This window comes from Streptococcus equinus (assembly GCF_049393735.1).
Taxonomy (GTDB): Bacteria; Bacillota; Bacilli; order Lactobacillales; family Streptococcaceae; genus Streptococcus; species Streptococcus equinus_G.
On record NZ_CP185946.1, the window covers coordinates 576,715 to 634,385 of the forward strand.

Consider the following 57,671-nt stretch of genomic DNA (forward strand, 5'->3'; position numbering starts at 1 on the left):
TGAAAGATCGATTATCTTTTAAAATATCTTTACTTTCTATTTCGCTTTTTTTGATGATAGCACCGCAGATTTCTGCTGCCTTGCCACTGATGTATGATGCATTTCCAGGTGTGAGTCAGAGTGGTGTTGAAACGCTTGCTACTGTTCCAAATTTTGGAATTATGGTTGGCTTATTTATTAGTCCTTTTTTGATTCGTATTTTTGGACAAAAGCCGACAGTTTTGACTGGTTTGGTGATTACTTTACTAGCTGGAACTTTTCCAATGTATGCGACAGCCTTTACACCGATTTTGATTTCACGTTTTTTACTTGGTGCAGGGATTGGTTTGTTTAATTCTTTGGCAGTTAGTTTGATTCCTCAATTTTACGATGACAATGAGGAAGAGCGTGCAACGATGCTTGGTTTTCAAAATGTTATGAGCAGTATTGGTGCAGCGATTTCCTCTTTCTTGGTAGGATACCTAGTCACAATTAGCTGGCACGCTGCTTTTGTGATTTATTTCCTTGTTATTCCAGCTTTGATTCTGTTTACTTTGTTTGTACCCTTGAAAAAAGAAAGTGGGCAAGCAGTACAAAATGCTAATACTCAAAAACAATCTGTCAATGGTAAGGTAATCCTTATCGCTGTTTTGATGTTCTTTATTTTCATGTTTTATTTGCCAATGAGCTATAAGTTGCCAAATATGATTATCGAAAATGGTATCGGGACAAGTTCGACAGCAGCCATGGTCGCAGGATTTTCAACTTTAGTCGGAATTCCGATTGGGGCATCATTTGGATTTTTCTTTAAGAAGTTGCGTGATAAAATTTTTCCAATTGGTTTTTTGTTAGTGACTTTAGGATTTTTTGTGATAGCGATTTCTCATAATCTGTTTACATTGCTTTTATCTATGGTTATTAGTGGTATTGGTTTTGGATTTGCGGTACCATATATGTATAATTGGCTTGGTTGGGCAGCTCCTCAAAATTCTGTTAACTTGGCAACAACAATTGTTCTTGTCATGGTAAATGTTGGTTGTTTCTTGTCACCAAGTATTATGGGGCTTCTTTCAAGCTTTTTAGGTACAGCTGCAAGCAACACTTTGCTGATTTCAGCAATTGGCTTTGCTTTTATCACAATTTATGCGGTAGCTCATTACGTGAGTGTACATAAACTTCACGTTAGTAATGTCAAAGAAGAAAAAATTTAAGAGTGAATTCTTTTTATCAGGAGGTATTTTTTGGAACAAAGTCAGCATGAAGTTATCAATCCCAACCAAGGACTACTTTCTTTTTTAATCGTTCATGATAATCAGGATTCAACTTACATTTCACCACACTGGCATAGGGCTGTTGAGCTGAGTTATACCCTAAAAGGTTCGATTGACCAGTTTTATGTCGCAGGTGAAAATTTTCAAACGCACTCTGGTCAGATTTTAGTGATTAACACGCAAGAAGTTCATAGTATTCGTGTTTTAAAGCACAAGCAAGACTCCAACCTAGCTCTGACAATAACTTATCCCTATCCTTTTTTGATTGGGCAGTGCGAAAAAATTGCTTATAGCCGTTTTGACATTAATCATCCAGAACGATTTTCAGCAGAACAAAAAAGGGCGTATAAGGAACTTCAAGAGATTCTAGAAAAAATAGTTTTAGATTGTCATTCTGACAGGTCTGATAAAAATTTAAAATTAAATCTTGGAATTTTAAAAGCTTTAGAAATATTAATCGATTTTTTCTTAGTGGATGATTTTTCTGTGGCTCACAGAGATAACCGTCTGCAAGTTGCTGAGCGCATTAAAGAGATTGACGAATATTTGCAGCAGCATTACCAAGATGATATCCACTTAGAGGATTTGGCAGAGTTTTGTCATCTTTCACGTTCATATATGGCTAGATTTTTTAAAAACCATCTTGGAGTAACTTTGGGAGAATATTTGAGAAATATTCGTGCTCAACGGGCGCGTGATAGTTTGATTGAAACGAATGATAGTTTTACAAGTATTGCTTTAGAGCATGGATTTAGTGGCTTAAGGTCGATGAACCGTGCTTTGGAAGATAGTTTTGGTCAAAATGCTAGACAAATTCGAAATAGTATAAATAGTTAAGGAGAAGAAATGGCTACCTTTTTGAGCTTTGATGTTGGTGGAACACGCATAAAATACGCATTGATTACCGATAAAAGAGAAATAATTGAAAAGAATTCTACGCACACACCTGATAATGGCCAAGAGTTTTGGCAGGTAATTGATGGCATTATTGAACAGTACAAGACTACTATTGATGGCATAGCATTCAGTGTTCCTGGTCGTGTAGATACGCAAAAAGGGATTATACATATTGGTGGTGCACTGACTTATTTGAAAGACATTCACCTTAAAGATAGAATTCGTGAAAAATTTGGCTTACCTTCAGCTGTTGTCAATGATGCCAAGGCTGCAGCACTTGCAGAAGTGTGGCAAGGCAGTCTAAAAGGAGTCAGGGATGGTGCCGTTATTGTTCTAGGAACTGGTGTTGGTGGCGGCTTGATTTTAGATGGCAAACTTCGAAATGGATCGCATTTTCAAGCTGGTGAATTGAGCTTTTTGGCATTGAATCTTCGTGATAAAGGATTTAAACGTACCAGTGGTTGTTTGGGTTCGGCTGTTAGGATGATTTCTGCTGTTAACAAAGCGATTGGAAATGCTGATGAAAAAGATGGAAAGCAAGCATTTGTTGCAATCAATGGTAAAAATTCAAAAGCTCTTGCTATTTTTGAAGATTATTGCCGGACAATTGCTCAGATTATCTTGAACGTTCATACGACTTTGGATTTAGAATGTTTTGCAATTGGAGGCGGAATTAGTTCGCAACCAATTCTAGTTGATGAAATTAATCGCCAGTATGATTTGCTTTTGGACGAGGACGATGTGACTAAACACGTTTTGACACGTCCTAAAATTGTGCCGACAACCTTTAAAAATGATGCCAATCTTCTTGGAGCTCTTTACCAATTACTACATTCATAAAAAAGCACACTTTTTTATAAAGTGTGTTCTTTTATATACTCTAATTTTTGTTTTCGTGTTTTCTGTTTGAAATAACTTTCGGCAGACATGGCGGCTTCTTTGCTATCAAAACTTTCTTGATAAATGAGTTTTACTGGTCGTCTTGCTCGAGTGTACTTGGCACCTTTGCCGTTATTATGAGTCTTTATACGATGCTCGACATCTGTTGTATAACCAGTATAAAGAGTGCCATCTGAACACTCAACCACATACATGTAAGCTTTTTTAGTCTTTTTTGCCGTTTTTTCCATAATAAATTTCAAAAATTTCGTCAGTGTAGTCGCCATTTTCTTTGTGAACGAAGAGTGGTGGAAGAATTTTTAGCCCGTCAGTAGAGCCATCTTTTATAGCTTCAACAAGAAGTAAGTTAGCATCTTTTCCAACTTTTGGATAGACAAATTGGATACGCTTAGGAGCTAGATTATATCGGCGTAATGTGTCAATAATATCTAAAAATCGATCTGGTCGATGGACCATAGCTAGGCGACCATTTGATTTGAGAGCGTGACGCGCAATATCACAAATTTCTTCAAGGTTGGTTGTGATTTCGTGTCTTGCAAGTAAGTAATGTTCAGAGAGATTTTTCTTTGATGTCTCTGACACTTTGAAATACGGTGGATTGCACAGAATCAAATCAACACCAGTTCGTGGCACGTGGTTAAGAAGATTTTTCAAGTCATCGTTAATCATCTGAACTTGCTCACCGAGGTCATTTAACTGGATTGAACGCTCTGCCATGTCTGCTAAACGTTCCTGAATCTCTACCTCAATGATAGGCGCTTTGGTACGAGTACTTGCAAAAAGTCCAACGGCACCGTTGCCAGAACAAAGGTCAACGATTAAACCACGTGAAGGAATCTTTGGAAATCGTGACAAAAGCACGCTATCGATAGAATAGCTGAATACTTCTCTATTTTGAATAATTTTTACGTCTGTCGAAAAGAGCTGATCAATACGCTCGCCTTCTTTTAAAATTGATTTAGTCATAGCAATTATTATAGCAGATTTTGCTTGTTCTCACTAGCAAGCCGGCTAATTTTTACTTTCTAAAACCGCTTAAGAATGGTACAATGTTATGGAATGATTGAAAAAAAGGAGTAAATCTGTGTTTTATACTTATTTACGCGGGCTAGTGGTTTTCCTACTTTGGATTATCAACGGTAATGCTCACTATCACAATGAAGACAAAATCTTGAGTAAAGATGAAAATTATATTTTGGTTGCCCCTCACCGTACATGGTGGGATCCAGTTTACATGGCATTTGCTGCGCGACCAAAACAATTTATTTTTATGGCTAAAAAAGAATTGTTTGAAAATCGTATTTTTGGTTGGTGGATTCGTATGTGTGGTGCCTTCCCAATCGACCGTGAAAATCCTGGTCAAAAAGCCATTAAATACCCTATCAATATGTTGCGAAAAAGCAATCGCTCACTTGTCATGTTTCCAAGTGGAAGCCGCCATTCTACAGACGTTAAAGGTGGCGTAGCAGTCATTGCTAAAATGGCTAAGGTTAAAATCATGCCTGTTGTTTACGCAGGACCAATGCAATTAAAAGGTCTTTTGACTGGTGAACGTGTGGACATGAACTTCGGTAATCCAATCGATATTTCTGATATCAAGCGCATGAACGATGAAGGTATCGAAGAAGTAGCTAACCGTATTCAAACTGAATTTGACCGTTTGGATGCTGAAAATGCAACTTTCCACATCAATAAAAAACCAAATCCATTAACTTATATTTATCGTATCCCACTTGGGCTAGTTGCTATTGTTGTTGTGCTTTTGACACTTCTCTTTAGTTACATTGCAAGCTTTGTCTGGGATCCAGATAAACACCGTAAAATGAAATAATTTATAAAAGCTCAGCGATTTTGCTGGGCTTTTTCGAATAAATAAGTAAAGGCTCGTATGAGTCTTTTTTAGTGTCAAAAAGTGAGGTAGTGAGATGATTGAAGAGATTAAAGAAAAAGTTTTAGAACATAAAACGTTGACAGCGGTTTTGGGGACAGTACTTGTTATGCTAGTGATGTTCTTTGCTTGGTCTAGTATGGAAAGCCCCAAAGTTGAAGTGCAAAATGATTTACCAGCATTGAGCACTAGCTTTTCAGCAGGTAGGGAAGAAACATCCAAGTCAAAAATAGTAGAATCTGCTTCAAAGTCAGAATCAGGTAAGGTTTTCGTTGATATCAAAGGTGCTGTCAGAAAAGAAGGTGTTTATGAATTAACATCAGGTAGTCGTGTGACAGATGTGGTCAAATTAGCTGGCGGATTTGCAGATGATGCTGATAAGAAATCTGTTAATTTAGCTGAAAAAGTAGCGGACGAAGCAGTGATTTACGTGGCAAGAGTTGGTGAAGAGGTCACATCAGCAAGCACCCCGTCTCAAATCAAAAATACAGCGGCTAGTGGAGCACAGCAAGATGTGGACTCAGCACAAATCAATCTTAACACCGCGACTTTAGAAGAACTTCAGACGATTTCTGGTATTGGCGCCAAACGTGCTCAAGACATCATCGATTATCGTGATAGCAATGGTGGATTTTCGTCAGTTGATGATTTGAAAAATGTGTCAGGTATTGGTGAGAAGACCTTAGAGAAGTTAAAAGTTGAGGTGACTGTTGATTAAACATTTTCCCATTAAGCCAATTCAATTGGCTTTTTTGCTCATTCTCGTTTATTATTTTTGCTTTTTAAAGGTCTTTTGGTGTCTAGTTTTTCTTTTGTTAGCCTTGGTTTGCTTATGGAAAAACTATGGTTTTAAAAAATTGTGGCAAACCTTGATAATGCTGATGTGCTTTGCTAGTTTTTTTAGTCTTAAAAATCAGCGAGCAGAGCAAGCGGACAAAGTAGCGCCAGCTCATTTATCAAAAATTCAGATGATTCCAGACACGATTTCGGTCAATGGTGACTTGCTGTCTTTTAGAGGAAAGGAGGCTGGACAGACTTATCAGCTCTTTTATACTTTGAAGTCAGAAAAGGAGCAGCAATTTTTTAAAAGTCTTAATAAAACGGTCGTTTTGTCTGGTGAGATTGACTTGGAGAAAGCAACACCCCAGCGTAATTTTGGTGGATTTGACTATCGGACCTATCTTAAACATGAAGGTATTTATCGCATTGGAAATCTTTCTTCAATTGTTGGGATGAGCCGTCAAACTTCTTTGACTTTTGCTGAGCGGCTGCATGATTTGCGGCGAAAAGGTATTGTTAGTATCCAGCAAAATTTTCCAGCACCCATGCAGCATTATATGACTGGACTTTTGTTTGGTTATCTGGATAAATCTTTTGATGAGATGAGCGATATTTACACGAGTTTGGGGATTATTCACCTCTTTGCTCTTTCCGGCATGCAGGTTGGCTTTTTTGTTGGTGTTTTTCGCTATTTCTTTTTGCGACTTGGCTTAAGGCGTGATTATATTGACATTCTTCAAATTCCTTTTTCGCTTGTCTATGCTGGTCTGACAGGATTTTCAGTGTCAGTTGTTCGAAGTCTCATTCAGTCAGGCTTAGGCAATATTGGCATTAAGCGACTGGATAATCTTGCTTTGACCATGATGATTCTTTTCTGCATTATGCCTAATTTCCTGCTGACAACGGGAGGCATTTTGTCATTTGCTTATGCTTTTATTCTAAGTTTTATTGATTTTGAGGAACTTGAAAGTTATCAGAAGAAAATCGTAGAAAGTTTGGCAATTTCACTAGGTAGCTTACCAATTTTGATTTACTTTTTTTCAGTTTTTCAACCGATGTCTATTCTTTTGACAGCTATTTTTTCATTGGCATTTGATACGCTTATGTTGCCAGTTCTGTCAGTTATTTTCGTGCTTTCGCCGCTCGTGAGATTATCAATTTTTAATAGCTTTTTTATCGTTTTAGAAGATGTGATAAAACAGACCAAGAATTTCCTTGGTGGTCCGATTATTTTTGGAAAACCAAGTATTGGTATCTTGATATTCTTATTATTTAGCTTGGGTATTCTTTATGATTACAGGCAGAAAAGGAAAATTATGTTTTGTCTTGTCAGCTTTGTAGCCCTGCTATTTTTCCAAATCAAGCATCCGCTGGAAAACGAAGTGACGGTGGTTGACATTGGGCAGGGAGATAGTATTTTTGTGCGTGATGTTAAGGGGCATACGCTGCTAATTGATGTAGGCGGAAAGGTGAGTTTTAGTGAAAAGAGCGCGTGGCAAGAGCGGCTGACGGATAGCAATGCCAATCGAACTTTAATTCCTTATCTTAATAGTCGTGGCGTTGGAAAAATTGACCAGCTGGTTCTGACGCACACGGATACTGACCACATGGGAGATATGCTGGAAGTGGCAAAGCAGGTGAAAATTGGTGAAGTTTTGGTTAGTCAGGGAAGTTTGACAAAGCCAGATTTTGTGGCGAAATTACAAGCCATGAAAGCCAAGGTTCGCGCAGTCTCTGCTGGAGATAGTCTGCCGATTATGGGAAGTCACCTGCAAGTGCTTTATCCGAGCCAGACTGGTGATGGTGGTAATAATGATTCGGTGGTTTTGTATGGTAAACTTCTTGGTAAAAATTTTCTGTTTACAGGAGATTTGGAAGAAGAGGGCGAGCGTGAGGTGATGGCGACTTATCCTAATCTGCCAGTTGATGTCTTAAAAGCAGGACACCATGGCTCAAAAGGGTCTTCAAGCCCAGCATTTATAGCTCACATTTCACCGCAAATTGCCTTGATTTCCGCAGGGCAAAATAACCGTTACAAACACCCTCACCAAGAAACGCTTGAACGCTTCCGAGCACAAAACATGACCATTTACCGCACAGACGAACAAGGCGCTATCCGCTTTAGAGGATTAAACCACTGGAAAATCGAAACAGTGAGGTGAGCTTGTTTTTCGTAAACTTTTTTTGGTGATTGTGTTAAAAAGAAAGCAGTTTTGTTATAATATCTTTATGATTGCAATCGAAGAAATTGATAAATTACGAAAAGAAAATCTTAGTTTGATTACGGTGGTGACAGGTGAGGATTTGGGACAATTTTCTCAGCTGAAAGAGCGTATGATGGCACGTGTTGGTTATGATAAGGATGACTTGACTTATTCTTATTTTGATATGGCTGAGGTCGATTATCAAGATGCGGAAATGGACCTTGAAAGTCTGCCATTTTTTGCTGACCAAAAGGTGGTTATCTTTGATAATTTACTCGACATCACGACAGCTAAGAAGTCTTATTTGGATGATAAGGCGCTTAAACGTTTTGAGGCATATCTTGAAAATCCTTTGGACACGACACGTTTGATTATTTTTGCACCAGGGAAATTGGACGGCAAACGTCGTTTAGTAAAGATTCTTAAGCGAGATGCCAAGATTTTTGAAGCGAGTGAATTGAAAGAAGCAGAGCTAAAAACATATTTCCAAAAATTAGCACACAAAGAAAATCTTACCTTTGATTCTGGTGTTTTTGAGGCTTTGCTTTTAAAATCAAATTATGATTTCAGCGAGATTTTGAAAAACATTGCCTTTTTGAAATCTTATAAAAAAGACGGACACATCACAGCAGAAGACATCAATCAAGCCATTCCAAAAACACTTCAAGATAATATTTTTGATTTAACACAGTTTGTTTTGAGTGGCAAAATCGATGAGGCGCGTGAGCTGATTCGCGATTTACGTCTTCAAGGTGAAGATGAAATCAAGCTCATTGCCATCATGCTTGGTCAATTCCGCACATTTTTACAGGTCAGCATTTTAGCCAGCCAAGGAAAAACAGAGCAGCAGATGGTTGTTAGTTTGTCTGATTATCTTGGACGCCGTGTCAATCCTTATCAAGTTAAGTTTGCTGTGCGTGATTCGCGTACTCTTTCTATGACTTTCTTGAAAAAAGCTATCGCTATTTTGATTGAGACGGATTATGCTATAAAGACTGGAACTTATGATAAAGATTATCTCTTTGATGTTGCTATTTTGAAAATCGCTCACGAGCATCGTTAAAGGAACTAAAAAACAGTCAAATAATTTGCTAGCTTTGCCATTTTTCTATAGAATGATGATAACAAATAACGAAGAGAAAGAAGGTAACTAGCATGGCTATTATTTTACCGGAACTACCATACGCATACGATGCTCTTGAACCATACATCGATGCAGAAACAATGACATTGCACCATGATAAACACCACGCAACTTATGTAGCAAACGCCAATGCGGCTCTTGAAAAACATCCTGAACTTGGAGATGATTTAGAAGTTATCTTGGCAGATGTTGACAAGATTCCAGCTGACATTCGTCAAGCAGTGATTAACAACGGTGGTGGTGCTCTTAACCACTCACTTTTCTGGGAATTCTTATCTCCAGAAAAACAAGAACCAACAGCAGATGTTCTAGCTGCGATTGAGGCTGCATTTGGTTCATTTGATGAGTTTAAAGCAGAGTTTACAAAAGCTGCAACTACACGTTTTGGTTCAGGTTGGGCTTGGCTTGTGGTGAACAAAGAAGGCAAACTTGAAGTGACTTCAACAGCCAACCAAGACAATCCAATCTCAGAAGGTAAGAAACCAATTCTTGCTCTTGATGTTTGGGAACATGCTTACTATCTCAAGTATCGCAATGTTCGTCCAGACTATATCAAAGCTTTCTTTGACATTATTAACTGGGCAAAAGTTGCTGAATTATATCAAGCAGCAGTTGCTGATTAAGTATCATTATCATAGCACTCTCTAATCTACGAGGATAGGCACAGCTCTATCCTCTTTTTATGTCGCAAATATGATATAATAGCAAGGAATAGGGAGGAATTTTGCATGTCAGGACATAATAAATGGAGCAAAATTAAAAACAAAAAAGGTGAAGCAGATGCTAAACGTGGAGCAATTTTTAATAAATTGTCACGTGAAATTTTTGTAGCTGCTAAAGCTGGTGGCGGCGACCCATCAATGAACGCTAGCCTTCGCATGGTTTTGGATAAAGCGCGTGCGGCTAACATGCCAAAAGACAACATTAATCGTGCTATCAAAAAGGCAACTGATGTTGGCGATACAACAAACTATGATGAAATCACTTATGAAGGCTATGGACCTGGTGGAGTTGCTATTCTCGTTCACACACTAACTGACAATAAAAAACGTACAGATGCGAACATGCACACTATTTTCACACGTAATGGTGGTAACATGGGTTCAACTGGTTCAGTTGCTTACATGTTTGACCGTAAAGGTTACATTGTCATTGACCGTGAAAATTTGGACTTGGACGAAGATAGCATGCTTGAGTTGATTTTGGATGCTGGGGCAGAAGATTTGAAAACATCAGATGATGCCTTTGAAATCTTCACTGAACCAAAAGAATTTCCAGCTGTTAAAGAAGCTTTGCAAGCACAAAATCTTGAATTTGCACAAGCTCAACTTAGCATGATTCCACAAAACTACGTTAGCCTTGATGCAGAACAAGCAGACATTTTGGAAACTCTCGTTGATAAACTTGAAGATGACGATGACGTCCAAGATGTTTACACAAACATGGCAGATTAAGAGTAAAAAAAGAACTTCGATTTTTCGAAGTTCTTTTTTACAGTTATTATTTTACAAACATAGCATCGCCGAAACTAAAGAAACGATAGCGTTCATCGATAGCGTGTTGGTAAGCTTCAAGGACAAATTCACGTCCTGCAAATGCTGAAACAAGCATAACAAGAGTTGATTTTGGTAAGTGGAAGTTTGTTGAAAAGGCATCAACTACTTTGAATTCGTAACCAGGTTTGATGAAGATGTTTGTCCAACCGCTGTCAGCTTTAATTTCGCCGTTGAATTTTGAACCAATTGTTTCAAGTGTACGGATAGAAGTTGTTCCGACAGCAACGATACGACCGCCAGCAGCTTTGACATCACGAAGTGTTTGGGCAGCTTCTTCAGATAAGCGGTAGAATTCAGAATGCATTTCGTGTTCTTCAACATTGTCAACAGAAACTGGACGGAATGTTCCAAGTCCGACGTGCAAAGTGACGTAGACAAGTTTTACACCTTTTGCTTCAATTTTTTCAAGCAATTCTTTGGTGAAGTGAAGTCCAGCAGTTGGGGCTGCAGCAGAGCCATTTTCTTTGGCATAAACAGTTTGGTAACGATCTGGGTCATCCAATTTTTCGTGAATGTACGGTGGAAGTGGCATTTCACCAAGGCTTTCCAAAACTTCAAGGAAGATACCGTCGTAATCAAACTCAACAATACGACCACCGTGATCCAATTCTTCAACGACAGTAGCAGTCAAACGTCCATCACCGAAAGAAACTTTAGCTCCGACACGAAGACGTTTTGCTGGTTTTGCAAGAACTTCCCATTTATCCCCTTCAGTATTTTTCAAAAGAAGAAGTTCAACGTGCCCGTGTGTTTCAGTTTTTTCACCATAAAGACGAGCTGGAAGTACGCGAGTATTGTTCATGACAAGTGCATCACCTGGGTTTAGCTCATCAAGAATGTGGTCAAAATGCGCATCGACCATTTCGTGAGTATTGCGGTCAATAACCAAAAGTTTAGAACTGTCTCGTTTTTCAAGAGGAGTTTGTGCGATTAACTCCTCTGGTAAATTAAAATCAAAATCGTTGGTATTCATAATATGTCCTTAATAATTATATTCTCAACTTTACATTATAACACGAGAAATCTTTTCCGTCATCTTCCCAATTTTTAAATTGTAATGGTTCTAAAGGGGTGGTATAATGAAAGCGATTGGAATTGATTTCAGCTTTGATTAAAAAGGGAGACACATTATGGAGCTTAGTAATTACGCCATTAGAGATTATGCCAAATCTATTGTTTACGGTGGTATGGATGGTATTGTAACAACCTTTGCGGTTGTTGCTGGTGCGGTCGGTGGAAATCTTGGTATCACACCAATTGTTATACTTGGTTTTTCAAATCTACTAGCTGACGGTTTTTCAATGGCTGTTGGTGATTATCTGAGCTCGACGACTGAAGAATCAGTGGTTAAGGGTAAAGCCATAAAAAATGCAGGTGCAACATTTGTTTCATTTATCTTTTTTGGTTTGATTCCTCTTTTGTCTTATCTTTTGATTAACGTCTTTAGTATTTTCAAAGTTCACACTTTCATGATGGCTTGTATTTTAGTATCGCTAGCGCTAACCTTACTTGGATTTGTCAAAGCTTTGATAACAAAGAAAAGCAAATTCAAAGAAATTTTTAGAACGCTACTGATTGGCTTAATTGCTGCGCTGTTTGCTTATTATGTTGGTGACTTTTTAGGGCAGTTAGCTGGAACTAGATAAAAAATCAAAGTCTGAGATTTGTTCTCAGGCTTTTTTTAGATCATTTTTCTTGACAACAATTGGTATATACCATATAATGATTTTAGATAAGTGGTATATACCAAAAAAACAAAAAGTAAGAATGAGGAAGTGTTTATGAAAGTAATTCGTGTTAATAATCAAGTTGAAGGTGGAAAAAAAGCTTTTGAACTGTTGAAAGCGGAAATTGAAAATGGTATTAAGACACTTGGTCTTGCGACCGGTAGCACACCTTTGTCATTTTATAATGAGCTAGCAAATAGCGAGCTTGATTTTTCAGAAATGACAAGTATTAATCTCGATGAATATGTTGGTTTGGCTGCTGAAAATGACCAAAGTTATCACCATTTTATGCAGGAAAATCTATTCCAATACAAACCTTTCAAAAAAAGTTTTTTGCCAAATGGTTTAGCTACAGACTTGCAAGCAGAAGCTAAGCATTATGATCAAATTATCGCTGAGCATCCAATTGATTTTCAAATTTTAGGAATTGGGCGAAATGGTCATATTGGATTTAACGAGCCGGGGACTCCATTTGACATGACAACACATATCGTTGATTTAACGCAGGATACGATTGAAGCAAATAGTCGTTTCTTTGACAGCATGGAAGAAGTGCCAAAACAAGCTATTTCAATGGGAATTCACTCAATCATGCAATCAAAAATGGTTGTTTTAATGGCTTATGGCAAGGATAAAGCTGACGCTATCAATCAAATGATTAATGGTCCAATCAGCGAAGATTTGCCAGCAAGCGTTCTTCAAAATCATCCCAATGTTGTAGTAATTGTTGATGAGGCTGCAGCGAGTGAATTAGACTAAAAAAATGTTTCAGAACATGGTAAAATAAGAGCATGCGTTTAGATAAATTATTAGGACAAGCGGGCTTTGGTTCAAGAAATCAAGTCAAAAAACTCATCAGAAGTCGTCAGGTTTATGTGGATGGCAGGCTAGCTGAGGCAGACAACTTGAACGTTGAGCCAAGTCTGCAAGAGATAACTGTTTCAGGAAAACAGGTTACATTGTCTACAGAAAAATATTTCATTTTAAATAAGCCAGCAGGTGTTGTTTCTGCGGTTTCCGATAAAGAACATCAGACGGTGATTGATTTGATTGCAGAATCCGATCGAGTGCCAAAACTCTATCCAGTTGGAAGATTAGACCGTGACACGGAAGGGCTTCTTCTGATTACTAATAACGGTCCACTTGGCTACCGCATGCTTCATCCAAAATACCATGTCACAAAGACTTATTACGTCGAAGTTAATGGACGTTTAGCAGAAGATGCGCCAGCTTTTTTTGAAAATGGGGTGACCTTTGATGATGGAACAGTTTGTAAACCTGCGAAACTCGAGATTATCGAGTCAAGTTCTGAAAAAAGCTCTGCTTATATCACGATTGCAGAAGGAAAATTTCATCAGGTTAAGAAAATGTTTTTAGCATATGGCGTCAAGGTGACCTACCTCAGACGAATGACTTTTGGTGAATTTGAACTTGGTGATTTGCCAACAGGAAACTATCGTGAATTAACTATAAATGAAAAAGAAATCTTGAAAAATTATTTGGATTAATCCAAAGTTTTTCAGGATTTTTTTCGAATAGTAAAATAGGAGGTCCATTATGCTGTCTGCACTTGATGAAAATGGAAAATTAGTGTCTTTGTTAGATGAAATCCCAAAACGTCAAGAGTTTTACTGTCCAGCTTGCCACTCACCAGTTCGTCTCAAAAATGGTACGGTCATGCGGACGCATTTTGCTCATGTCTCTTTAGAAAATTGTGATTTTTACAGTGAAAATGAAAGCAGCGAGCATCTAGGGTTAAAAGCGGGGCTGTATCGCAGCATTTCACGAACAGATGAAGTTGTTATTGAAAAGATTTTGCCTGAACTAGGACAGGTGGCAGATTTATTTGTGAATGACAAGTTAGCTCTTGAGGTGCAGTGTTCACGTTTAGCAGAAAAACGACTCAGACAACGGACGGCTTCATATCAAAATGCAGGCTATTCTGTCCTCTGGCTTTTAGGTGAGAAATTGTGGCTTCGTCATCATTTGACACCGTTACATCGTCAGTTTCTTTATTTTTCACAGAATATGGGCTTTCACATGTGGGAATTAGATTTTAAGAAATCAGAAATACGGCTTAATTATCTTATTTATGAGGATTTGCACGGGCAGGTTCATTATTTGACAAAGTCGTGTGCCTTTTCGGCTGATGTCATGGCATTTTTACGACTTCCTTACCAAAGACAAACATTGTCTGCATATCAAGTCACTCAAGATTTAAAGATAACTTCTTACATTCAAAAGCAGCTCATCGCTCGAAATTCTCGTTGGTTAAAACGTCAAGAAGAGGCATATTTAAAGGGAAAAAATCTCCTTACTCAATCTTTGTCGGAATTTTATCCGCAAGTGAAACCACCTGAATTTAAGGAAGGATTTTGTCAGATTGAGCAGGATTTGACAGCCTTTTACAAGACTTTTGAGGCTTATTATCAAAATCAAGGTCAAAAACGAATTCAAACGCTTTACCCACCGGCATATTATGGTAGAATGGTTAATAATGCCCAGAAAAGGAGAAAATGATGTCAGATAATCGTAGTCATATTGATGAAAAGTATAAATGGGATTTGAGTACTGTCTTTGCGACAGATGATGCTTGGGAAGAAGCGTTAGCTGAGCTTGATTCAGATTTAGAAGATGCTAAAAAATTTAAAGGACACTTGATCGAATCAAGTAAGTCTTTGCTAGATATTACTGAAAGCTATCTTGAGTTGTCACGTCGTTTGGAAAAAGTTTATGTCTATGCGTCAATGAAAAATGACCAAGATACAACGGTTGCTAAATACCAAGAATTTGAAGCAAAAGCAACAACACTTTATGCCAAATACAGCGAAGTTTTTGCATTTTATGAACCAGAATTGATGCAATTGTCTCAAGATGATTTCGACAAGTTTGTGGCTGAAACACCAGCACTTTCAGCTTATGCTCATTTCTTTGAAAAACTTTTCAAACGTCAAGAACACGTTTTGTCACAAAAAGAAGAAGAGTTGTTAGCAGGTGCACACGAAATCTTTGGTGCAGCTGGAGAGACTTTCGAAATTTTAGATAATGCTGATATTGTCTTTCCTGTTGTTTTGGATGATGAGGGCAATGAAGTTCAACTAACACACGGTAACTTCATTAGTCTTTTGGAATCAAAAAATCGTGACGTTCGAAAAGCGGCTTACGAGGCTATGTATGCTACATATGAACAATATCAACATACTTATGCCAAAACGCTTCAAACAAATGTAAAAGTTCATAACTTTGATGCTCGTGTTCACCATTTCAAATCAGCACGTGAAGCAGCTCTTTCAGCAAACTTCATTCCTGAATCTGTCTATGATACCTTGATTGAGCGTGTGAATGCCCACTTGCCATTGCTTCATCGTTATGTGGAACTTCGCAAGAAAGTTCTTAAACTTGATAATTTAAAAATGTATGATATTCATACACCTTTATCTGAAATGGATATGAGTTTTACTTACGAGGAAGCCTTGAAAAAAGCAGAAGAGGTTTTGGCTGTTTTTGGTAAAGATTATTCAGAACGTGTTCATCGAGCTTTCACAGAACGCTGGATTGACGTTCATGTCAACAAAGGTAAACGCTCTGGAGCTTATTCAGGCGGAGCTTATGATACAAACGCCTTTATGCTTTTGAACTGGCAAGATACACTTGATAATCTCTTTACTTTGGTACATGAAACTGGTCACAGTCTTCACTCTACATTTACTCGTGAAAATCAACCATATGTTTATGGTGATTACAGCATTTTCTTGGCTGAAATTGCTTCAACGACGAATGAAAACATTTTAACAGAAACACTTCTAAAAGAAGTTGATGATGACAAAGCACGCTTTGCAATTTTGAATCACTACTTGGACGGATTCAAAGGAACTGTTTTCCGTCAAACACAATTTGCTGAATTTGAAGACATTATCCATAAAGCTGACCAAAATGGTGAAGTCTTGACGAGTGAATACCTCAATGGCATCTATGCTGACTTGAACGAAAAATACTACGGACTCAGCAAAGAAGATAATCCAGAAATTCAATACGAATGGGCACGTATTCCGCATTTCTACTATAATTACTATGTTTATCAATATGCGACAGGTTTTGCGGCAGCAAGTTATCTAGCTGACAAAGTAGTTCACGGTACATCAGATGACATCAACCGTTACCTTGACTATCTCAAGGCTGGTAATTCTGATTATCCACTTAAGGTTATTGAAAAAGCTGGTGTGGACATGACAAGCAGTGATTATTTAGATGCAGCCTTTAAGATTTTTGAAGAGCGCTTGAATGAATTAGAAGCTCTAGTAGAAAAAGGTGCACACTTGTAATTGGTTAAGCGAGGTTGGAAATTCCATCCTCGTTTTATGCTATAATAGAAAAAATCTAGCAGGTGTTAGTATGGAAATTAGAAAAATAGATTTTGGTGATGAAACGTCCTTTCGTGCGTTTCAGACAGCTTTAGAAAATGATGATAATCCCTTTATTACGACATGTGAGATTGGTGATTTTAAAACATTTGTGGAAAATAGCAGAACACAAGAAACACAAGCTGCTAATCCTAATTATTCAACAGTGACAACTTATTATGCATTTGTGAAAAACGAGATTGCTGCGCGTATTGCTTGCCGTTGGCAGCTGGAAAAAGGTAATCTAGCCACTGTTGGAGGGCATATTGGATATCAAACAGCACCGAATTTTAGACGACAAGGAATCATGACCAAACTTCTTAACTTTGCACTTGAGCAGTATGCTAAACGTGGCATTAGTCCTGTACTTATCACAGCACGCGAGGATAATATCGCCAGTCGAAAAACCATTGAAAAAGCTGGCGGCGACTTAGAAAACATTATTGAATTAGAAGATGGACATCGATTGGCTCGTTATTGGATTAGATTGGAGAGGTAGATTGACGACAACATTTATTTGGGACTTTGATGGAACTTTGGTTGATTCTTATGAGGCAATCGGCGAGGCTCTGAAGGTTACTTATGCGCATTATGGCTTAACTTTTGATGAAGAGTGGGTGATGGATTTTATTATCAAAGAATCTGTAAAAGCTCTCTTGTATCAAGTGGCAGCACAGGAGCAGTTGAATTTTGAAGAGTTATCAAGTTTCTTTAAAAAAGAACAAGAAGCGCGTGACCATATGATTAAGCCTATGCCGAATTTGGCTTGTGTGCTTGAGGCAACGTGGCAAAAGGGAATTCAGCATTTTGTCTACACGCACAAAGGGATTACAGCTAATGATGTGTTAGAAAGACTAGGTGTTCGAAAATATTTCACAGAAGTGGTAACTTCAGCAAATGGTTTTGCTCGTAAACCACAGCCAGAAGCGATCGATTATCTTGTTGAAAAGTATGATTTAGACAAAGCAAGTACTTATTATGTCGGCGACCGTCGTATTGATGTGGAAGCAGCTGAAAATGCAGGTGTCAAGTCAATCAATCTTGGTCAACCAGATTCAAAAAATAATCAAAAGATAGCAAACTTATCAGAACTTATCACACTTTTTAAGGCGTAAAAGAAAAGCTAAGTATTCACATCGACTTTATTTTGCTATATAATAAGAGTTATGGTTAAATCATATTCAAAAACAGCAAATCACAATATGCGACGTCCCGTTGTTAAAGAGGGAATTTTGCGTTACATGCGAACACGTCAAAAGCAAAACGATGGCTTTTTAGCTGAATTAGAAGCTTTTGCGCATCAAGAAAATATTCCAATTATTCAGCACGAAGTTGTAGCTTATTTCCGATTTTTGATGCAGACAATGCAACCCAAAAATATTTTGGAAATCGGTACAGCAATTGGTTTTTCAGCATTATTGATGGCAGAAAATGCACCAGAAGCTAAAATTACTACTCTAGACCGCAACCCAGAAATGATTGCTTTTGCGAAAGAAAATTTTGCAAAATACGACACACGCAATCAGATTACTTTGGTTGAAGGTGACGCGGTTGATACATTATCAACACTTGAAGATGAGTACGATTTTGTTTTCATGGATTCAGCAAAATCAAAATATATCGTTTTCTTGCCAGAAGTATTAAAACGCTTAAAAGTTGGCGGTGTCGTTGTCTTTGATGATGTCTTCCAAGGTGGAGATATTGTCAAACCTATTGAAGAAGTGCGTCGTGGTCAACGAACAATTTACCGTGGTCTTCAACATCTTTTCGATTCAACATTAGACAATCCAAACTTGACAGCAACCTTGTTGCCACTTAGCGATGGCTTGCTAATGCTTCGAAAAAACGCAGAAGACGTAGAACTGTAAAATTAAGCAATATTTAAGTTAATGTGATATACTAATGGGGTTAAAGACAAATTAAGGAGTTAATATCAATGGCCAACAAAGAAAAATCAGGATTTACAAAAATGATCCAAAGCAAGGCTTTTAAAGGTGTTTCTATTGCCGTAGCATCAGCTCTTATCGGTGCAGGCGTCACTTACCTTGCTACAAATAGCAACTCTGAAACAAAAGCTCTAGTTACAATGAAAGGTAACACAATCACTGTATCAGACTTTTACAGTGCTGCAAAAAGTTCAACATCTTCTCAACAAACAATGTTGAATTTGATTTTGTCACGTGTATTTGAAGACCAATATGGAAGCAAAGTTTCAGACAAAGAAGTGACTGAAGCTTACAACAAAACTGCTTCATCATATGGTTCATCATTCTCAAGCGCACTTCAAGCTGCTGGTTTGACAACAGATACTTACAAACAACAAATTCGCACTTCAATGTTAGTTGAATATGCTGTTAAAGAAGCTGCCAAAGATAAATTGACAACTAAAAACTACAAAGAAGCTTACAAAGATTACAACCCTGACACAACAGCTACAGTTATTGCTTTGAGCGACGAAGACAAAGCTAACTCAGTTCACGACCAAGCAACTGCAGATGGCGCTGATTTTGATAAAATCGCTAAAGAAAACACAACAGCTAAGAAAACTGAATACACATTTGACTCAGCAGATACAAAACTTCCAACAGATGTTATGGATGCTGCATTCAAACAAGATGAAGGTTCAGTTTCAGATGTTATCAAGGTAATGAATTCTTCAACATATTCATACACTTACTACATCGTTAAAACAACTAAGAAAACAGATAAAAACTCTGATTGGAAAACATACAAAAAACGTTTGAAGAAAGCTATCATGGCTAAATATCAAAACGACACAAACTTCCAAAATCAAGTTATTGCTAAAGCTCTTGATAAAGCTAACGTGAAGATTAAAGATAACAGCTTTGCAAGCATTCTTTCACAATATGCAACAAGCTCATCATCAAGTTCTTCAGCTTCATCATCAAAAGCTTCATCAACTTCTTCTGAAGCAAGCTCATCAAGTTCAACAGAAGAATCATCAACAACTGAATCATCTACAGATTCAGCTGAATAAGCTACTTGACCAGAAGCTTAAAATACAGTACAATTAAAAAGATTGAGAATCGTTTTTAAAAATTCAGATTCAGAAAAGTGGCGGTTGCTGCGAGCCATGGATGAAGTTAAAAATGTGCTACTCATGATTTCTGATTGTAAGTTTGTAACGTGGTTTACAAACGTTGATTTAAGAAAAACAATTTAACAGATAAATGAAGAATGACAGGTTCATTGAAAAGAGGTGGTACCGTGGCTAACGTCACCCTCTATGAGATGAACTTGTCGTTTTTTGTTAAATTGTAGTAGTAAAAATGATGTCAATCTATGGCAAGCGATTATCGCTTAGTAACAAGAAAAGGAAAGATGTAATGAAACAATTAACTAGTGCGCAAGTCCGCCAAATGTGGTTAGACTTTTGGAAATCAAAAGGTCACTCTGTTGAGCCTTCAGCAAACTTGGTTCCTGTAAACGACCCAACTCTTCTTTGGATTAACTCAGGTGTTGCCACACTTAAAAAATATTTCGATGGTTCAGTAATTCCTGAAAATCCACGTATCACAAATGCTCAAAAAGCCATTCGTACAAACGATATTGAAAATGTTGGTAAGACTGCACGTCACCACACAATGTTTGAAATGTTGGGTAACTTCTCAGTTGGTGATTACTTCCGTGATGAAGCTATCACTTGGGGATTTGAACTTTTGACAAGCCCAGAATGGTTTGATTTCCCTAAAGACAAACTTTACATGACTTATTACCCAGATGATAAAGATACTTACAACCGTTGGATTTCACTTGGTGTTGAACCAAGTCACTTGATTCCAATCGAAGATAACTTCTGGGAAATTGGTGCTGGACCTTCAGGACCAGATACTGAAATCTTCTTTGACCGTGGTGAAGACTTTGACCCAGATCACGTTGGTATCAAACTTCTTGCTGAAGATATTGAAAATGACCGTTATATCGAAATCTGGAACATCGTATTGTCACAATTTAACGCTGATCCAGCTGTTCCACGTTCAGAATACAAAGAACTTCCACACAAAAACATTGATACTGGTGCTGGTTTGGAACGTTTGGTTGCTGTTATGCAAGGGGCTAAAACAAACTTTGAAACTGACCTCTTCATGCCAATCATTCGTGAAATCGAAAAATTATCTGGTAAAACTTACGATCCAGATGGCGACAACATGAGCTTTAAAGTCATCGCTGACCACATCCGTTCACTTTCATTTGCAATCGGTGATGGAGCTCTTCCAGGTAACGAAGGTCGTGGTTACGTTCTTCGTCGTTTGCTTCGTCGCGCTGTTATGCACGGTCGTCGCCTTGGTATCAACGAAACATTCTTGTACAAATTGGTTCCAACTGTTGGTAAAATCATGGAATCATACTACCCAGAAGTACTTGAAAAACGTGAATTTATCGAAAAAATCGTTCGTCGTGAAGAAGAAACTTTTGCACGTACAATCGATGCTGGATCAAACATGCTTGACCAATTGTTGGCTGATTTGAAAGCTGCTGGTAAAGACACTGTTGAAGGTAAAGACATCTTCAAATTGTATGATACATACGGATTCCCAGTTGAATTGACTGAAGAATTGGCTGAAGACAAAGGATTCAAGATTGACCACGCTGGCTTTGAAGCTGCCATGAAAGAACAACAAGAACGTGCTCGCGCAAGCGTTGTTAAGGGTGGTTCAATGGGTATGCAAAATGAAACATTGTCAAACATCACTGAAGAATCAGTCTTTAGCTACGAAGAAGAAGTTCTTGATTCTACATTGTCAGTAATCATCGCTGATAACGAACGTACTGAAGCTGTTTCAGAAGGTCAAGCTTTGCTTGTCTTTGCTAAAACACCATTCTATGCCGAAATGGGTGGACAAGTGGCTGACCACGGTGTTATCAAAAACGATAAAGGTGACATCGTTGCTCGTGTGACAGATGTTCAAAAAGCACCAAACGGTCAAGCACTTCACACAGTTGAAGTTCTTGCAAGCTTGTCAGTTGGTACAACATACACACTTGAAATCGATAGCAAACGTCGTCACAGTGTTATCAAAAACCACACAGCTACTCACTTGCTTCACGCTGCACTTCACAACGTTATCGGTGAACATGCTACTCAAGCTGGTTCTCTTAACGAAGAAGGTTTCTTGCGCTTTGACTTCACTCACTTTGAAGCTGTTACTGCAGATGAATTGCGTCAAATCGAAGAAGAAGTTAACCAACAAATCTGGAATGCTATCCCAGTTATTACTGTTGAAACTGATATTGATACAGCTAAAACAATGGGCGCTATGGCATTGTTCGGTGAAAAATATGGTAAAAACGTACGTGTTGTAACAATCGGTGACTATTCAATCGAACTTTGTGGTGGTACACACGTTTCAAATACAGCTGAAATCGGAATCTTCAAGATTGTTAAAGAAGAAGGTATCGGTTCAGGAACTCGTCGTATCCTTGCTGTAACTGGTAAAGAAGCCTTTGAAGCATACCGTCAAGAAGAAGAAGACCTTAAAGCAATCGCTGAAACTCTTAAAGTACCTCAACTTAAAGAAGTTACTAAGAAAGTTGTAAGCTTGCAAGAACAATTGCACAAATTGCAAAAAGAAAATGCTGAATTGAAAGAAAAAGCAGCAGCAGCTCAAGCTGGCGACGTCTTCAAAGATGTTAAAGAAGCAAATGGTCTTCGCTTCATTGCTAGCCAAGTAACTGTTTCTGACGCTGGAGCTCTTCGTACATTTGCTGATAACTGGAAACAAAAAGATTACTCTGATGTTCTTGTATTGGCAGCAGCTATTGGTGAAAAAGTAAACGTCCTTGTTGCAAGCAAATCTAAAGATGTTCATGCTGGTAACTTGATTAAAGCTTTGGCACCAATCGTATCAGGTCGTGGTGGTGGTAAACCAGACATGGCTATGGCCGGTGGTTCAGATGCTGCTAAAATCGCTGACCTTCTTGCAGCAGTAGCAGAAAATCTATAAGATGACATCAAAAAATATCTTTCTAAAACTTGCAATTGCCCTAATCAGTGCAACTATAGTCATTCTAACTTGCGTGCTTATTTTAAATAGCATTCAAGGAAGAGTAAATTGGGTACTTATTGTCATTCTCTTTGCAGAAGCAAGCCTACTCAGTAGCCTGATTAAAACCTTGCAAGAAAGAAAATAAATGAAAGCTCACCAAACGGTGAGCTTTTTGATATAGTTTTATAATCTTATGGTAAAATATTAGTATATTTTCAGGAATTTGGGAAATGGAGATTTAGGAATGAAAAAACTATTTTCACCGGCTTGTGGAACAATTTTAGGTCTATTTTTGTTGATGATAATATTTCCAGCAGCACGAGAGACGTTTGTACTAGGTTATCTCGGTATTATGCTGGCGGTTGTCACTCACGAGTTAGGTCATTTTTTAGCTGGTTATGTTAACGGTATAAAACCATTGTACCTTATTGTTGGTTTTATCAAGTTTAATTTTGAAAATGTTTTTCATATTCAGTTTAATAATGATTGGATGTACTATGGTGGTATTTATCGTTATAAGATAGCAAATTATCCAGGCAAGGCAGTACTAAGCTTGCTGGTTGGAGGTCCTTTAATCAGCTTATTTGGTTCATTTGCCTTGCTTTTTAAAATTGATTTTTTCACAATATTTGGTTATTCTAGTTTATTGTTGTTTGTAGCAACAGTAATTCCAGTGAATTTTTTTGGCTTATGCAGTGATGGTTTTAAAATATATAAATTGTTAGTGAAAGATGAATTATTTCTTTTATGGCAAAAGATGTCTAATCAATTGTTACAAGATTATAATGAAATGACTTTTGATGATGTTTCACAAATTTGTGATACTATAGAATGTCAAGTAGTTCCTAGCTATATGATAAATACTTGTTTGCTATATTTGATTTATGCCTGTGTTATTGAAGGAAAAATACGAAAAGTTAGAAATAGCTATCAAAAATTAACTAAGATGATACCAGCGGATAGTTTTAATAAAAATTACTACTATAGTCTATTGATTACTTTAGAAGTAGTGCTGTACAAGAGGATGTCAGGCGATTTATTTAAAAAAGTTAATTTGAAGAAATTGGATAAAATTAGTCAAAAGCGTTTAGAATACCTATCTTGCCTCTATCAGAAAAATGGACAGAATATAGTGGCAAGCAGGTCTGCTTTTCAAAATGTTTTATCATCATATGGAGATAAAACGTCACTTTTAGTTCAAGCCGAAAAACAATTTTTAGTGTAAAGCAAGCAAAGCTCGCCAAACGGTGAGCTTTTTGTTATAGTTTTTAACTATTGACTTTATTTAAAATAACTATTTTACGGGGAAAGTTCAGGCTGCTATAATAAAAAATAAGATTTCAGAAAATTTCCATAGTTTAGAGATAGAATGGAGAAAATGATGAAAATTTCACTTATTCAGATGTCAATTCGCGAAGCGGAGCCAGATAAAAATGCAAGGAAAGTTTTTGCTTTGTTAGAAAAAGCGATGCTTGATAAACCTGATGTAATTGTATTGCCTGAGATGTGGAACACAGGCTATGCTTTGGAGCAAATGGCTGAGCTTTCTGATAAGGATGGTCAGCAAACGAAAGATTTGTTAGGAAAGTTTGCCAAAGAAAATCAGGTTAATCTGGTAGCTGGTTCGGTCGCGACAGCAAAGAAAAATCAATTTTTTAATACTACTTATGTTTTTAACCGAGCTGGTCAGGTGATTGCTGATTATGATAAAGTTCATCTTTTTGGCTTGATGGGAGAAGATCGTTTTTTGCAGGCTGGGCATTGTGAAAGTACTTTTGAGCTTGATGGTGTCAAGGCAGCTAGTGTCATTTGCTATGATATTCGATTTCCAGAATGGGTGAGAACCTTGATGGCGACTGGGGGTAAGGTTTTATTTGTCGTAGCTGAGTGGCCAAAAAAACGTGTGCCACAGTGGGAGATTTTGCTGCGTGCGCGTGCAGTTGAAAATCAAGCTTTTGTAGTGGCTGTCAATCGTGTTGGTCAAGGAGCGTTAGACGATTTTTCTGGGCATTCATTGGTTATTGACCCGCTAGGAAATGTTATTTTGCAAGCGCCAGATAATCAAGAAGGTGTTTTTTCGGTAGATATTGACTTATCAGAGGTTGAAAAAGTTCGTGGGCATATTCCTGTTTTTGCTGACCGAAAACCAGAGTTGTATCATTAAGGGGGAGTTAGGATGTTTTCACAATCAGATATTTTACAAACATTGCCAAAACAATTTTTTGCAAGTCTTGTCGCTAAGGTCAATGCTAAAGTGGCACAAGGTTATGATGTGATAAATCTTGGACAGGGAAATCCTGATCAGCCGACCTACGATTACATCGTTGATGCCTTGATTGAATCTGCTAAAAATCCTGCTTCGCATAAATACTCGCAATTTCGTGGAAATGCTAATTTTAAAGAGGCAGCAAGTCAATTTTATAAGGACAATTATCAAGTAGACCTTGATAGCGAGAAAGAGATTTGTGTCCTTGGTGGTGCAAAGATTGGTCTGGTAGAATTTCCAGTAGCCACCATGAATCCTGGTGATTTGCTTTTGCTGCCTGACCCTGGTTATCCAGATTATTTATCAAGCGTTTCTCTTGGAAAAATTGAGTTTGAAACTTTTCCTTTAAAAGCAGAAAATGATTTTTTGCCTGATTTGTCAGCGATTCCTGAAGAAGTGGCGAAGCGCGCAAAATTTATCTATATCAATTACCCTAACAATCCTACCGGAGCAGTGGCAACGGCAGCATTTTATGAAGAATTAGTTGCTTGGGCGAAAAAATTTGACGTTGGTGTGGTCAGTGACTTTGCCTATGGTGCTTTGGGAGCGGATGGTTTTAAAAATCCAAGTTTTCTATCAACGCCAGGTGCAAAAGAAGTTGGCGTTGAACTCTATACATTTTCCAAAACTTTTAACATGGCAGGTTGGCGTTTGGCTTTTGCGGCGGGAAATGCGGAGTTGATTGAGGCGCTTAACTTATTACAAGACCATCTTTTTGTCAGCATTTTTCCAGCTATCCAAGATGCTGGCGCAGTAGCTCTTTTAGATGAGCGCGCTAAAGCGGCAATCGCAGAGCTAAATCACAAATATGACGAGCGACGCCACGCTTTTGTCAAAGCTGCTGCTAAAATCGGCTGGCACGCCTTTGAGTCAAAAGGTTCGTTTTATGCTTGGATGCCGGTGCCAGAAGGTTATAACAGTGAAAGCTTCGCTGATTTACTCTTAAACGAAGCTCACGTCGCAGTCGCACCGGGAAAGGGATTTGGTGAACAAGGTGACAGCTACGTCAGAATTGGACTCTTGGTCGAACCAGAACGCCTAGTTGAAGCAGTCGAGCGAATTGGGAAGTTAGGAGTGTTTTGAAAAATAAAAACTTGGGTAAGTGCAACCCAATTTTTTTATTTTGGAGATTTTTTAAATTTTAAACACTAAAGTTACTGTTTACGACGAAAAAACGACCGTTTACGACATTTGTGTTTATTAATCTAAATTTGTGCTAGAATGGAAATAATATTTAAAAAGTTGGGAGACCTTTATGTTTAGGATAGATGTCCAAAATTTATCAAAAAAATTTAAGAGTACGGTGGCATTGGATGATGTATCATTTAGTGTAGCTGAGGGGGAGATTTTTGGTTTTCTGGGTCCTTCTGGGGCAGGAAAAACAACGACGATTAACATCTTGACAAATCAACTAAAAGAAGATAGCGGTGTAGTTGAGATTCTTGGCAAAAATCCAGAGCAAATTACGCCTGATGATTATTTGAAAATGGGAATCATGAGTGATACGGTTGGATTTTATGAAAACATGACTGTCTACAAAAATTTAGAATTTTTTGCTCGTTTCCATGGTGTCCCAATGGCTAAAGTTGATGAGTTATTAAAACGTCTTGATTTATACGAAGACCGCAATAAAAAAGCTAAAAAAATCTCAACAGGTATGCGTCAACGTCTTTTACTTATCCGTGCAATCTTGCATGAACCTGAGATTGTCTTTTTAGATGAGCCAACATCTGGTATGGATCCAACCTTATCTCAAAAAGTACACCAGTTATTATTGGAATTAAAGGCTAAAGGCATTTCAATTTTCTTGACGACTCATAACATGCAAGAAGCAACTAAATTATGTGATAAGATTTCGCTATTGAATAAGGGGAAGATTTTGGAATATGGTAGTCCAGAAGAGATTATCAGTAAATATCGTGTTGATGACAATGTTCATCTTCTTTATAAAAACGGAGAAGAAAAAGTTGTTCCAAGAGATGAGGTAGCTAGCTACCTAAATTCCAATGTTGTCAGTATGCACACAGCAGAACCTGACTTAGAAACTATTTTTATTAAATTGACAGGAAAAAAATGGCATGGGGAATAATAGGTTTATGAGCTTACTTTGGTTGCGTTGGCAGTTTATATGGAGTAATAAATTATTTCTCTTATCGATTATTTCGCCAGTTATTTACATGGGCATATTTGCTGCTTTTGGTAATTCTGAAATTAATAAATTCCTTGTTGGAATGGGACTTAATCTGGTTTATAGTTTTACGGCAGGTTCCTTTGTTTCTACCATGATTTCAGAAGAAAAGGAAAAGAAAAATTTAAAAAGTTTGATTTTATCGGGAGTTAAACAAGGAGAATATATCACGACGGTTATTATTTTTCCAATTATCTTTTCTTTAGTTGCAAGTATTTTAATTCCAATTATGATGCAAATTGAAGACATGGAGTGGGGGAAATTTTTAGTTGTTGTCAGTTTGACGAGTCTTGTCTTTATTTTGTTAAATCTTTTATTTGCATTTTTGGCTAAGAATCAAACCCAAACGACTGTTTGCAGTTTAACTTTAGTGCTTGTTGCAAGTATTTTACCCGTCTCTTCTGAATTTGTTAAATCAGCTAATACAGTTATGGAATACTCTTTTATTGGAGCAAATGCCAAATATTTCAAAGAATTATCTGATTATCAATTAACAGATAAAACTATTTTTGTGTTGCTTAGTTGGATTGTCATGACTTCAATTGCTCTATATTTTGCTTATAAGAAAAATCGAAAAATTGATTAACCTCAATTATATAAAAGAAAGTACGAATGAAAATTCGTACTTTTTTAATAATTTATGCAAAAAACGCTTGACTTATGAATAAATATACTATAAAATTGAATACATATTTATTCAAGAGGTGTATATTATGAGAGTGTCGATTGTTGGTATCACTGGATATAGTGGACTAGAATTAGTTAAATTATTGAATAATCATAAAAAAGTTACGATTGCTTCGATTCACGCTACTAAGGAAATCGGTCGACGATTGTCAGAGCTATACCCTTACTTAGTTGGTGTTTGTGATTTGGTTATCGAAGAGTTTGACGCAGAGAAAATCATGGCCAAATCAGATTTGGTTTTCTTTGCGACACCAAGTGGTGTAGCTAGCAAATTAGCAGAGCCATTTGTTGAAGCAGACTTTCCTGTGATTGACTTATCGGGCGACCATCGCTTACCAGCCTATCTTTATGAAAAATGGTATAAAAAAACACCAACTAGTGATGAGATTTTGAATAAATTTACATATTCTTTGGCAGAATTTACGGATGTTAAAGACAAGAAATTCATTTCAAACCCAGGTTGTTACGCGACAGCAACAGAATTAGCTTTGATTCCTCTGCTAAAAGCTGATGTTGTTGAAGAGGATTCCATCATTGTTGATGCCAAAAGTGGTTTGACAGGTGCGGGCAAGGCTCTTTCTGAATCAAGTCATTTCGTTAACGTGCATGACAATTACGTGACTTATAAATTGAACTGTCACCAGCATATTCCAGAAATTGTACAAGAGTTGAAACTTTTCAATGACCAGGTTCATCATATTCAATTTTCAACATCACTTTTGCCAGTTAATCGTGGCATCATGTCAACAGTTTACGTGAAATTGAAAAAGCCTCTAACAGCAGCAAATCTCTTTGCCATTTATGAAGATTCTTACAAGGACACACCGTTTGTTCGTGTGCAGGATGATTTGCCAGAGTTGCACAATGTGATTGGATCAAATTTTACAGACATCGGTTTTCTATACAACAAGGTGACAAATGTTTTAACGATTGTTTCGGTTATTGATAATTTGATTAAGGGTGCTGCTGGTCAAGCTGTCCAAAATCTCAATCTGATGAACGGCTGGGATGAGACAGAAGGATTATTGATTTCACCAAATTATTTGTAATTTAGAAAGGGAATAGCACTCAAAAGATTTAAGTGTTTCAGGTATGAGATATGAAAGTAATTAAAGGAAATGTTGCCAGTCCGCTTGGTTTTTCAGCTGATGGCTTGCATGCAGGATTTAAGAAAAGAAAACTTGATTTTGGTTGGATTGTCTCAGAAGTTCCAGCTAGCGTAGCGGGAGTTTATACGACAAATAAAGTTATCGCAGCGCCATTGATTGTGACGCGTCAGTCAGTCAAAAAAGCCCAAAAAATGAAAGCTATCGTTGTCAATTCCGGTGTTGCTAATTCATGTACGGGTTTGCAAGGGATGGAAGATGCCTACACTATGCAAAAGTGGACAGCTGAAAAACTTGGCGTCGAACCTGATTTGGTCGGCGTTGCATCAACTGGTGTCATTGGTGATTTATTGCCAATGGATACTTTAAAAACAGGTCTTTCTAAACTTGTGGTTAATGGGAATTCAGATGATTTTTCAAAAGCGATTTTGACAACTGATACCATGGTTAAAACTGTTGCAGTGACAGAAAAATTTGGTCGTGATGAAGTGACCATGGCAGGTGTTGCCAAAGGTTCAGGCATGATTCACCCAAATATGGCGACAATGCTAGCTTTTATCACTTGTGATGCTAATATTTCAAGTGAAGCCTTGCAACTTGCATTAAGTCAAAACGTTGAAACGACTTTCAATCAAATCACGGTTGATGGTGATACTTCAACGAATGATATGGTTCTTGTCATGTCAAATGGTTGCACTTTGAATGAAGAAATTTTGCCAAACACACCTGAATTTGATAAATTCTCAAGCATGCTTAATTACGTCATGCAAGAATTAGCTAAAATGATTGCAAAAGACGGTGAAGGTGCAAGCAAACTTATTGAAGTTAATGTCAAAAATGCTCCAAATGCACTTGATGCGCGCATGATGGCGAAAAGTGTTGTTGGGTCAAGTCTTGTTAAGACAGCGATTTTTGGTGAAGACCCTAACTGGGGACGTATTTTAGCAGCTGTAGGCTATGCAGGTGTGGATGTACCAGTTGATAATATTGATATTTTCCTTGGAGATGTTCCAGTGATGTTAAAATCAAGTCCAGTTGATTTTGAAGCAGAAGAAATGCAAGATGTCATGCATGAAGATGAGATTACCATTACAGTTGATTTGCACGCGGGGGAAGCGCAAGGAAAAGCATGGGGTTGCGATTTGTCATATGATTATGTCAAAATCAATGCTCTTTATCGTACGTAAAGGGATGAGATAATGAAAGATACAATTGTGATTAAAATCGGAGGCATTGCTAGTCAAAACCTCACACAACAGTTTATTAATCAAGTCAAAATTTGGAAAGAATCTGGTAAAAAGCTTGTGATTGTGCACGGCGGTGGCTTTGCTATTAATAGACTAATGGAAGACAATCATGTTCCTGTTAAAAAAATCAATGGCCTTCGTGTGACAAATAAATCTGACATGCGATTAGTCAGCTACGCTCTTTTAAATATGGTCGGTCACAATCTGACTAAAAAGTTGAATCAATCGTCAGTCGATAGTATCCAGCTTTTGTCAGGTCTAAAAAGGGTGGTCAAAGCAGATTTCCTTGATAAAGGAACTTACGGTTATGTTGGTGATGTGGCGCAAATTCAGACACCTGTTTTGGAGCAAATGCTTGATAACAACATGTTGCCGGTTCTTGCATCACTTGGCTATTCTAAAGATGGCGAACTTTTAAACATCAACGCAGACTATTTGGCAACAGCGGTAGCTGTCGCTTTAGGAGCTGAAAAGTTAGTCCTAATGACTGATGTTAAAGGCGTTTTGGAAAATGGAGCTGTGCTTGATAGTTTAACATCGACAGAATTTCAAGAGAAAATTGACCAAGGAATTATCACAGGTGGCATGATTCCAAAAATCGAATCAGCAGTGAACACTGTCTTAGCAGGTGTTGGTGAAGTATTGATTGGCGACAATCTTGTAACAGGAACTTCAATCATCTGCTAACATAAAGGAGCGACGAATGACAAAACTATTTCAAAATTATAAACGCGCAGCTATCGAATTTGTTAAAGCAGAAGGTAATTATCTTTTTGACCAGGACGGCAAAAAATACCTTGATTTTTCATCTGGTATTGGTGTGACTAATCTTGGTTTTCACCCACAAGTCAAAGCAGCTTTGCTTAAGCAAGCCGAAGAGATTTGGCACATGCCGAATTTGTACCACAATTCCTTGCAAGAAGAAGTGGCAGGCAAATTAATCGGGGATAAAGATTATCTTGCTTTCTTTGCAAATAGCGGTGCGGAAGCTAATGAAGCTGCGATTAAGATTGCTCGTAAGGCGACTGGCAAGCAAGAAATTATCACTTTTGTGAATTCTTTTCACGGTCGTACCTTTGGGTCAATGTCTGCGACTGGTCAGGACAAAATTAAGGCTGGTTTTGGTGATGTTGTCCCACATTTTAGCTATGCGACATATAATGATTTGGATAGTGTCAAAGCCTTGGTGACTGAAGACACTGCAGCGGTCATGCTAGAATTGGTTCAAGGGGAGTCAGGAGTTCGCCCAGCAGATAAGACTTTTGTAACGGCCTTGAGCGAGTTTTGTCAAAATACAGGGATTTTGCTTATTGTCGATGAAGTCCAAACAGGTATGGGACGTACTGGAAAACTCTTTTCATTTGAACATTATGGCATTGAGCCAGACATTTTTACTTTGGCAAAAGGTCTTGGAAATGGCGTGCCAGTTGGAGCCATGATTGCAAAAGAAAAACTTGGTTCAGCTTTTTCTTACGGCAGCCACGGGTCAACCTTTGGTGGTAATAAACTTGTCATGTCAGCAGCCTCAAGCGTACTCGATATTATGCTGACTGACGGTTTCTTGCCACAAGCTCTTGACAATGGTAATTATTTGCAAGCCGAGTTGAAGAAAGCTCTAGCGGGTAATTCTAAAGTAACTGAAGTTCGTGGGCTTGGTTACATGATTGGTATTGAAACAACTGAAAGTCTTGCTGACTTAGTTGAGAAGGCGCGTGATAAAGGTCTTGTTGTCTTGACTGCAGGAACAAATGTTATTCGCCTCTTGCCGCCATTGACTCTGACAAAAGAACAAATTGACCAAGGTGTTGCAATTTTGAAAGACGTTTTTGCGTAAGGAAAAAGGACTTCTCTAACGAGAGGTCCATTTTTCAAGTTGACAAATTGCATTTAATTGTATAGAATTTTCTAAAAATAGAAGAGGTGACAAAATTGGCTAAAAAAGTTCTTGTTGTTTCAGGGCATCCTGATTTGAAAAATGATTCACTTGCAAATAAAACGATTTTAAAAGAAATTAAGAAGCTTTATCCAGAGGTTGAATTGGACATTTTGAGTAATTTATATCCTGATTATCAGATTAATGTGGCAGCTGAGCAGGAAAAATTATGTCGAGCTGACGTTATTGTTTTTCAGTACCCGCTTTATTGGTATATGACACCATCTTTGATGAATAAATGGATTGAAAAAGTTTTTGTGCATGGTTTTTCACACGGTTCAAATGGCAATGCCTTGAAAGATAAAGTTTTGATTGCTTCTTTGACGACTGGCGCAGGAGAAGCAGCTTATAGCGCAGAAACAGGCACAACGATTGACGAGCTTTTGGCACCGATTCGTTTAACAGCGAAATTGACTCAACTGAATTTTGTAGGTCATGTCGTAACATACGGCGTTTCTTATTCGCTTCGAAACGACGCTGACAAAGCACAAGAAGTAGTTACAAAATCTCAGGAACATGCCAAGAAGTTGGTTGAAATGATTGAAAGTTTGTAGGAAATAATATAAAAATTGACAGCTTTTTCAATTCGTGATAATCTTAAGAAGAATTGAATAGTTTTCTTCGGGGCAGGGTGAAATTCCCGACCGACGGTGTTGTTGTCTCGTTGATTGTTACTTGCTTTTATTTCTCGCTGATGTTTCGTTGTGTCTGTGAGGAGAAGCAATTACTAATTAACTTTATTTGAAAAATGAGAGAGCTAAGTCCGTGAGCGCAAGCTGATCTGGTGTGATTCCAGAGCCGACAGTATAGTCTGGATGGGAGAAGAATTGATAGAGTGTCAAAAAGCATACTTTCGCTTTTTGAATTACTTTTTTAGTTGTCTTTAATCGCCTCGTAGTGTAATGCTATGGGGATTTTTATTTTTGGTATATTTTGTGTGTCAGAAAATTCAGATAACTACAGTGGTACCCGATGAAAATGACTGATTAGTGCAGGCTAGTCGGATAATTTTTGTCGGGATTTTTTTATTTGAAAGGAGGAAGATATGGATAAAAACTATATGTTGCAAGCGATAGAAGAAGCTAAGCGTGGCTTTAGGCAAACTTACACCAATCCTTTAGTTGGTGCGGTGATTGTCAAAGATAATCATGTGATTGCTCGTGGTGCACACCTGCAGTACGGTCATGAGCATGCTGAAAAGAACGCCATTTTACATTGTCGAACTCCTGAAGAACTATTTAATTCAACTCTTTATGTGACCTTGGAACCTTGTCATCATAAGGGAAAGCAGCCCCCCTGTACTCAGGCGATTCTTGAGGCTGGTATCAAAAAGGTAGTTGTTGGGCAACTTGACCCCAATCCTTTGGTAGCAGGAAAAGGTGTGACTTTCTTAAAAAATCAAGGAATCGAAGTAATCACTCATGTTTTGGAAGAAGAGGCACGCGCACTTAATAAGCATTACAATTTTTATTATGAGCGAAAGCGTCCTTACGTTGTCTTGAAACAAGCAGTTAGTCTGGATGGAAAGATAGCGGTGCTTGGTAAACGAACGGCTTTGACTGATAACGAGACAAATCGTTTTGTTCACGATGAACGTGATGATTTTCAAGCGATATTGGTTGGTGCTGATACGGTCTTGATTGATAATCCACGTTTGCTGGGGAGTGGGACAAGCTTTTGTCCGCCAGTGCGTGTGATTTTGGATGAAAAGGGGCGTGTTTTTGACCAGTTAGATTTACAGATTTTTGAAGATAATTCGGCTCCAGTTTATATTTTTAGTGGTCGGAAGGTTTCGGATTTACCAAAGCATGTCACGGTAATTGATTTGCCAGAGTTTTCACTTGCCAATATTTTGCAGGTGCTTTATGAGAAGAAGCTTCAGTCTGTTTATGTCGAAGGCGGAGCTAGTGTTCATGATGCTTTTCTGGAGAGTGGTCTTTGGGATGAAATCATTTCTTATGTGACACCTAAACTTGTTGGTGGTAATGGGAAAGCAGCTATGTCGAGTTTTCGTTTGGTTAGTCACGCCTTAGAATTAGACGATTTTGCCTGTCAAAAAATCGGAAATAATATTAGGCTTTCGGCTAGAAGGAGGGTGTGATGTTTACCGGATTAATTCAAGAACAAGGTCGTATTAGCCGGATTGTCAAACACCAGCACAATATCAAATTAACTTGCAAGGCTTCACGAAAGTTGTTAGCTGATTATAAAATTGGCGATAGTATGGCAATCAATGGTGTCTGTCTGACTTGCGTGGCTAAAATAGGAGACACATTTACAGTGGATGTTATGCCAGAAACCTTTAGACGAACGATTTTTTCAGAGAGTCGTATAGGTGATTTGGTAAATCTTGAGTTAGCAATGTCTGCTAGTGCTCGCTTTGAAGGGCACCTTGTGACAGGGCATGTGGATAGTGTGGCAAGGCTTGTTAAAAAAGAAAGTGATGAAAATGCGCTTGTACTTAGTTTTGCTTTTCCAAAAGAACTTGAAGGGCAGGTTGTTGGGCAAGGCTCAATCGCAGTTAATGGTGTTAGTCTGACGGTGGTATCTGTAGAGGAGGGGCATTTTAGCGTGTCATTAATCCCACACACGGCAAAAGAGACTAACTTGGCAAGGCTCAAAATAGGTGACAAAGTCAATATTGAGACAGATATTTTAGCAAAATACATGCAAAAACAGCTAAGAATGATGAAAGGAGACTAGATGTTTAAGGATGTTGAAAAAGCAATTTCTGATTTGAAAACAGGAAAATTAATCGTAGTGGTCGATGATGATGATCGCGAAGCAGAAGGTGATTTGGTTGGACTTGCTGAGTTAGCCAGTCCAGAAAATGTGAACTTCATGACTAAGTACGCGCGTGGTTTGATTTGCGCACCCGTGTCTGAGAAAATAGCAGAACGTTTGCAACTTTTTCCAATGTCTGAAGAAAATACGGATGCACATGGCACAGCGTTTACTATTAGCGTAGACCACAAGACGACTTCAACAGGCATTTCAGCTTTTGACCGCGCTAAAACCATTCAAGAATTAGCATCACAAAGTAGTAAAGCAAGTGATTTTCACTGCCCAGGTCACATGTTTCCTTTGGTGGGACGAAGTGGTGGCGTTCTTAAACGTCGTGGACACACAGAAGCAAGTCTTGATTTGGCGCGCTTGGCAGGGAGTCGAGAAGCGACTTACATTTGTGAGATTTTAAAAAATGACGGCACAATGGCACGAAAAAGTGATCTCAGGGAATTTGCTCAAAAATGGGATTTGACCATGATTGAAGTTGGCGATATTGCGCGTTACGTCAGTTTTCAAGATAGTCCCAAGGTGAAACTACCGTCAAGTTATGGTGATTTTGACCTTCGTTTATTTGAAGATGAGTTTCATCATGAGCACATCTTACTGTCAAAAGGTGATTTGACGTCTGATGAACCAGTTTTGCTTCGCCTGCATTCAGAATGTTTGACAGGGGATATTTTTGGATCATATCGTTGTGATTGTGGGGAACAACTTCACGCTGCCATGAAGAAAATCAATGAAATTGGTCGCGGAGCAATTTTGTATCTTCGTCAAGAAGGGCGTGGCATCGGACTAAAAAACAAGCTCAAGGCTTATCAGCTACAAGAAAATGGTGTTGACACTTATGATGCCAATGTCGAGTTGGGTTTTGCGCCTGATTTGCGTGATTATCAGATTGCTGCGGATATTTTATCATTTTTGAAAATCAAGCAAATTAAGCTTTTGACAAATAATCCTGATAAGTTGGAACAACTTACAGCTGCTGGTATTGAGATTGTTGAACGCTTGCCTTTGCAGGTGCCAGCTCACCAAGAAAATCGAGCCTACCTACAAACCAAACAAGAAAAATTTCATCATTTATTACACATTGTTTAAGGAGGGGTTATCATGACAACGTTTGAAGGAAAATTTATCGGAAAAAATGTCAAAATTGCTATCGTCGTTGCACGTTTTAATGAATTCATCACCTCAAAATTATTGGGTGGAGCGATGGACGGTTTGATTCGTAATGAAGTTGCAGAAGATGATATCGATGTATACTGGGTTCCAGGTGCTTTTGAAATTCCATTTATGACGAAAAAAATTGTGGCAAGTGGAAAATATGATGGTGTCATTACACTTGGCAGTGTCATTCGAGGGTCAACGAGCCATTATGACCTTGTCTGTAACGAAGTAGCTAAGGGTATCGGTCAGATTAATCTTACTAGTGACATCCCAGTTATGTTTGGTGTGATTACGACTGAAGATATTGAGCAGGCTATTGAACGCTCAGGCTCAAAAGCTGGCAATAAAGGTAGCGAATGCGCGCAAGGTGTACTTGAAATGATTGATTTGGCAAGACAACTATAATTTGAAAACAAGAAAAGCTAGGAATCTATCCTAGCTTTTTAGTGTTAAACGCAAAGAAAAGATTATTTTTTAACTAAAAACATTTTTCCTTGTGTCGGAATGATAATGGCTAGTGCTAAAATGACGAAAACCAAAGTTAGAAGACCAGCTGTGCCATTTACCATAAATGAATACAAGTAAGGCGACATACCGTTTGCGTAGCTTCCCCAGAAGATAAAACCAGCTACAAAGTGCCAGAAGTAGCGGACAAAGACAGCTAAGAGAGCGCCGCCTGTTGCGTAAAATAGAGCGCGTCCTTTTTTGTCTTTTGAAAGAGCGTTTTGAAATGGTGCCGATAAAAATCCTGCTAATCCCATTGAAACAAAGGCAAGGATGTATTCGATGATAACTTGTGATAGAGCCAAATACCAAACTTTACCTAAAATGAAATGAAGTAATCCCCAGATAAGTCCTGCTAGGGTACCATATTTTGGACCACGACGGAGCGCAAAGAGCACTAGAGGAATAGCACCAAATGAAGGTGTGAACCAGCTAGCAAAATCTGGAATATAAGATAAAGCCATGGCTAGCGCAGCAACAAGGGCAGTCTCAATCAAAGCAGACAGTTGAGAATTTTTCGACGACATAAAAAGCTCCTTCTAAATACAAAGGAGCTTTCGTTTTTATCTGATAATTGTACAAGGCGATTTCAAATCATCGTTTTAAAAAAGTCATGTCACAATCCCTACGCTCGTACTAACGAGATCAGGTTATCAGGATTTCGCGCAATGCGATCTCAGCCAGAAGCACTCCTTTGTGAAATTTTAATTATCTATAGTCTAGCACTTTTAAAAATAACTTGTCAAGAACTTTTTAATCGCTTTCAATAAAATTAAAGTCCATAATTGTAATCATCGTCTTTCATTGCTTCAACTGAGCCAAGAAGATAACCATTTCCGACTTGACTAAAGAAGTCGTGGTTGGAAGTTCCAGTTGAAATACCATTCATGACAATTGGATTGACATCATTAGCGGTGTCTGGAAAAAGAGGGTCTTGCCCCAAGTTCATAAGAGCTTTGTTGGCATTGTAGCGTAAGAAAGTCATGACTTCCTCTGTCCAGCCAACTTCATCGTAAAGTGATTTGGTATAGTTTTCTTCATTTTCATAAAGCTGGTAAAGTAAATCGTACATCCAATCACGCAGCTCATCTTGCTTGTCTTCTGACAATTCATTAAAGCCCAGCTGGAATTTGTAACCAATGTAAGTTCCGTGGACAGATTCATCGCGGATAATCAGTTTAATGATTTCAGCGACGTTAGCCAGTTTGTTATTGCCAAGGTAATAAAGCGGAGTAAAGAAACCAGAGTAGAAAAGGAAGGTTTCTAGAAAAGTTGAGGCAACTTTCTTTTGCAAGGCATCGCCGTTTTCATAAATATCGTTGATAATTTTTGCTTTTTTTTGTAAAAATTCATTCTTGTTTGTCCATTCGAAAATGGCTTCAATTTCTGATTTGGTGTTAAGTGTTGAAAAAATTGAAGAATAAGATTTGGCGTGGACAGATTCCATGAATTGAATGTTGTTGAGAACAGCTTCCTCGTGAGGTGTGCGGACGTCAGCACGGATAGCTTCAACGCCAGATTCTGATTGCATGGTATCAAGCAGTGTTAAACCACCGAAGACTTTACCAACCAAGTCTTTTTCCTGGTCAGAGAGCTTGCGCCAGTCATCGAGGTCGTTCGATAGGGGAATGCGTGTATCTAACCAAAATTGCTCAGTCAACTTTTCCCAGGTTGACTTATCGATAATATCTTCGATTTCATTCCAATTAATGGCTTTATAGTGTGTGGTCATGGTTTTCTCCTAAGACTTTTTGATGTTATTGCATTTGATTTTCTTAGATGACACAGCTTTCGCATTGGTTTGAGCCAATTTCGTCTCCGTCATCGGTAAAGGTGCGAATGTAGTAGATTGATTTGATTCCTTTATTGAAGGCATAATGGCGGAGAATTGATAAATCTCGTGTGGTTTGTTTACTTTGTGTCTTCCATTCGTAGAGTTCATTTGGAATATCGCTACGCAAAAACAATGTGAGTGACAAGCCTTGGTCAACGTGTTCAGTTGCGGCGGCATAGACATCGATAACTTTTCGCATATCCATGTCATAGGCAGAAGTGTAATAGGGGATAGTCTCAGTTGAAAGCCCTGCTGCTGGGTAGTAAATTTTTCCAATTTTCTTTTCTTGACGCTCTTCGATACGTTGAGTAATCGGATGCAGCGAAGCAGACACATCATTAATGTAAGAAATTGACCCGTTTGGAGCAACAGCCAGTCGGTTTTGATGATAAAGGCCATCTCTCATGACGGCATCGCGAAGCTCAAGCCAGTCTTTTCTGCTTGGCATGAAATGCTTAGCAAATAATTCTTTGATTCGGTCTGATTTTGGAATGTAATTACCCGTGATATATTTATCAAAATATGAGCCGTTAGCATAACTTGAATTTTTAAATCCCACAAAAGTTTGTTTGCGTTCACGAGCAATGTTATTTGACTCCACCAAAGTCCAGTAATTCAATAACATAAAATAAATATTGGTAAATTCAATAGATTCAGGACTGCCGTATTGAATATGATTTTGGGCTAGGAAGGTGTGTAGTCCCATGGCACCAAGTCCAAAAGTGTGAGCTTGTTCATTGCCGTGCTTGATTGTTGGAACAGATTCGATAGAAGAGGTATCAGATACAAAAGTCAATGCGCGTGTCATAGCCCTGATAGAGCGACCAAAATCAGGTGAAGTCATCATGTTAACAATGTTTGTCGAACCAAGATTACATGAAATATCTGTTCCCATTTTGGTGAATTCCTGAGCATCGTTAATTACGCTCGGTGTCTGTACTTGGAGCACTTCTGAACAAAGGTTTGACATGATGATTTTGCCATCGATAGGGTTCGCGCGATTAGCGGTGTCGATATTAACCACATAAGGATAACCAGATTCTTGTTGCAATTTTGAAATCTCAGTTTCCAAATCGCGCGCTTTAATCTTGGTTTTAACGATATTTGGATTGGCTACCAAATTGTCGTATTCAGCTGTGATATCAACGTAGCTATAAGGAACACCGTACTCGCGTTCAACGCTAAATGGGCTAAAGAGATACATGTCTTCGTTGTTACGAGTCAATTCGTAAAATTTATCAGGAACAGTGATGCCAAGTGAGAGTGTTTTGACGCGGACTTTCTCATCGGCGTTTTCTTTTTTGGTTGATAAGAAAGCTAGAATATCTGGGTGAAAGACATCAAGATACACAGCTCCGGCTCCCTGACGCTGTCCAAGTTGATTTGAATATGAAAAACTGTCTTCGAATAATTTCATGACTGGAACAACACCTGACGCGGCACCTTCATACCCTTTGATTGGAGCACCAGCTTCGCGAAGGTTTGATAAATTAATGCCGACTCCTCCACCGATACGAGACAATTGTAGCGCTGAGTTGATAGAACGACCGATTGAATTCATATCATCTGTCATGGAAATCAAGAAACAAGACACAAATTCACCGCGTCGACTGCGACCAGCATTTAAAAACGAAGGAGTAGCAGGCTGATATCGCTGATTAATCATTTCAGTAGCTAAATCTTTTGCCAAGTCTTCATTGCCGTCAGCAAAATAAAGGGTGTTAAACAGTATTCGGTCTTCTATACTTTCAAGGTATTGGCTACCGTCGTTAGTTTTTAAGGCGTATTGCTGGTAAAACTTGTAGGCTGCCATGAAAGATTTGAAACGAAAACGGTGAGCGTGTAGGTCTCTTGATAAGCTTTCGATAAATTCAGGGGAATAGCTACGAATGAAAGCTTCTTCGAGGTAATCATGTTCAATCAGATAGTTGATTTTATCGGTGATGGAATCAAAGGTCATCGTATTTGGAATAACATTTTCTAAAAAGAAAGCCTGAAGCGCTTCTTTGTCTTTATTTAGAGGGATTTGACCATTGATTGGACGGTTGATTTCGTTGTTTAGGCGAAAGTATGAAACGTCGCCGAGATTATTAAGGCTCATAAAGTTAGTTACCACATATTATCTGTGTGGTAGTTCCTTTCTAGTTTTGAAATTTTTATTTAGATAATCTCTTTTAGTTTGCTAGGTTGAAAACCTGAAAAAGAAATTTCGCCAACTTTGACAACTGGAACAGAAGTAAACCCGAGACCTTTAACGTAGTCAATCATATCTGTTTGTTCATCGATATTAATTTCTTGGTAGTCAGCACCTTCTTTGTCCAAAAGTTTTTTGGTCATTTTGCATTGCATGCAGTTATTTTTTGAAAAAAGTGTAATTTTATTAGTCATGAGGGTTTCCTCCATAATTCGTTATATTTTTTTAAATCAATGTTTAATTAGAATATCCAAAAAATACTAAAAAGGCAAATGATATAGCTTACAAAAACACAATATGTTGTATTGGGATGCCAAAAACCGCACAAAATATAGTGTTTAGCCGCTTTGTACAAGCTCAACTAGCAACGTCACATACCGTGTTATATAACCTAACACAGAACTGTAAATTAACGTTGACATAATTTTCTGAATTTTGTATAATTAAAACACTAAAATTATATTTCGGGGGTCCGTACATGACAGAATTTTTATCAAAATTTTCTTTCAAAGAGAATGACTATTCTTATTTCAATCTTGAAGAAGCCGTTTCTCATTATGGAGGAAATATCAAAAGAATCCCTTATACAATTCGTATATTACTTGAAAGTTTACTCAGAAAACATGATGGTGTAGATGTCACAAAAAGTAACATTGAAAATTTGGCAACCTACAACCCGAAAAAAATCCATGGCGAGGTACCGTTCAAACCAAGTCGTGTTATTTTGCAAGATTTTACTGGAGTGCCGGTTGTCGTTGACTTGGCATCGATGCGTGATGCCATTGTTGCAAATGGTGGCGATGCTGAATTGATTAATCCTGAAATTCCAGTTGATTTGGTAATTGATCATAGTGTTCAAGTTGATTTCTTTGGGTGTGATACAGCTCTAGAAGACAACATTAACATGGAGTTTAAACGTAATAACGAACGTTACGAATTCTTGAAATGGGCTGAAAAATCATTTGATAATTATCGTGCGGTTCCACCAGCAACAGGGATTATTCACCAAGTTAATATCGAGTATCTCAGTGATGTGATCATTGAAAAAGATGGTGTTCTTTATCCAGATTCAATGTTTGGTACAGACAGCCACACAACAATGATTAATGGTATTGGTGTTCTCGGCTGGGGTGTCGGAGGAATCGAAGCAGAAGCTGCTATGCTTGGTGAGGCTTCGTTCTTCCCAATTCCAGAAGTTATTGGTGTTCGTTTGACTGGTAAATTACCTAAGATTGCGACAGCGACTGACTTGGCACTTAAAGTGACACAGGTACTTCGTCAAGAAAAAGTAGTCGGAAAATTTGTTGAGTATTTCGGTGATGGTCTTTCAAACCTTAGTCTTGCTGAACGTGCAACTATTGCTAATATGGCACCTGAATACGGCGCAACATGCGGATATTTTCCAATCGATGACGAAACGCTTAATTACATGCGTTTAACAAATCGTGATGAAGACCATATTGCTTTAACAAAAGAATATGCTAAACGCAATAATCTTTTCTACGACCCAGAGCACCAAGCAGAATACACTAAAGTGGTTGAAATTGATTTATCTACTATTTCGCCAAGTATTTCTGGACCAAAACGTCCGCAAGATTTGATTGATTTGACACAAGCTAAGCAAACTTTCCAAGAAAGTTTGACACGTGAAGCAGGTGTTCAAGGATTTGGTTTGGGGGCTGATGAGATTAACAAAACAGCAACCGTTCATTTTGAAGACAAAGATGTTGAAATTAAGACTGGACATGTTGCTATCGCAGCTATCACTTCATGTACGAACACTTCAAATCCTTACGTGCTCATGTCAGCTGGACTACTTGCTAAAAAAGCTGTTGAAAAAGGGTTACGCGTAGCTCCAACGGTCAAAACGTCGCTTGCTCCAGGTTCAAAAGTAGTAACAGGTTATCTTCGTAATTCTGGTTTGCAAGATTATCTTGATACGCTTGGTTTTAACATTGTTGGTTATGGTTGTACGACATGTATCGGTAACTCAGGTAGCCTTCGTCCAGAGGTTGCAAAAGCTATTACTGACACTGACTTGCTAGCTTCAGCTGTTTTGTCAGGTAACCGTAACTTTGAAGGACGTGTTAATCCACTCGTCAAAGCAAACTTCCTTGCTAGCCCACCGCTTGTTGTGGCTTATGCACTTGCCGGAAATACGAATATTGATTTGACTACTGAGCCACTTGGCTTTGATCAAAATAATGAGCCTGTGTACCTAAAAGACATCATGCCAACAAATGACGAGGTTGCAAAATACGTTGATAAATTTGTCACTCGTGAATTGTTCGAACATGAGTATGAGCATGTCTTTACTGACAGCGAAAAATGGAATCACATTCCAACTGAAGAGAGCAAGATTTATCACTGGAATGAAGCATCAACTTACATTCAAAATCCACCATATTTTGATCATTTAGGTGATGATTTAGTTATTAAACCGCTTAAAAATTTGAAACCTTTAGCTAAATTTGGTGATAGTGTGACAACAGACCACATTTCTCCAGCTGGAAACATTGCAAAAAATAGTCCTGCTGCTAAATACTTGGAAGAAAATGGTGTTGATTACCTTGATTTCAACTCATATGGTAGTCGACGTGGTAATCACGAGGTTATGATGCGCGGAACGTTTGCTAATATCCGTATCCAAAACCAATTAGCTGATGGAAAAATTGGTGGTTATACAAAATATAAAGGCGAACTTATGCCGATTTACGATGCAGCTATGCATTATAAGGAAGATAATGTTGGCACATTAGTCATTGCTGGTAAAGATTATGGTATGGGGTCAAGTCGTGACTGGGCAGCTAAAGGTTCAAACCTTCTTGGTGTCAAAGCTGTACTTGCTGAAAGTTTTGAACGTATTCATCGCTCAAACCTTGTGATGATGGGTGTCTTGCCACTTCAATTCTTAGAAGGTGATACAGCTGCAAGTCTTGGATTAACTGGCTATGAAACTTATGATATTAACCTTTCAGAAAATCCTGGCATTCACGATATTGTTGATATCGTTGCGCGTGATGAGTCAGGTGAAAAACACTTTAAAGCCATGGTACGTTTTGATGCTGATGCTGACATCCGCTATTACAAAAACGGTGGTATTTTGCCAATGGTTGTTAGAAAGAAATTAGGGGGTGCTTAATATATGACAGGAGCAAGTGGATTAAAAGATTTGATTGCCTGCAATACCCGTATTAGTTCAATTATTAATGATAATTTATCTTATGCAGGTTACAATATTTCAGAATTAATGGACAACGATGCTAGCTTCGAAGAAGTCATTTACCTTCTTTGGAATCTGCATTTGCCAAATAAAACAGAGCTTGATGATTTTGTAAAATTGCTACGCGATAATTACGAAATCAGCGACGCTGTCGTGCAATGTATTATGATTCAATCACGTAATCATTTGCATCCGATGAGTGTACTTCGTTCAACGGTTAGTCTTCTTGGGGTTTACAATATCAATGCTGAAGACAATTCAGAAGAAGCAACTTATGAGCAATCAATTCAACTGATGGCTAAAATGCCAACAATCATTGCAGCTTTTGCACGACTTCGTAAAGGAAAAACGCCGGTTGAGCCTCGCAAAGATTTAGGATTTGCAGCAAATTTCCTTTATATGCTGAATGGAGAAGAACCGACAGAGTTACAAATTAAAGCTCTTAATCGTGCTTTGGTTCTACATGCTGACCACGAATTAAATGCCTCAACATTTGCAGCGCGTGTGTGTGCCTCAACTTTGGCTGATATTTATTCTTGTGTGACGACAGCGATTGGTACCCTAAAAGGACCTCTTCATGGTGGTGCTAATGAACGTGTCTTTGACATGCTTACAGAAATCCGTGAAATGGGTGATACCAAAGCTTATTTGAAAGAAAAGTTGGATTCACAAGAAAAGATTATGGGCTTTGGTCACCGTGTTTATAAAACACAAGACCCTCGTGAAAAATACCTTCGTGAAATGGCAAAAGCTTTGACAGAAGGTACAGAAAACGAAGTTTGGTACAAACTATCACGTGAAATCGAAGACTACATGAAACATACCAAAGGTCTTATTCCAAACGTTGATTTTTATTCAGCGACGGTTTACCATGTGCTTGGTATTGATAGTTCAATCTTTACCCTTATCTTTGCGATGAGTCGTGTATCAGGTTGGATTGCCCATATCCAAGAGCAACAAAAACACAACAAGCTTATTCGACCTCGTTCACGCTACAAAGGTGAACTTGGTTTGAAGTATGTTCCACTTGATGAACGTTAAAAGATTAGGAAAGGAAAATGAATTATGGCAGATAAAATCACTTTAGAAAATGGTCATTTGGCTGTTTCTAATCATCCGATTATCCCCTTCATCGAAGGTGATGGTGTAGGTCGTGATATTTGGAAAAATGCACGTGTGGTATTTGATGCAGCGGTTGAAAAAGCTTATCAAGGTGAGAAAAAAGTTGCGTGGCATGAACTTTTAGCTGGTAAAAAAGCGCATGAAGCGACTGGCGAATGGTTGCCTAAAGAAACACTTGATACTATTAAGGAAGATTTGATTGCTATCAAAGGACCTCTTGAAACACCAGTTGGTGGTGGTATTCGCTCGCTTAATGTAACACTTCGCCAAGAATTAGATTTATATGCATGTGTTCGTCCAGTTCGTTATTTTAAAGGGATTGAAAGTCCGCTTAAAGAACCTGAGAAGACAAGTATCACCATTTTCCGTGAAAATACTGAAGACATTTACGCCGGTATCGAATGGGAAGCTGGCACAGCAGAAGTGAAAAAAGTTATTGAGTTCTTGCAAAATGAAATGTCTGTTAAAAAGATTCGTTTTCCTGAAACAAGTAGTATTGGTATCAAACCAATTTCAAAAGAGGGCAGCGAACGTCTTATTCGTTCAGCTATCGAGTATGCTTTGACAAATGATTTGACTCATGTGACAATTGTTCATAAGGGAAATATTCAAAAATTCACAGAAGGTGGTTTCCGCAAATGGGGTTATGAACTTGCTGAACGTGAATACGCTGATGAATTGGCAAATGGAAAATTAATTATCAATGATATTATCGCAGATAATTTCCTTCAACAAATTCTGCTTAATCCTGAAAAATTTGACGTTGTTGCTTTGACAAACTTAAATGGAGATTATGCTAGTGATGCGCTCGCTGCTCAAGTTGGAGGTATCGGTATCTCGCCAGGTGCTAATATCAACTATGTCACTGGTCATGCGATTTTCGAAGCGACTCACGGAACAGCTCCTGATATCGCTGGTAAGGACATTGCAAATCCATGTTCAGTTCTTTTGTCAGGTTGTATGTTGTTTGACTATATCGGTTGGACAGAAGTTGCTTCGCTGATTACAAAAGCTATTGAAACAACTTTTGCTAAGGGGCAATTTACTGCTGATTTGGCACAAGGAGGACAAGCTTATTCAACAAGTGATTTTGCAGCAAAACTAATTGAAAATATGTAAAAGCTAGCCTAGAACAAGTCTTGTTCTAGGTTTTTTGCTATAATAAAAATAGTTTTTACTTTTAGAGGTTGGAGTTTTATGGGTTATTCAGTAACGGATATCATATTCCTTTTTTTTATTTACTCATTTGTTGGCTGGCTCTGGGAGACAGTTTATTGTTCAATCAGGGATAAAAAATTTGCCTACCGCGGTTTTTTAGCAGGACCATATTGTCCTGTTTATGGATTTGCGGTAACTACGGTGCTTATTGCAACGCAACCGTTTCATGGAAATCTTTTGGCCCTGTTCATTAGTGGCATGCTCGTTGCGACACTTTTTGAGTTTATTGCCGGCTGGTTTTTAGAATACTTTTTTCACATGAAACTTTGGAATTATAGTCACTTATGGGGAAATATCAGAGGTTGGATTGCTCCGAAAATTTCTTTATTCTGGGGCTTTAGTATTCTTATCTTGGTAAAATGGGTTCAGCCAGTTGTCATGTCAATCATTGAGCGGTTAAATGTCTGGTTTGCACTTGGGATTGTCAGTATTATGACGGCTGACTTGATTTGGACTGTCATGGATACCGTAAAATTCCAACAAGCAGCAGCAACGTTTGAAAACTATGTTCGTGCTGAGCAAGCAAAAATGCTAAAATCCGTCAGGGAAGAATTCAATGATTGGGCAAAGCAAAAAGAAGTGTTTGGCAAGCGTTTGGAAAATCTACGTTTGCACTTAAATGAAAATTTAAAAATCAAAGGTGTTCAACCTTTCCGATTCAACCAACGTCGTATGCTTAGAAACTATAGCCAATTTAGTTTGACTACAGCTCCGTTCTTCAATGAAATTCGAAAACAAACAAAAGCATTGAAAAAGAAAAGAGCTGAAAAGGAAAAATATTAATAATTAAAAGCCTGAAATCAAAGCATTTCAGGTTTGTTTTATTTCAAAAATAATATTACCCTAAAAAGTTTAAGCTCGTTTGCTAATTTATTTTGCTGAAAAACAAAAAATTTCCAGACTGAAAGTGTTGATTTTCCTTGTTTTTTCAAAAATGAAAGCATATACAGAGTGTGAAACTATTGAAATAAAAAAGGGTTTATGCTATAATTATGGCTTGTAAGGGTTATCATAAGATAATCCGAAAAAACACAAATAAAAGGAGAACCATAATATGGCTTCAAAAGATTTTCACATTGTTGCAGAAACAGGTATTCACGCACGTCCAGCTACTTTGCTTGTTCAAACAGCTAGCAAATTTGCTTCAGACATCACTCTTGACTACAAAGGTAAAGCAGTAAACCTTAAATCAATCATGGGTGTTATGAGCCTTGGTGTTGGTCAAGGTGCTGACGTTACTATCTCAGCTGAAGGTGCTGACGCTGATGACGCACTTGCAGCAATCGAAGAAACAATGACAAAAGAAGGATTGGCTTAAGAAAATGACAGAAATGCTTAAAGGAATTGCCGCATCTGATGGTGTTGCTGTTGCTAAAGCGTATCTACTCGTTCAACCTGATTTGTCATTTGAAACTGTTACAGTTGAAGATACAAGTGCAGAGGAAGCTCGCCTAGATGCCGCATTGAAAGCATCTCAAGACGAGCTTTCTATTATACGTGAAAAAGCAGTAGAAACACTTGGCGAAGAAGCAGCTGCCGTATTTGACGCACACTTGATGGTTCTTTCTGATCCAGAAATGATCAGCCAAATAAAAGAAACTATTCGTGCAAAACAAGTTAACGCAGAAGCAGGACTTAAAGAAGTGACTGACATGTTCATCACTATCTTTGAAGGAATGGAAGACAACCCATACATGCAAGAACGTGCCGCAGATATCCGCGACGTTGCTAAACGTGTATTGGCTCACCTTATCGGTGCTAAACTTCCAAACCCTGCAACAATTGATGAAGAATCAATCGTTATTGCACACGATTTGACACCTTCTGATACTGCCCAATTGAACAAACAATTTGTTAAAGCCTTTGTTACTAACATTGGTGGACGTACAAGTCACTCAGCTATCATGGCTCGTACTCTTGAAATTGCCGCTGTTCTTGGTACAAATGATATCACTAGCCGTGTTAAAGACGGCGATATCGTTGCTGTAAATGGTATCACAGGTGATGTTATCATCAACCCAACAGATGAAGAAATTGCTGAATTTAAAGCTGCTGGTGAAGCATATGCTAAACAAAAAGCTGAATGGGCTCTTCTTAAAGACGCTGAAACAGTGACAGCAGATGGTAAACACTTCGAATTAGCAGCTAACATCGGAACACCTAAAGACGTTGAAGGTGTAAACGCTAATGGTGCTGAAGCAGTTGGTCTTTACCGTACAGAATTCTTGTACATGGATTCACAAGATTTCCCAACTGAAGATGAACAATATGAAGCATACAAAGCAGTTCTTGAAGGCATGAACGGTAAACCAGTTGTCGTTCGTACAATGGATATCGGTGGAGACAAAGAACTTCCATACTTTGATCTTCCAAACGAAATGAACCCATTCCTTGGATTCCGTGCACTTCGTATTTCTATCTCAGAAACAGGAAATGCAATGTTCCGTACACAAATCCGTGCACTTCTTCGTGCATCTGTACACGGACAACTTCGTATCATGTTCCCAATGGTTGCACTTCTTAAAGAATTCCGTGCTGCTAAAGCAATCTTTGATGAAGAAAAAGCTAACCTTAAAGCTGAAGGCGTTGCCGTTTCAGATGATATCCAAGTTGGTATCATGATTGAAATCCCAGCTGCAGCTATGCTTGCTGACCAATTTGCGAAAGAAGTTGACTTCTTCTCAATCGGAACAAACGACCTTATCCAATACACAATGGCTGCTGACCGTATGAACGAACAAGTTTCATACCTTTACCAACCATATAACCCATCAATCCTTCGTTTGATTAACAACGTTATCAAAGCAGCTCACGCTGAAGGTAAATGGGCTGGTATGTGTGGTGAAATGGCTGGTGACCAAAAAGCTGTTCCACTTCTTGTCGGAATGGGACTTGACGAGTTCTCTATGTCAGCTACATCAATTCTTCGTACTCGTAGCTTGATGAAGAAACTTGACACAGCTAAAATGCAAGAATACGCTAACCGTGCTCTTACAGAATGTTCAACAATGGAAGAAGTTCTTGAACTTAGCAAAGAATACGTTAACGTTGACTAATAGCATATAAAGAATCTGAGAGTTATCTCAGATTCTTTTTTATAAATGTTATAAAAGTGTTAAAAATTTGAGTTAGAGTTGACTTTAAAAGGTATTATTTTTTGAGATTCTATTTTTATTACTGATAATGTTTATTCAGTTTATTTATAATTATGAAGATTTGAAGGAACAAAGTATTTGTCAAAATTTTCAGAATTTTTTCGTGTTAAAATATTGAAAAAAGATAAAAAAGTGATAAAATGGAATTATCACATTTAAAGGAGATATCACTTGACTAAACAGTATAAAAATTACGTCAACGGTGAGTGGAAACTTTCTAAAGAAGAAATTAAAATTTACGCTCCCGCAACTGGTGAAGAGCTTGGTTCTGTCCCTGCAATGAGCCAAGAAGAGGTTGATTACGTTTATGCTTCTGCGAAAGCAGCTCAAAAAGCATGGCGTGCACTTTCATATGTAGAACGTGCAGAATATCTTCACAAAGCAGCAGATATTTTGATGCGTGATGCTGAAAAAATCGGTGCTGTACTTTCAAAAGAAATTGCGAAAGGTTACAAATCAGCTGTAGGAGAAGTTATCCGTACTGCTGAAATCATCAACTATGCTGCTGAAGAGGGCGTTCGTCTCGAAGGTGAAGTTCTTGAAGGTGGAAGCTTTGATGCAGCAAGCAAGAAAAAAATCGCTATTGTTCGTCGCGAACCAGTAGGTTTGGTACTTGCAATCTCACCATTTAACTATCCAATTAACCTTGCAGGTTCTAAGATTGCTCCTGCCCTTATCTCAGGGAACGTTGTTGCCCTTAAACCACCTACGCAAGGTTCTATCTCAGGTCTTCTTTTGGCTGAAGCATTTGCTGAAGCTGGACTTCCTGCAGGTGTATTTAACACAATCACTGGACGTGGTTCAGTAATCGGTGACTACATTGTAGAACATGAAGCAGTTAACTACATCAACTTTACAGGTTCAACTCCAGTTGGTGAACACATTGGTCACTTGGCTGGTATGCGCCCAATCATGCTTGAACTTGGTGGTAAAGACTCAGCTATCATCCTTGAAGATGCTGATCTTGACTTGGCTGCTAAAAACATCGTAGCTGGTGCTTACGGTTATTCAGGTCAACGTTGTACTGCCGTGAAACGTGTTCTTGTTATGGATAGCATTGCTGATAAATTGGTTGAAAAAGTTTCTGCTCTTGTCAAAAACTTGACTGTTGGTATGCCAGAAGACAACGCCGACATTACACCGCTTATCGATACAAAAGCTGCTGACTATGTTGAAGGTCTTATCAAAGACGCTCAAGATAAGGGTGCAACAGAAGTTATCTCATTCAAACGTGAAGGTAACCTTATCAGCCCAGTATTGTTTGATAATGTAACAACTGATATGCGTTTGGCTTGGGAAGAACCATTTGGTCCAGTCCTTCCATTTATTCGTGTAAACTCAGTTGAAGAAGCAATCGAAATTTCAAACAAATCTGAATACGGTCTTCAAGCTTCTGTATTTACAAACAACTTCCCATTGGCATTCAAGATTGCTGAACAACTTGAAGTGGGTACTGTTCACATTAACAACAAAACTCAACGTGGTACAGATAACTTCCCATTCCTTGGTGCTAAGAAATCTGGTGCTGGAACACAAGGTGTGAAATACTCTATCGAAGCTATGACAACTGTTAAATCTACAGTGTTTGACATTGCCAAATAATAGATTATAAACAAAAGGTTAGAACTTTGTTCTAACCTTTTTTGCTTTTGAAAAATCGTGGTTTATTGAATTTTTAGAAAATATTTCTATTTTCTAATATTTTTACGTTTTTGATTATGAAAACGTATACTTTTTTGGTAGAATGGAAGTAACCATAAAATAGGAGGTAGAAAATGGTAACACGTAATCAATTTTCAACGTCAGAAATGCGAAAAAGTAGCCCGTATTTCTCTCCATTAAAAACGATTGTCGAAACTGCATTTTATGAAAATCAGGTTCATACAATAAAAACTCTAGAAGAAGCTTATCAATTAGCATCAGTAGCTGCGGGAACTGTTGTTTTGGACATGCCAGTTATTCACACTAAGGAGCTTGGCTTGCCTTCTTATGCCCGAGTACTATTAACAAATTCTGGTGCTATAGTTGGGCGTACAGCAAAAGCTCGTCGTATTTATGGTCAGGATGACGAAGAAGATGAGCGATTGTTATCGATTGTTAGAAGTGCTATTTATCAAGCACACCGTCGCCAATTTTACAAAGCGGACGCTATTGTAGGCTTGGATGAAAAATTTATGGTTCGAGCACATTTGATGGTGCCGGAAGAAGAAATCAATAATCTCTATTCTTGGTTGTTAAATTTCCAAATTTTGGACGAAGAATTTAAAAATCGTTTGAAAGTGTCTAAAACATACGAAGAAGACGATATTTTTGTTTTCTTCAATCCTAGATGGTCTCACCCAGATTATCCAGATGGTCTTGTTTACTTTGATACTAACCATAACTGTGTCGCCATTTTAGGACTAAATTATTTTGGTGAATTGAAAAAAGCAACGCTGACACTTGCCTGGGGTACAGCGGCACGTAATGGATATGTATCATGTCACGGTGGTTTGAAGATTTTCCAAGGTAAGGATAATCGAAATGACTTTGTTGCCTCATTCTTTGGACTTTCAGGTTCTGGAAAATCAACACTTACACACGCTAAGCACAATGGAAAATACGACATCAAGGTTCTACATGATGATGCTTTCGTTATTTCTGAAAAGGACGGCTCATCCATTGCACTTGAGCCATCATATTTTGACAAGACAAATGATTACCCAACAGGTCACCCAGAACAAAATTTCTTTGTGACGGTACAAAACTGTGGTGTGACTTTGGATGAAAATGGTCGCAAAAAATTGATGACTGAAGACATTCGCAATGGAAACGGTCGTACAGTAAAATCACGCTTTGCGACACCAAATCGTGTTGACCATATTGAAGAACCAATCAATGCAATCTTTTGGATTATGAAGGATGACTCTCTACCTCCATTGATCAAGGTAAATGACCCGCTTATGGCAGCGACAATGGGTTGTACTTTGATGACAAAACGTTCAAGTGCTGAAAATATCGAAGGAAATAAACAAACACTTGTTATTGAACCGTTTGCTAATCCATTTAGGGTATATCCATTGGTTGAAGATTATCAAAAATTCCGTTCGCTATTTGAAGGTGATGTTGATTGTTATATTATCAATACAGGAAATTATATGGGCAAAAGTATTCCAAAAGAAGTTACTCTTGGAATCATCGAAAAAATTGTTGATGGTGATACTGAATTTAAAGATTTCGGTACAATCGAAGGTTTTGAATACTTAGAATTACCAGATTATCCTGTTCATGAATTTGATAATAAATACAAACAACTGATTCGTTCTCGCATGCAGTTCCGTTTGAATTATCTATTGTCATTTAACCAAAATAATCCAAAACTTGCTTTGCCAGTTGAAGCTATTTCACGTTTGGAAAAAGTCATTAATAATTTGAAATAAATTTTCTAATCCTTGAGAGAAGTCTCAAGGATTTTTTGTGCTTTCGAGCAAGGTATAGACTTTGTTTATATATACTTATAACAATAAAAAATATCATAAGATATAGAATTTTCAGAAAATATATTGAATTTATTTTTTGTTTGTGCTTTAATGTGTTTTATATTGGTTGAACCAATATGCAAAACATTTTTTGGAGGTTTATTTATGGGTAAAAAAGAACGTTTCTCGTTGAGAAAGTACAAGGTTGGATTGGTTTCTGTGTTGATTGGAGCAGTCTTCTTAGCTGGGCATGTAGCAGCTGATGAGGTTAATTCTGTGGCACAGCTTGATCAGTTGGCGACAGAGCAGGTTGTTCAGGTAGTTGATGGGAGTCAGTCGGTAAGTGAAAATCAAGCCGAGCTTGCTACAGAACAAACATCAGAAGTTTCGTCCCAGACTGTTAATCAAGATGATGTCGCTTTGTCTGACAATCAAGAAGCAAGTCTTCCTACAGAAAATGAAGTGACTGACAATACTCAAGATAAAATCAGTACTGCCAGCAATCAAACACTAGAAGCGACAATACAGCAAGACGAAAGTCAGGAAAAACAATCAGAAACCCCACAAAGTATTGATACTGATGAGCAAATCAAAGTTCCAGAGGTTTGGGAGAGCGGCTATAAGGGCCAAGGAACTGTTGTAGCAATCATTGATTCTGGTTTGGATGTCGATCACGATGTTTTGCACATTACTGATCCATCAAAAGCCAAATACAAGAGTCAAGAGGAAATGGATGCGGCTAAAGCTGCGGCAGGCATTTCTTACGGAAAATGGTTTAATGACAAAGTTATTTTCGGATATAATTACGTTGATGGGAATACTAACTTGAAAGAGGGAATCGAAGATTCTCACGGCATGCACGTTACAGGTATCGCAACAGGTAACCCAAGTCAAAAAGCTGGAGATGAGTATATCTATGGTGTGGCTCCAGAAGCTCAAGTTATTTTCTTGCGAGTCTTTTCAGATTTGAAAAATACAACTGGTCCCGCATTGTACGTTAGAGCAATTGAAGATGCGGTTAAACTTGGCGCTGACTCTATTAATTTAAGCCTAGGTAGTGCCACAGGTTCAACAGCAAATATCGAAGAGAGTTTGCTTGAGGCTATTGAAGCAGCTCAACGAGCAGGTGTAACGGTTGTTATTTCTGCAGGAAACGATGGCGCATTTGGTGATAATCAAAAACCGTTTGCTGAAAATATTGATTATGGCTTAGTTGGAAATCCTTCAACAGCAAAAGGCGCTATTTCTGTCGCATCTTACAATAGCGACTACACTAGAGGTCAAGCAATTACATTTGTCGGAATGGAAGAAGATGCTGACTTAAATCATGGAAGATGCCCATTTTCTGATCCAAATAAAAGTGACAAGAAATTTGAAATTGGCAAAGATTATGATTATGTCTACGTTGGTACAGGTACAACAGAAGAAGTTCAGGGAGTCGATTTAACAGGTAAGATTGCCCTTATTAAGCGTGGTGGCTTAACATTTTCTGAAAAAATTGCAAACGCAATAGCTCAGGGTGCTGAAGGTGTCGTTATTTTTAACAACGACCCTCAAGGAGCAAACATCAGTATGTCCCTTGATGATACAGCGGTTGCTATTCCAGCTGTATTTATTCCGTATAAATTTGGTAATGCTCTTGCAAACAGTAGTTACAAAATTCGTTTCAATGGTAATCTTGAAAAATTCGATAATATCGAAGCTGGGCGTTTTTCAAGCTTCAGTAGCTGGGGATTGACAAGTGATGGTGAGTTAAAACCTGATGTTTCAGCACCAGGAGGAAGTATTTACTCATCATTTAATGATGGCCAATACGGTTTGATGAGCGGGACAAGTATGGCAGCTCCTCACGTAGCGGGCGTTGTTGCTTTGGTTAAACAATACCTTAAAGAAAAATATCCAGAAAAATCAGATGCCGAATTAGCTTATTTGGTGAAAGCCTTGATTATGAGTAATGCTAAGGCGCATTATGATGAACAAGCAGGTGAATTTAGTTCGCCACGCCAACAAGGAGCAGGGCTAGTTGATACAGCATCAGCTATTAGTTCTGGTTTATATCTGACAGGTGATGATGGTTACGGCAGTATCACTCTAGGAAATGTTGGAGATACTTTTAGTTTTGATGTAACTATTCATAATATTAGCGATCAAGATAAGACATTGACCTATGAAACAAATCTACAAACGGATACTGTTGAGAATGGAAGGATTACTTTATCGCCAAGACACTTGGCAAATATCGCTGGTAAAACGATTACTGTGAAGGCTAACAGTTCTGAGAAAGTAACGATTGCTGTTGATGCAGGTCAATTTGCTAATCTACTAACAAAAGAAATGCCAAATGGTTATTATCTTGAGGGATTTGTTCGCTTCTTGGATTCAGTTGATTTTGCTGAAGTTGTTAGTCTTCCATTTGTTGGATTTAGAGGTGATTTCCAAAATCTTGCTGTTGTTGAAGATCCTGTTTACAAATTAGTGGCTGACGGTAAAGAAGGATTTTATCTAGAAATTGATGGTGATCATATTGTCTCTGGTTCTGATGATACGACAGCTTTGCTGACAAATTCGACTGATAGTTCAAGACCAATCGTTCTCGGTACTTATGCCAACAATGCTGGAGATTTTGTGTTGCATGTGGATGAAAATGGCACAACACGACTTGCTATTTCACCAAATAATGACGGCAAGCAAGATTTCGTAGCATTTAAAGGTGTCTTTTTAAGAAATTACACTGATGCTAGTGCTGCGGTGTATGCAGCAGATGATGTCAATTTTGAGCATCCTTTATGGCAAAGTGAGACTTTTTCTGGAGTCAAGAATTATAAGAGTGAAAGAGGTTCAACAGCTCTTTCATCAACGATTTGGTATGGTGATAATCTAGACGGTAAGGACTTGTCAGACGGTTCATATAAGTATGTCTTGACTTATTATCCAACTGTTATCGGTGCACAAGCTCAGCATTTAGCATTTGATATTATTGTCGATCGTAAAAATCCAGTTATCACAACTGCAACTTACGATGAAGCTAGCCAAAAATTTAATCCTAGAAAAGCTTTAGATGATGGTTCAGGCGTTTTACGTGGACGTGTTTATTATATTGATGACCATTATACTCCTGTCTATCTTGAACAAAATTCAGATGGCTCGTTTACTTTGCCACTTGATGTTGCTTCGTTAGAAGATTTTTACTATGTTGTAGAAGATTTTGCTGGCAATACGGCATCGGCTAAAGTTAGTGATTTGGTCAATGTCGGAAATGAAAGTGGACGCGTTACAATCAACCTTCTTGATGGTCAGACAAATGTTGCAAGTTATGTTGATTATACGTTTATTGTCAAAGACCATGATGGTAATGTTGTCACTGATTTGAAGTATTATGGCAATGATTTATCTACAGTTGCTTTGCCATTTGGTGATTATACTGTAGAACTTGCACTTTATGATACAGATGCTGCCGAATTAGCTGGTCCAACTAGCCAAGTTCTTAATCTTTCAGATGCAGATAGTTACAAAACAGTGAATTTCTATGTTCATATGCGTAATCAGGCAGCTTTGGTGCTTGATTTTGATAAAGAACTTCCAAAAGGGACAGAAGTGTCTATTTCAAATAAAAATGGTAAAATAACTACCATTCCAGCAGCAAGATATGCTAAGAAAGATTATGGTAAAAATGTGTATGTCGGTGATTATACTCTAGAGTTGCCACTTCCGGTTGGTTACGAACTTTACGAAGATCCACATTTCACAGTTGTTTATGGAAAACAAAATCACATTGCCTTTAGTATTATTGACAAAACAGCATTGATTGCGGCGACACAAGCAACAAATGGTATTGAAAATGATGCACGTTATTACAATGCTTCGTTAGAAAAACTTCTAGCTTATCGAGATGCTTTGAGAAGTGCGCAAGCTATTTTGTCAGGAAAATATTCACAAGAAGAAGTTGATGCAGCACTTCAGTATTTGCAAGAAGCGATTGAAGCCTTGGACGGTAAAACGACAGACTTTAAGGCATTGACTGAAGAAGATAGTCAGTTTCAAGCAGAACAAGAAGACCCAGCTTATTACAATGCTGGAGTCGAAGCACGTACCACTTATGACACTCAGCACCGTAAAGCGAACTTAGTGCTTGCAAAAGGTTCAGTAACCCAAGAAGAAGTTGATGCAACATTGAAAAATTTGAAATCTGCGCGTGAAGCTCTTGATGGAAAGGCAACAGATTTCCGAGCTCTTTCAAATCTTTCAGCCAAATCAAAAGTTTTGAAAGTCACATCTGCTAAATACCAAAATGCAAATGCGCAAGCAAAAGCAACTTATAATCAAGCTTTAGCTGATGCACAAGCTGTTTTGAGTAACTCAGAAGCAACACAAGGTGAGGTTGATGCTGCTTTAGTTAACTTAAAAGAGGCTGAGGATGCTCTAGACGGAAAAGAAAGTCAAACAACATCAACTCAAGCTGAGTTAAAAAATCTCATTCCTAAAGAAGTTATTAAGAGTGAAACACCACCAAAACTTACAAGAACTCAAGGTGCTACTGAGAAAGGAGGAGAGGTAGTAGCCCTAGGGGTAAATAAAAGAGGTTCAGTAGGAAAAACTTCTTTACCTCTTAATAAAACCAAAGATACTACTTGCCTTCCAACGACATCTAGTCAATCAGAACCATTCTTAGTTTCATTAGGATTTGTAATCTTAGCAGGTGCTTCCTTTATCTGGGAAAAACGAAAACATAAACAAGAATAAAAAAATAATGCATAGCCTAGATGGTTATGCATTTTTGAATATTATTTTTTCAAATGAAGTTCTTGTTTTTTAAGATAAACTTCTGAGACAT

50 protein-coding genes and 2 riboswitches (2 of these 52 only partly in view) are annotated in these 57,671 nt (G+C 38.1%); of the genes, 42 read left to right on the top strand and 8 right to left on the bottom strand.

The window, feature by feature from the left end; genetic code table 11:
* The 3 genes in view from ACNTMY_RS02980 to ACNTMY_RS02990 are tightly spaced (at most 30 nt apart) and all read left to right on the top strand, a layout consistent with a single transcriptional unit that may run on beyond the window.
* A protein-coding gene (locus ACNTMY_RS02980) for an MFS transporter (RefSeq protein WP_423216588.1) crosses the window boundary here: on the top strand, positions 1 to 1,190 show its 3' portion. Its footprint begins 10 nt before the window's first position; the window shows 1,190 of its 1,200 coding nt (coding positions 11–1,200); its start codon lies off the left edge, out of view; the stop codon is at positions 1,188 to 1,190.
* Between the two features lie 30 nt (positions 1,191 to 1,220).
* The gene (locus ACNTMY_RS02985) at positions 1,221 to 2,087 is read left to right on the top strand and encodes a helix-turn-helix domain-containing protein (RefSeq protein WP_423216589.1); all 867 of its coding nucleotides are present in this window, start codon (positions 1,221 to 1,223) and stop codon (positions 2,085 to 2,087) included.
* A gap of 9 nt (positions 2,088 to 2,096) precedes the next feature.
* Entirely contained in the window at positions 2,097 to 2,987 is an 891-nt protein-coding gene (locus ACNTMY_RS02990; protein WP_423216590.1) for an ROK family protein, read from the top strand.
* A 14-nt stretch (positions 2,988 to 3,001) separates the two neighbouring features.
* On the opposite strand, the gene ACNTMY_RS02995 is transcribed toward ACNTMY_RS02990, so the two are convergent.
* Complete coding sequence (locus tag ACNTMY_RS02995; RefSeq protein WP_423216591.1) at positions 3,002 to 3,277, bottom strand: GIY-YIG nuclease family protein; 276 nt, start codon at positions 3,275 to 3,277, stop codon at positions 3,002 to 3,004.
* Positions 3,252 to 4,013 (bottom strand): tRNA1(Val) (adenine(37)-N6)-methyltransferase, encoded by a 762-nt coding sequence (locus ACNTMY_RS03000; protein ID WP_423216592.1) that lies wholly within the window; start codon positions 4,011 to 4,013, stop codon positions 3,252 to 3,254. Before ACNTMY_RS03000 ends, ACNTMY_RS02995 begins: the two co-directional genes overlap by 26 nt.
* Before the next feature lie 118 nt (positions 4,014 to 4,131).
* Between ACNTMY_RS03000 and ACNTMY_RS03005 the strand changes: the two genes are divergently transcribed.
* From ACNTMY_RS03005 to ACNTMY_RS03030, 6 genes are all read left to right on the top strand, one after another.
* Positions 4,132 to 4,878: a lysophospholipid acyltransferase family protein gene (locus tag ACNTMY_RS03005; protein WP_024344274.1), complete on the top strand. Its 747-nt coding sequence runs from the start codon at positions 4,132 to 4,134 to the stop codon at positions 4,876 to 4,878.
* A gap of 94 nt (positions 4,879 to 4,972) precedes the next feature.
* The gene (locus ACNTMY_RS03010; protein ID WP_423216593.1) at positions 4,973 to 5,653 is read left to right on the top strand and encodes a helix-hairpin-helix domain-containing protein; all 681 of its coding nucleotides are present in this window, start codon (positions 4,973 to 4,975) and stop codon (positions 5,651 to 5,653) included.
* Positions 5,646 to 7,877, top strand: coding sequence for a DNA internalization-related competence protein ComEC/Rec2 (locus ACNTMY_RS03015; RefSeq protein ID WP_423216594.1), 2,232 nt, complete (start codon positions 5,646 to 5,648; stop codon positions 7,875 to 7,877). Before ACNTMY_RS03010 ends, ACNTMY_RS03015 begins: the two co-directional genes overlap by 8 nt.
* A gap of 67 nt (positions 7,878 to 7,944) precedes the next feature.
* The gene (gene holA / locus ACNTMY_RS03020; protein WP_423216595.1) at positions 7,945 to 8,982 is read left to right on the top strand and encodes a DNA polymerase III subunit delta; all 1,038 of its coding nucleotides are present in this window, start codon (positions 7,945 to 7,947) and stop codon (positions 8,980 to 8,982) included.
* Positions 8,983 to 9,074: 92 nt separating this feature from the next.
* Complete coding sequence (sodA, locus tag ACNTMY_RS03025; protein WP_423216596.1) at positions 9,075 to 9,686, top strand: superoxide dismutase SodA; 612 nt, start codon at positions 9,075 to 9,077, stop codon at positions 9,684 to 9,686.
* 105 nt (positions 9,687 to 9,791) lie between these two features.
* A complete protein-coding gene (locus tag ACNTMY_RS03030) occupies positions 9,792 to 10,517 on the top strand; it encodes a YebC/PmpR family DNA-binding transcriptional regulator (protein WP_024344280.1) in 726 nt (241 codons plus the stop codon).
* A 46-nt stretch (positions 10,518 to 10,563) separates the two neighbouring features.
* On the opposite strand, the gene queA is transcribed toward ACNTMY_RS03030, so the two are convergent.
* Positions 10,564 to 11,592, bottom strand: a complete 1,029-nt coding sequence (gene queA / locus ACNTMY_RS03035) for a tRNA preQ1(34) S-adenosylmethionine ribosyltransferase-isomerase QueA (protein ID WP_024344281.1) — start codon at positions 11,590 to 11,592, stop codon at positions 10,564 to 10,566.
* Between the two features lie 157 nt (positions 11,593 to 11,749).
* On the opposite strand from queA, the gene ACNTMY_RS03040 reads away from it, so the two are divergent.
* The 24 genes from ACNTMY_RS03040 to ribE all read left to right on the top strand — a co-directional run bounded on the left by ACNTMY_RS03040 (position 11,750) and on the right by ribE (position 36,537).
* Positions 11,750 to 12,265: a VIT1/CCC1 transporter family protein gene (locus ACNTMY_RS03040; RefSeq protein WP_423216597.1), complete on the top strand. Its 516-nt coding sequence runs from the start codon at positions 11,750 to 11,752 to the stop codon at positions 12,263 to 12,265.
* 135 nt (positions 12,266 to 12,400) lie between these two features.
* Positions 12,401 to 13,105 carry a glucosamine-6-phosphate deaminase gene (gene nagB / locus ACNTMY_RS03045; protein ID WP_423216598.1) on the top strand — a complete coding sequence of 235 codons (705 nt, stop codon included), beginning with the start codon at positions 12,401 to 12,403 and terminating at the stop codon, positions 13,103 to 13,105.
* 32 nt (positions 13,106 to 13,137) lie between these two features.
* Entirely contained in the window at positions 13,138 to 13,854 is a 717-nt protein-coding gene (locus ACNTMY_RS03050; RefSeq protein ID WP_423216599.1) for a pseudouridine synthase, read from the top strand.
* A 49-nt stretch (positions 13,855 to 13,903) separates the two neighbouring features.
* A complete protein-coding gene (locus ACNTMY_RS03055; protein ID WP_423216600.1) occupies positions 13,904 to 14,866 on the top strand; it encodes a competence protein CoiA in 963 nt (320 codons plus the stop codon).
* Positions 14,866 to 16,668, top strand: coding sequence for an oligoendopeptidase F (gene pepF / locus ACNTMY_RS03060; protein ID WP_423216853.1), 1,803 nt, complete (start codon positions 14,866 to 14,868; stop codon positions 16,666 to 16,668). Before ACNTMY_RS03055 ends, pepF begins: the two co-directional genes overlap by 1 nt.
* 70 nt (positions 16,669 to 16,738) lie before the next feature.
* On the top strand, positions 16,739 to 17,245 hold the full coding sequence (locus ACNTMY_RS03065; RefSeq protein ID WP_423216601.1) for a GNAT family N-acetyltransferase: 507 nt from the start codon (positions 16,739 to 16,741) through the stop codon (positions 17,243 to 17,245).
* Entirely contained in the window at positions 17,202 to 17,861 is a 660-nt protein-coding gene (locus ACNTMY_RS03070; protein WP_423216602.1) for an HAD-IA family hydrolase, read from the top strand. Before ACNTMY_RS03065 ends, ACNTMY_RS03070 begins: the two co-directional genes overlap by 44 nt.
* Before the next feature lie 51 nt (positions 17,862 to 17,912).
* Positions 17,913 to 18,614: an O-methyltransferase gene (locus ACNTMY_RS03075; protein WP_004230901.1), complete on the top strand. Its 702-nt coding sequence runs from the start codon at positions 17,913 to 17,915 to the stop codon at positions 18,612 to 18,614.
* A gap of 68 nt (positions 18,615 to 18,682) precedes the next feature.
* Positions 18,683 to 19,744 (top strand): foldase PrsA, encoded by a 1,062-nt coding sequence (locus ACNTMY_RS03080; RefSeq protein WP_423216603.1) that lies wholly within the window; start codon positions 18,683 to 18,685, stop codon positions 19,742 to 19,744.
* A gap of 349 nt (positions 19,745 to 20,093) precedes the next feature.
* Positions 20,094 to 22,712 carry an alanine--tRNA ligase gene (gene alaS / locus ACNTMY_RS03085; RefSeq protein ID WP_423216604.1) on the top strand — a complete coding sequence of 873 codons (2,619 nt, stop codon included), beginning with the start codon at positions 20,094 to 20,096 and terminating at the stop codon, positions 22,710 to 22,712.
* Between the two features lie 286 nt (positions 22,713 to 22,998).
* A complete protein-coding gene (locus ACNTMY_RS03090) occupies positions 22,999 to 23,979 on the top strand; it encodes a site-2 protease family protein (protein WP_423216605.1) in 981 nt (326 codons plus the stop codon).
* Positions 23,980 to 24,135: 156 nt separating this feature from the next.
* The gene (locus ACNTMY_RS03095) at positions 24,136 to 24,918 is read left to right on the top strand and encodes a carbon-nitrogen family hydrolase (RefSeq protein ID WP_423216854.1); all 783 of its coding nucleotides are present in this window, start codon (positions 24,136 to 24,138) and stop codon (positions 24,916 to 24,918) included.
* Between the two features lie 12 nt (positions 24,919 to 24,930).
* Positions 24,931 to 26,103: a pyridoxal phosphate-dependent aminotransferase gene (locus ACNTMY_RS03100; RefSeq protein WP_423216606.1), complete on the top strand. Its 1,173-nt coding sequence runs from the start codon at positions 24,931 to 24,933 to the stop codon at positions 26,101 to 26,103.
* A 172-nt stretch (positions 26,104 to 26,275) separates the two neighbouring features.
* Positions 26,276 to 27,109: an ABC transporter ATP-binding protein gene (locus tag ACNTMY_RS03105; RefSeq protein ID WP_423216607.1), complete on the top strand. Its 834-nt coding sequence runs from the start codon at positions 26,276 to 26,278 to the stop codon at positions 27,107 to 27,109.
* Positions 27,099 to 27,794, top strand: coding sequence for an ABC transporter permease (locus ACNTMY_RS03110; RefSeq protein ID WP_027967967.1), 696 nt, complete (start codon positions 27,099 to 27,101; stop codon positions 27,792 to 27,794). Before ACNTMY_RS03105 ends, ACNTMY_RS03110 begins: the two co-directional genes overlap by 11 nt.
* Positions 27,795 to 27,921: 127 nt before the next feature.
* Positions 27,922 to 28,944 (top strand): N-acetyl-gamma-glutamyl-phosphate reductase, encoded by a 1,023-nt coding sequence (argC, locus tag ACNTMY_RS03115; protein WP_423216608.1) that lies wholly within the window; start codon positions 27,922 to 27,924, stop codon positions 28,942 to 28,944.
* A 50-nt stretch (positions 28,945 to 28,994) separates the two neighbouring features.
* Positions 28,995 to 30,188 (top strand): bifunctional ornithine acetyltransferase/N-acetylglutamate synthase, encoded by a 1,194-nt coding sequence (argJ, locus tag ACNTMY_RS03120; protein WP_423216609.1) that lies wholly within the window; start codon positions 28,995 to 28,997, stop codon positions 30,186 to 30,188.
* 12 nt (positions 30,189 to 30,200) lie between these two features.
* A complete protein-coding gene (gene argB, locus ACNTMY_RS03125) occupies positions 30,201 to 30,935 on the top strand; it encodes an acetylglutamate kinase (protein WP_423216610.1) in 735 nt (244 codons plus the stop codon).
* Positions 30,936 to 30,951: 16 nt separating this feature from the next.
* On the top strand, positions 30,952 to 32,082 hold the full coding sequence (locus ACNTMY_RS03130; protein ID WP_423216611.1) for an acetylornithine transaminase: 1,131 nt from the start codon (positions 30,952 to 30,954) through the stop codon (positions 32,080 to 32,082).
* Positions 32,083 to 32,177: 95 nt separating this feature from the next.
* Positions 32,178 to 32,735 carry an NAD(P)H-dependent oxidoreductase gene (locus tag ACNTMY_RS03135; RefSeq protein ID WP_423216612.1) on the top strand — a complete coding sequence of 186 codons (558 nt, stop codon included), beginning with the start codon at positions 32,178 to 32,180 and terminating at the stop codon, positions 32,733 to 32,735.
* A 59-nt stretch (positions 32,736 to 32,794) separates the two neighbouring features.
* Positions 32,795 to 33,012: riboswitch (FMN riboswitch) on the top strand.
* A gap of 214 nt (positions 33,013 to 33,226) precedes the next feature.
* Positions 33,227 to 34,282 (top strand): bifunctional diaminohydroxyphosphoribosylaminopyrimidine deaminase/5-amino-6-(5-phosphoribosylamino)uracil reductase RibD, encoded by a 1,056-nt coding sequence (gene ribD / locus ACNTMY_RS03140; protein WP_423216613.1) that lies wholly within the window; start codon positions 33,227 to 33,229, stop codon positions 34,280 to 34,282.
* Complete coding sequence (locus tag ACNTMY_RS03145; protein ID WP_423216614.1) at positions 34,282 to 34,884, top strand: riboflavin synthase; 603 nt, start codon at positions 34,282 to 34,284, stop codon at positions 34,882 to 34,884. Before ribD ends, ACNTMY_RS03145 begins: the two co-directional genes overlap by 1 nt.
* Positions 34,885 to 36,063: a GTP cyclohydrolase II gene (gene ribA, locus ACNTMY_RS03150; RefSeq protein ID WP_423216615.1), complete on the top strand. Its 1,179-nt coding sequence runs from the start codon at positions 34,885 to 34,887 to the stop codon at positions 36,061 to 36,063. It begins immediately after the preceding gene.
* A 12-nt stretch (positions 36,064 to 36,075) separates the two neighbouring features.
* Positions 36,076 to 36,537 (top strand): 6,7-dimethyl-8-ribityllumazine synthase, encoded by a 462-nt coding sequence (ribE, locus tag ACNTMY_RS03155; RefSeq protein ID WP_423216616.1) that lies wholly within the window; start codon positions 36,076 to 36,078, stop codon positions 36,535 to 36,537.
* 62 nt (positions 36,538 to 36,599) lie between these two features.
* Here the strand turns inward: ribE and thiT are convergent, their stop codons facing one another.
* The 4 genes from thiT to nrdH all read right to left on the bottom strand — a co-directional run bounded on the left by thiT (position 36,600) and on the right by nrdH (position 40,858).
* Positions 36,600 to 37,163 carry an energy-coupled thiamine transporter ThiT gene (gene thiT, locus ACNTMY_RS03160; protein WP_423216617.1) on the bottom strand — a complete coding sequence of 188 codons (564 nt, stop codon included), beginning with the start codon at positions 37,161 to 37,163 and terminating at the stop codon, positions 36,600 to 36,602.
* Between the two features lie 78 nt (positions 37,164 to 37,241).
* A riboswitch (TPP riboswitch) is annotated at positions 37,242 to 37,340 on the bottom strand.
* A gap of 68 nt (positions 37,341 to 37,408) precedes the next feature.
* Entirely contained in the window at positions 37,409 to 38,368 is a 960-nt protein-coding gene (gene nrdF / locus ACNTMY_RS03165) for a class 1b ribonucleoside-diphosphate reductase subunit beta (RefSeq protein ID WP_423216618.1), read from the bottom strand.
* A 43-nt stretch (positions 38,369 to 38,411) separates the two neighbouring features.
* Positions 38,412 to 40,571 (bottom strand): class 1b ribonucleoside-diphosphate reductase subunit alpha, encoded by a 2,160-nt coding sequence (gene nrdE, locus ACNTMY_RS03170; protein ID WP_423216619.1) that lies wholly within the window; start codon positions 40,569 to 40,571, stop codon positions 38,412 to 38,414.
* A gap of 59 nt (positions 40,572 to 40,630) precedes the next feature.
* The gene (gene nrdH, locus ACNTMY_RS03175) at positions 40,631 to 40,858 is read right to left on the bottom strand and encodes a glutaredoxin-like protein NrdH (protein WP_423216620.1); all 228 of its coding nucleotides are present in this window, start codon (positions 40,856 to 40,858) and stop codon (positions 40,631 to 40,633) included.
* 284 nt (positions 40,859 to 41,142) lie between these two features.
* Between nrdH and acnA the strand changes: the two genes are divergently transcribed.
* The 9 genes from acnA (at position 41,143) to ACNTMY_RS03220 (ending at position 57,580) form a co-directional block, all read left to right on the top strand.
* On the top strand, positions 41,143 to 43,806 hold the full coding sequence (gene acnA, locus ACNTMY_RS03180; protein ID WP_423216621.1) for an aconitate hydratase AcnA: 2,664 nt from the start codon (positions 41,143 to 41,145) through the stop codon (positions 43,804 to 43,806).
* A 3-nt stretch (positions 43,807 to 43,809) separates the two neighbouring features.
* Complete coding sequence (locus tag ACNTMY_RS03185) at positions 43,810 to 44,928, top strand: citrate synthase (protein ID WP_423216622.1); 1,119 nt, start codon at positions 43,810 to 43,812, stop codon at positions 44,926 to 44,928.
* Between the two features lie 24 nt (positions 44,929 to 44,952).
* A complete protein-coding gene (gene icd, locus ACNTMY_RS03190; RefSeq protein WP_423216623.1) occupies positions 44,953 to 46,128 on the top strand; it encodes an NADP-dependent isocitrate dehydrogenase in 1,176 nt (391 codons plus the stop codon).
* A gap of 78 nt (positions 46,129 to 46,206) precedes the next feature.
* Positions 46,207 to 47,010 carry a putative ABC transporter permease gene (locus tag ACNTMY_RS03195; RefSeq protein ID WP_423216624.1) on the top strand — a complete coding sequence of 268 codons (804 nt, stop codon included), beginning with the start codon at positions 46,207 to 46,209 and terminating at the stop codon, positions 47,008 to 47,010.
* Positions 47,011 to 47,281: 271 nt separating this feature from the next.
* On the top strand, positions 47,282 to 47,545 hold the full coding sequence (locus ACNTMY_RS03200; protein WP_003064009.1) for a phosphocarrier protein HPr: 264 nt from the start codon (positions 47,282 to 47,284) through the stop codon (positions 47,543 to 47,545).
* A 4-nt stretch (positions 47,546 to 47,549) separates the two neighbouring features.
* Positions 47,550 to 49,283, top strand: coding sequence for a phosphoenolpyruvate--protein phosphotransferase (gene ptsP / locus ACNTMY_RS03205; RefSeq protein WP_423216625.1), 1,734 nt, complete (start codon positions 47,550 to 47,552; stop codon positions 49,281 to 49,283).
* A gap of 270 nt (positions 49,284 to 49,553) precedes the next feature.
* Positions 49,554 to 50,984 carry an NADP-dependent glyceraldehyde-3-phosphate dehydrogenase gene (locus ACNTMY_RS03210; protein ID WP_423216626.1) on the top strand — a complete coding sequence of 477 codons (1,431 nt, stop codon included), beginning with the start codon at positions 49,554 to 49,556 and terminating at the stop codon, positions 50,982 to 50,984.
* Between the two features lie 173 nt (positions 50,985 to 51,157).
* On the top strand, positions 51,158 to 52,801 hold the full coding sequence (locus ACNTMY_RS03215) for a phosphoenolpyruvate carboxykinase (ATP) (RefSeq protein WP_423216627.1): 1,644 nt from the start codon (positions 51,158 to 51,160) through the stop codon (positions 52,799 to 52,801).
* A gap of 204 nt (positions 52,802 to 53,005) precedes the next feature.
* Entirely contained in the window at positions 53,006 to 57,580 is a 4,575-nt protein-coding gene (locus tag ACNTMY_RS03220; protein WP_423216628.1) for a S8 family serine peptidase, read from the top strand.
* Between the two features lie 41 nt (positions 57,581 to 57,621).
* On the opposite strand, the gene ACNTMY_RS03225 is transcribed toward ACNTMY_RS03220, so the two are convergent.
* Positions 57,622 to 57,671 carry the end of a DEAD/DEAH box helicase gene (locus ACNTMY_RS03225; protein WP_423216629.1) on the bottom strand. It continues 1,036 nt past the right edge of the window, so 50 of the gene's 1,086 nt are visible here — the last part of the coding sequence; its start codon lies off the right edge, out of view — the gene reads right to left on this strand; its stop codon occupies positions 57,622 to 57,624.

What these genes read in the sequence shown, in the direction of transcription:
- argC (WP_423216608.1), top strand. Translation starts at nt 27,922, where the DNA reads ATGAGAGTGTCGATTGTTGGTATCACTGGATATAGTGGACTAGAATTA.
- ACNTMY_RS03200 (WP_003064009.1), top strand. Translation starts at nt 47,282, where the DNA reads ATGGCTTCAAAAGATTTTCACATTGTTGCAGAAACAGGTATTCACGCA.
- ACNTMY_RS03065 (WP_423216601.1), top strand. Translation starts at nt 16,739, where the DNA reads ATGGAAATTAGAAAAATAGATTTTGGTGATGAAACGTCCTTTCGTGCG.
- ribE (WP_423216616.1), top strand. Translation starts at nt 36,076, where the DNA reads ATGACAACGTTTGAAGGAAAATTTATCGGAAAAAATGTCAAAATTGCT.
- ribA (WP_423216615.1), top strand. Translation starts at nt 34,885, where the DNA reads ATGTTTAAGGATGTTGAAAAAGCAATTTCTGATTTGAAAACAGGAAAA.
- icd (WP_423216623.1), top strand. Translation starts at nt 44,953, where the DNA reads ATGGCAGATAAAATCACTTTAGAAAATGGTCATTTGGCTGTTTCTAAT.
- ACNTMY_RS03195 (WP_423216624.1), top strand. Translation starts at nt 46,207, where the DNA reads ATGGGTTATTCAGTAACGGATATCATATTCCTTTTTTTTATTTACTCA.
- ACNTMY_RS03055 (WP_423216600.1), top strand. Translation starts at nt 13,904, where the DNA reads ATGCTGTCTGCACTTGATGAAAATGGAAAATTAGTGTCTTTGTTAGAT.
- ACNTMY_RS03110 (WP_027967967.1), top strand. Translation starts at nt 27,099, where the DNA reads ATGGGGAATAATAGGTTTATGAGCTTACTTTGGTTGCGTTGGCAGTTT.
- nrdH (WP_423216620.1), bottom strand. Translation starts at nt 40,858, where the DNA reads ATGACTAATAAAATTACACTTTTTTCAAAAAATAACTGCATGCAATGC.
- alaS (WP_423216604.1), top strand. Translation starts at nt 20,094, where the DNA reads ATGAAACAATTAACTAGTGCGCAAGTCCGCCAAATGTGGTTAGACTTT.
- argJ (WP_423216609.1), top strand. Translation starts at nt 28,995, where the DNA reads ATGAAAGTAATTAAAGGAAATGTTGCCAGTCCGCTTGGTTTTTCAGCT.
- ACNTMY_RS03100 (WP_423216606.1), top strand. Translation starts at nt 24,931, where the DNA reads ATGTTTTCACAATCAGATATTTTACAAACATTGCCAAAACAATTTTTT.
- sodA (WP_423216596.1), top strand. Translation starts at nt 9,075, where the DNA reads ATGGCTATTATTTTACCGGAACTACCATACGCATACGATGCTCTTGAA.
- ACNTMY_RS03030 (WP_024344280.1), top strand. Translation starts at nt 9,792, where the DNA reads ATGTCAGGACATAATAAATGGAGCAAAATTAAAAACAAAAAAGGTGAA.
- ACNTMY_RS02995 (WP_423216591.1), bottom strand. Translation starts at nt 3,277, where the DNA reads ATGGAAAAAACGGCAAAAAAGACTAAAAAAGCTTACATGTATGTGGTT.
- ACNTMY_RS03185 (WP_423216622.1), top strand. Translation starts at nt 43,810, where the DNA reads ATGACAGGAGCAAGTGGATTAAAAGATTTGATTGCCTGCAATACCCGT.
- ACNTMY_RS03000 (WP_423216592.1), bottom strand. Translation starts at nt 4,013, where the DNA reads ATGACTAAATCAATTTTAAAAGAAGGCGAGCGTATTGATCAGCTCTTT.
- ACNTMY_RS03130 (WP_423216611.1), top strand. Translation starts at nt 30,952, where the DNA reads ATGACAAAACTATTTCAAAATTATAAACGCGCAGCTATCGAATTTGTT.
- argB (WP_423216610.1), top strand. Translation starts at nt 30,201, where the DNA reads ATGAAAGATACAATTGTGATTAAAATCGGAGGCATTGCTAGTCAAAAC.
- pepF (WP_423216853.1), top strand. Translation starts at nt 14,866, where the DNA reads ATGTCAGATAATCGTAGTCATATTGATGAAAAGTATAAATGGGATTTG.
- ACNTMY_RS03040 (WP_423216597.1), top strand. Translation starts at nt 11,750, where the DNA reads ATGGAGCTTAGTAATTACGCCATTAGAGATTATGCCAAATCTATTGTT.
- ACNTMY_RS03220 (WP_423216628.1), top strand. Translation starts at nt 53,006, where the DNA reads ATGGGTAAAAAAGAACGTTTCTCGTTGAGAAAGTACAAGGTTGGATTG.
- ACNTMY_RS03050 (WP_423216599.1), top strand. Translation starts at nt 13,138, where the DNA reads ATGCGTTTAGATAAATTATTAGGACAAGCGGGCTTTGGTTCAAGAAAT.
- ribD (WP_423216613.1), top strand. Translation starts at nt 33,227, where the DNA reads ATGGATAAAAACTATATGTTGCAAGCGATAGAAGAAGCTAAGCGTGGC.
- ACNTMY_RS03070 (WP_423216602.1), top strand. Translation starts at nt 17,202, where the DNA reads ATGGACATCGATTGGCTCGTTATTGGATTAGATTGGAGAGGTAGATTG.
- ptsP (WP_423216625.1), top strand. Translation starts at nt 47,550, where the DNA reads ATGACAGAAATGCTTAAAGGAATTGCCGCATCTGATGGTGTTGCTGTT.
- thiT (WP_423216617.1), bottom strand. Translation starts at nt 37,163, where the DNA reads ATGTCGTCGAAAAATTCTCAACTGTCTGCTTTGATTGAGACTGCCCTT.
- ACNTMY_RS03075 (WP_004230901.1), top strand. Translation starts at nt 17,913, where the DNA reads ATGGTTAAATCATATTCAAAAACAGCAAATCACAATATGCGACGTCCC.
- ACNTMY_RS03215 (WP_423216627.1), top strand. Translation starts at nt 51,158, where the DNA reads ATGGTAACACGTAATCAATTTTCAACGTCAGAAATGCGAAAAAGTAGC.
- nrdF (WP_423216618.1), bottom strand. Translation starts at nt 38,368, where the DNA reads ATGACCACACACTATAAAGCCATTAATTGGAATGAAATCGAAGATATT.
- acnA (WP_423216621.1), top strand. Translation starts at nt 41,143, where the DNA reads ATGACAGAATTTTTATCAAAATTTTCTTTCAAAGAGAATGACTATTCT.
- ACNTMY_RS03095 (WP_423216854.1), top strand. Translation starts at nt 24,136, where the DNA reads ATGAAAATTTCACTTATTCAGATGTCAATTCGCGAAGCGGAGCCAGAT.
- queA (WP_024344281.1), bottom strand. Translation starts at nt 11,592, where the DNA reads ATGAATACCAACGATTTTGATTTTAATTTACCAGAGGAGTTAATCGCA.
- ACNTMY_RS02990 (WP_423216590.1), top strand. Translation starts at nt 2,097, where the DNA reads ATGGCTACCTTTTTGAGCTTTGATGTTGGTGGAACACGCATAAAATAC.
- ACNTMY_RS03090 (WP_423216605.1), top strand. Translation starts at nt 22,999, where the DNA reads ATGAAAAAACTATTTTCACCGGCTTGTGGAACAATTTTAGGTCTATTT.
- nagB (WP_423216598.1), top strand. Translation starts at nt 12,401, where the DNA reads ATGAAAGTAATTCGTGTTAATAATCAAGTTGAAGGTGGAAAAAAAGCT.
- ACNTMY_RS03080 (WP_423216603.1), top strand. Translation starts at nt 18,683, where the DNA reads ATGGCCAACAAAGAAAAATCAGGATTTACAAAAATGATCCAAAGCAAG.
- ACNTMY_RS03010 (WP_423216593.1), top strand. Translation starts at nt 4,973, where the DNA reads ATGATTGAAGAGATTAAAGAAAAAGTTTTAGAACATAAAACGTTGACA.
- holA (WP_423216595.1), top strand. Translation starts at nt 7,945, where the DNA reads ATGATTGCAATCGAAGAAATTGATAAATTACGAAAAGAAAATCTTAGT.
- ACNTMY_RS03145 (WP_423216614.1), top strand. Translation starts at nt 34,282, where the DNA reads ATGTTTACCGGATTAATTCAAGAACAAGGTCGTATTAGCCGGATTGTC.
- nrdE (WP_423216619.1), bottom strand. Translation starts at nt 40,571, where the DNA reads ATGAGCCTTAATAATCTCGGCGACGTTTCATACTTTCGCCTAAACAAC.
- ACNTMY_RS03105 (WP_423216607.1), top strand. Translation starts at nt 26,276, where the DNA reads ATGTTTAGGATAGATGTCCAAAATTTATCAAAAAAATTTAAGAGTACG.